The 56,950-nt window shown below is 69.7% G+C and carries 50 protein-coding genes and 3 tRNA genes (1 of these 53 only partly in view); 27 read left to right on the top strand and 26 right to left on the bottom strand.

The genetic code is table 11. The annotated features are described in order from the left end of the window. The first annotated feature begins 100 nt into the window (after positions 1–100). Positions 101–361, top strand: a complete 261-nt coding sequence (locus ACQEU1_RS18415; RefSeq protein ID WP_433202813.1) for a DUF397 domain-containing protein — start codon at positions 101–103, stop codon at positions 359–361. An 18-nt stretch (positions 362–379) separates the two neighbouring features. Continuing rightward, positions 380–2,479, top strand: a complete 2,100-nt coding sequence (locus ACQEU1_RS18410) for a tetratricopeptide repeat protein (protein ID WP_433202810.1) — start codon at positions 380–382, stop codon at positions 2,477–2,479. On the opposite strand, the gene ACQEU1_RS18405 is transcribed toward ACQEU1_RS18410, so the two are convergent. The 3 genes from ACQEU1_RS18405 to ACQEU1_RS18395 form a co-directional block, all read right to left on the bottom strand. Then, the gene (locus tag ACQEU1_RS18405; RefSeq protein WP_433202807.1) at positions 2,476–4,137 is read right to left on the bottom strand and encodes a hypothetical protein; all 1,662 of its coding nucleotides are present in this window, start codon (positions 4,135–4,137) and stop codon (positions 2,476–2,478) included. The two genes, ACQEU1_RS18410 and ACQEU1_RS18405, sit on opposite strands and share 4 nt — an antisense overlap. A 197-nt stretch (positions 4,138–4,334) precedes the next feature. Further along, a tRNA-Arg gene (locus tag ACQEU1_RS18400) sits at positions 4,335–4,407 on the bottom strand. A 130-nt stretch (positions 4,408–4,537) separates the two neighbouring features. Then, positions 4,538–5,617, bottom strand: coding sequence for a LacI family DNA-binding transcriptional regulator (locus ACQEU1_RS18395; protein ID WP_433202805.1), 1,080 nt, complete (start codon positions 5,615–5,617; stop codon positions 4,538–4,540). A gap of 71 nt (positions 5,618–5,688) precedes the next feature. Here ACQEU1_RS18395 and ACQEU1_RS18390 point away from each other — a divergent pair, with 71 nt between their 5' ends. Beyond that, entirely contained in the window at positions 5,689–6,852 is a 1,164-nt protein-coding gene (locus ACQEU1_RS18390) for an MFS transporter (RefSeq protein WP_433202803.1), read from the top strand. Here ACQEU1_RS18390 and ACQEU1_RS18385 read toward each other — a convergent pair. Next, positions 6,830–7,360: a hypothetical protein gene (locus tag ACQEU1_RS18385; RefSeq protein ID WP_433202800.1), complete on the bottom strand. Its 531-nt coding sequence runs from the start codon at positions 7,358–7,360 to the stop codon at positions 6,830–6,832. The genes ACQEU1_RS18390 and ACQEU1_RS18385 overlap by 23 nt on opposite strands. 35 nt (positions 7,361–7,395) lie before the next feature. Here ACQEU1_RS18385 and ACQEU1_RS18380 point away from each other — a divergent pair, with 35 nt between their 5' ends. After that, positions 7,396–9,327: a cytochrome c oxidase assembly protein gene (locus tag ACQEU1_RS18380; RefSeq protein ID WP_433202797.1), complete on the top strand. Its 1,932-nt coding sequence runs from the start codon at positions 7,396–7,398 to the stop codon at positions 9,325–9,327. Here ACQEU1_RS18380 and ACQEU1_RS18375 read toward each other — a convergent pair. Genes ACQEU1_RS18375 through ACQEU1_RS18365 form a run of 3 tightly spaced genes read right to left on the bottom strand, consistent with a single transcriptional unit; the run spans position 9,324 to position 11,657 of the window. Then, complete coding sequence (locus ACQEU1_RS18375) at positions 9,324–10,121, bottom strand: ABC transporter permease (protein WP_433202794.1); 798 nt, start codon at positions 10,119–10,121, stop codon at positions 9,324–9,326. The genes ACQEU1_RS18380 and ACQEU1_RS18375 overlap by 4 nt on opposite strands. A 10-nt stretch (positions 10,122–10,131) precedes the next feature. Beyond that, positions 10,132–11,055 carry an ATP-binding cassette domain-containing protein gene (locus ACQEU1_RS18370; protein ID WP_433202791.1) on the bottom strand — a complete coding sequence of 308 codons (924 nt, stop codon included), beginning with the start codon at positions 11,053–11,055 and terminating at the stop codon, positions 10,132–10,134. Then, positions 11,052–11,657: a TetR/AcrR family transcriptional regulator gene (locus ACQEU1_RS18365; protein WP_433202788.1), complete on the bottom strand. Its 606-nt coding sequence runs from the start codon at positions 11,655–11,657 to the stop codon at positions 11,052–11,054. Before ACQEU1_RS18365 ends, ACQEU1_RS18370 begins: the two co-directional genes overlap by 4 nt. A 255-nt stretch (positions 11,658–11,912) precedes the next feature. Between ACQEU1_RS18365 and ACQEU1_RS18360 the strand changes: the two genes are divergently transcribed. The 4 genes from ACQEU1_RS18360 to ACQEU1_RS18345 all read left to right on the top strand — a co-directional run bounded on the left by ACQEU1_RS18360 (position 11,913) and on the right by ACQEU1_RS18345 (position 23,326). Continuing rightward, positions 11,913–12,308, top strand: coding sequence for a single-stranded DNA-binding protein (locus tag ACQEU1_RS18360; RefSeq protein ID WP_433202785.1), 396 nt, complete (start codon positions 11,913–11,915; stop codon positions 12,306–12,308). 262 nt (positions 12,309–12,570) lie between these two features. Continuing rightward, positions 12,571–14,247, top strand: coding sequence for an energy-dependent translational throttle protein EttA (ettA, locus tag ACQEU1_RS18355; RefSeq protein WP_382445412.1), 1,677 nt, complete (start codon positions 12,571–12,573; stop codon positions 14,245–14,247). A gap of 18 nt (positions 14,248–14,265) precedes the next feature. Continuing rightward, positions 14,266–17,994 carry a hypothetical protein gene (locus ACQEU1_RS18350; protein WP_433202782.1) on the top strand — a complete coding sequence of 1,243 codons (3,729 nt, stop codon included), beginning with the start codon at positions 14,266–14,268 and terminating at the stop codon, positions 17,992–17,994. 388 nt (positions 17,995–18,382) lie between these two features. Continuing rightward, positions 18,383–23,326 carry an NAD-glutamate dehydrogenase gene (locus ACQEU1_RS18345; protein WP_433202779.1) on the top strand — a complete coding sequence of 1,648 codons (4,944 nt, stop codon included), beginning with the start codon at positions 18,383–18,385 and terminating at the stop codon, positions 23,324–23,326. Positions 23,327–23,378: 52 nt separating this feature from the next. On the opposite strand, the gene ACQEU1_RS18340 is transcribed toward ACQEU1_RS18345, so the two are convergent. Next, positions 23,379–23,876, bottom strand: coding sequence for a DUF2975 domain-containing protein (locus ACQEU1_RS18340; RefSeq protein ID WP_433202776.1), 498 nt, complete (start codon positions 23,874–23,876; stop codon positions 23,379–23,381). An 85-nt stretch (positions 23,877–23,961) separates the two neighbouring features. Between ACQEU1_RS18340 and ACQEU1_RS18335 the strand changes: the two genes are divergently transcribed. Both ACQEU1_RS18335 and ACQEU1_RS18330 read left to right on the top strand, forming a co-directional pair. Continuing rightward, positions 23,962–24,393, top strand: coding sequence for an acyl-CoA thioesterase (locus tag ACQEU1_RS18335; RefSeq protein WP_433202773.1), 432 nt, complete (start codon positions 23,962–23,964; stop codon positions 24,391–24,393). Further along, a complete protein-coding gene (locus ACQEU1_RS18330) occupies positions 24,386–25,012 on the top strand; it encodes a hypothetical protein (RefSeq protein WP_433211567.1) in 627 nt (208 codons plus the stop codon). Before ACQEU1_RS18335 ends, ACQEU1_RS18330 begins: the two co-directional genes overlap by 8 nt. Here the strand turns inward: ACQEU1_RS18330 and ACQEU1_RS18325 are convergent. Together ACQEU1_RS18325 and ACQEU1_RS18320 are read right to left on the bottom strand one after the other, a co-directional pair. Further along, on the bottom strand, positions 24,961–26,088 hold the full coding sequence (locus ACQEU1_RS18325) for an MAB_1171c family putative transporter (RefSeq protein ID WP_433202770.1): 1,128 nt from the start codon (positions 26,086–26,088) through the stop codon (positions 24,961–24,963). The two genes, ACQEU1_RS18330 and ACQEU1_RS18325, sit on opposite strands and share 52 nt — an antisense overlap. A gap of 2 nt (positions 26,089–26,090) precedes the next feature. Further along, positions 26,091–26,516, bottom strand: a complete 426-nt coding sequence (locus tag ACQEU1_RS18320; RefSeq protein WP_433202767.1) for an ImmA/IrrE family metallo-endopeptidase — start codon at positions 26,514–26,516, stop codon at positions 26,091–26,093. 68 nt (positions 26,517–26,584) lie between these two features. Between ACQEU1_RS18320 and ACQEU1_RS18315 the strand changes: the two genes are divergently transcribed. Then, the gene (locus tag ACQEU1_RS18315) at positions 26,585–26,722 is read left to right on the top strand and encodes a hypothetical protein (protein WP_433202764.1); all 138 of its coding nucleotides are present in this window, start codon (positions 26,585–26,587) and stop codon (positions 26,720–26,722) included. Positions 26,723–26,741: 19 nt separating this feature from the next. Here the strand turns inward: ACQEU1_RS18315 and ACQEU1_RS18310 are convergent, their stop codons facing one another. The 4 genes from ACQEU1_RS18310 to ACQEU1_RS18295 form a co-directional block, all read right to left on the bottom strand. Next, complete coding sequence (locus ACQEU1_RS18310; protein WP_433202761.1) at positions 26,742–28,334, bottom strand: glycoside hydrolase family 13 protein; 1,593 nt, start codon at positions 28,332–28,334, stop codon at positions 26,742–26,744. A gap of 57 nt (positions 28,335–28,391) precedes the next feature. Then, on the bottom strand, positions 28,392–28,775 hold the full coding sequence (locus ACQEU1_RS18305; RefSeq protein WP_382445420.1) for a globin: 384 nt from the start codon (positions 28,773–28,775) through the stop codon (positions 28,392–28,394). Between the two features lie 140 nt (positions 28,776–28,915). Beyond that, complete coding sequence (locus tag ACQEU1_RS18300) at positions 28,916–29,797, bottom strand: mechanosensitive ion channel family protein (protein ID WP_433211564.1); 882 nt, start codon at positions 29,795–29,797, stop codon at positions 28,916–28,918. A gap of 35 nt (positions 29,798–29,832) precedes the next feature. Continuing rightward, positions 29,833–31,929, bottom strand: a complete 2,097-nt coding sequence (locus ACQEU1_RS18295) for a prolyl oligopeptidase family serine peptidase (protein ID WP_433202757.1) — start codon at positions 31,927–31,929, stop codon at positions 29,833–29,835. Positions 31,930–32,177: 248 nt separating this feature from the next. On the opposite strand from ACQEU1_RS18295, the gene ACQEU1_RS18290 reads away from it, so the two are divergent. Then, a complete protein-coding gene (locus tag ACQEU1_RS18290) occupies positions 32,178–32,750 on the top strand; it encodes an HNH endonuclease (RefSeq protein WP_382445422.1) in 573 nt (190 codons plus the stop codon). A 24-nt stretch (positions 32,751–32,774) separates the two neighbouring features. On the opposite strand, the gene ACQEU1_RS18285 is transcribed toward ACQEU1_RS18290, so the two are convergent. Beyond that, positions 32,775–33,404: a DUF2345 domain-containing protein gene (locus ACQEU1_RS18285; RefSeq protein ID WP_433202753.1), complete on the bottom strand. Its 630-nt coding sequence runs from the start codon at positions 33,402–33,404 to the stop codon at positions 32,775–32,777. A 270-nt stretch (positions 33,405–33,674) separates the two neighbouring features. Here ACQEU1_RS18285 and ACQEU1_RS18280 point away from each other — a divergent pair, with 270 nt between their 5' ends. From ACQEU1_RS18280 to ACQEU1_RS18270, 3 genes are read left to right on the top strand one after another with little or no spacing between them, the layout of a single operon-like run. Beyond that, positions 33,675–34,877 carry an MFS transporter gene (locus ACQEU1_RS18280; protein ID WP_433202750.1) on the top strand — a complete coding sequence of 401 codons (1,203 nt, stop codon included), beginning with the start codon at positions 33,675–33,677 and terminating at the stop codon, positions 34,875–34,877. 20 nt (positions 34,878–34,897) lie between these two features. Next, positions 34,898–35,143 (top strand): aa3-type cytochrome oxidase subunit CtaJ, encoded by a 246-nt coding sequence (gene ctaJ, locus ACQEU1_RS18275; protein WP_433202747.1) that lies wholly within the window; start codon positions 34,898–34,900, stop codon positions 35,141–35,143. Continuing rightward, positions 35,130–35,609: a DUF5130 family protein gene (locus ACQEU1_RS18270; protein ID WP_382445426.1), complete on the top strand. Its 480-nt coding sequence runs from the start codon at positions 35,130–35,132 to the stop codon at positions 35,607–35,609. The genes ctaJ and ACQEU1_RS18270 overlap by 14 nt, the downstream gene beginning before the upstream one ends. A gap of 52 nt (positions 35,610–35,661) precedes the next feature. Here ACQEU1_RS18270 and ACQEU1_RS18265 read toward each other — a convergent pair whose 3' ends face one another. From ACQEU1_RS18265 to pepN, 3 genes are all read right to left on the bottom strand, one after another. Then, positions 35,662–36,288, bottom strand: a complete 627-nt coding sequence (locus ACQEU1_RS18265) for a GNAT family N-acetyltransferase (protein ID WP_433202744.1) — start codon at positions 36,286–36,288, stop codon at positions 35,662–35,664. Then, on the bottom strand, positions 36,285–38,000 hold the full coding sequence (locus ACQEU1_RS18260; RefSeq protein WP_433202741.1) for a GNAT family N-acetyltransferase: 1,716 nt from the start codon (positions 37,998–38,000) through the stop codon (positions 36,285–36,287). The genes ACQEU1_RS18265 and ACQEU1_RS18260 overlap by 4 nt, the downstream gene beginning before the upstream one ends. An 82-nt stretch (positions 38,001–38,082) precedes the next feature. Then, positions 38,083–40,644: an aminopeptidase N gene (pepN, locus tag ACQEU1_RS18255; protein ID WP_433202738.1), complete on the bottom strand. Its 2,562-nt coding sequence runs from the start codon at positions 40,642–40,644 to the stop codon at positions 38,083–38,085. Between the two features lie 161 nt (positions 40,645–40,805). Here pepN and ACQEU1_RS18250 point away from each other — a divergent pair, with 161 nt between their 5' ends. From ACQEU1_RS18250 to ACQEU1_RS18230, 5 genes are all read left to right on the top strand, one after another. After that, positions 40,806–41,414: a mycothiol-dependent nitroreductase Rv2466c family protein gene (locus ACQEU1_RS18250; protein WP_433202735.1), complete on the top strand. Its 609-nt coding sequence runs from the start codon at positions 40,806–40,808 to the stop codon at positions 41,412–41,414. Between the two features lie 49 nt (positions 41,415–41,463). Continuing rightward, positions 41,464–42,303, top strand: coding sequence for a DNA-3-methyladenine glycosylase family protein (locus ACQEU1_RS18245; RefSeq protein ID WP_433202732.1), 840 nt, complete (start codon positions 41,464–41,466; stop codon positions 42,301–42,303). Between the two features lie 1,103 nt (positions 42,304–43,406). Beyond that, the gene (locus ACQEU1_RS18240) at positions 43,407–44,759 is read left to right on the top strand and encodes an aldehyde dehydrogenase family protein (RefSeq protein WP_433202729.1); all 1,353 of its coding nucleotides are present in this window, start codon (positions 43,407–43,409) and stop codon (positions 44,757–44,759) included. A 41-nt stretch (positions 44,760–44,800) separates the two neighbouring features. Next, positions 44,801–46,009, top strand: coding sequence for a GNAT family N-acetyltransferase (locus tag ACQEU1_RS18235; RefSeq protein WP_433202726.1), 1,209 nt, complete (start codon positions 44,801–44,803; stop codon positions 46,007–46,009). Between the two features lie 57 nt (positions 46,010–46,066). Then, a complete protein-coding gene (locus ACQEU1_RS18230; protein WP_433202723.1) occupies positions 46,067–46,810 on the top strand; it encodes a hypothetical protein in 744 nt (247 codons plus the stop codon). An 80-nt stretch (positions 46,811–46,890) separates the two neighbouring features. Here ACQEU1_RS18230 and ACQEU1_RS18225 read toward each other — a convergent pair whose 3' ends face one another. Both ACQEU1_RS18225 and ACQEU1_RS18220 read right to left on the bottom strand, forming a co-directional pair. Further along, positions 46,891–47,691: an Fpg/Nei family DNA glycosylase gene (locus ACQEU1_RS18225; RefSeq protein WP_433202720.1), complete on the bottom strand. Its 801-nt coding sequence runs from the start codon at positions 47,689–47,691 to the stop codon at positions 46,891–46,893. Further along, positions 47,684–48,136, bottom strand: coding sequence for a ribose-5-phosphate isomerase (locus tag ACQEU1_RS18220; RefSeq protein ID WP_433202717.1), 453 nt, complete (start codon positions 48,134–48,136; stop codon positions 47,684–47,686). The genes ACQEU1_RS18225 and ACQEU1_RS18220 overlap by 8 nt, the downstream gene beginning before the upstream one ends. Positions 48,137–48,163: 27 nt before the next feature. Here ACQEU1_RS18220 and ACQEU1_RS18215 point away from each other — a divergent pair, with 27 nt between their 5' ends. After that, positions 48,164–48,829 (top strand): 2-phosphosulfolactate phosphatase, encoded by a 666-nt coding sequence (locus ACQEU1_RS18215; RefSeq protein ID WP_433202714.1) that lies wholly within the window; start codon positions 48,164–48,166, stop codon positions 48,827–48,829. After that, positions 48,826–49,434, top strand: a complete 609-nt coding sequence (locus ACQEU1_RS18210; protein WP_433202711.1) for an MBL fold metallo-hydrolase — start codon at positions 48,826–48,828, stop codon at positions 49,432–49,434. The genes ACQEU1_RS18215 and ACQEU1_RS18210 overlap by 4 nt, the downstream gene beginning before the upstream one ends. Here the strand turns inward: ACQEU1_RS18210 and ACQEU1_RS18205 are convergent. The 3 genes from ACQEU1_RS18205 to ACQEU1_RS18195 form a co-directional block, all read right to left on the bottom strand. After that, on the bottom strand, positions 49,415–49,750 hold the full coding sequence (locus tag ACQEU1_RS18205; protein ID WP_433202708.1) for a histidine triad nucleotide-binding protein: 336 nt from the start codon (positions 49,748–49,750) through the stop codon (positions 49,415–49,417). The genes ACQEU1_RS18210 and ACQEU1_RS18205 overlap by 20 nt on opposite strands. A 188-nt stretch (positions 49,751–49,938) precedes the next feature. Then, positions 49,939–50,274, bottom strand: coding sequence for a VOC family protein (locus ACQEU1_RS18200; protein ID WP_433202705.1), 336 nt, complete (start codon positions 50,272–50,274; stop codon positions 49,939–49,941). Beyond that, on the bottom strand, positions 50,271–50,570 hold the full coding sequence (locus ACQEU1_RS18195; RefSeq protein WP_433202702.1) for a winged helix-turn-helix transcriptional regulator: 300 nt from the start codon (positions 50,568–50,570) through the stop codon (positions 50,271–50,273). Before ACQEU1_RS18195 ends, ACQEU1_RS18200 begins: the two co-directional genes overlap by 4 nt. A gap of 57 nt (positions 50,571–50,627) precedes the next feature. Here ACQEU1_RS18195 and ACQEU1_RS18190 point away from each other — a divergent pair, with 57 nt between their 5' ends. Next, a complete protein-coding gene (locus ACQEU1_RS18190) occupies positions 50,628–51,176 on the top strand; it encodes an NAD(P)-dependent oxidoreductase (protein ID WP_433202699.1) in 549 nt (182 codons plus the stop codon). Positions 51,177–51,226: 50 nt separating this feature from the next. Here ACQEU1_RS18190 and ACQEU1_RS18185 read toward each other — a convergent pair. Beyond that, positions 51,227–51,297, bottom strand: a tRNA-Gly gene (locus tag ACQEU1_RS18185). 63 nt (positions 51,298–51,360) lie between these two features. On the opposite strand from ACQEU1_RS18185, the gene ACQEU1_RS18180 reads away from it, so the two are divergent. After that, a tRNA-Pro gene (locus ACQEU1_RS18180) sits at positions 51,361–51,434 on the top strand. Positions 51,435–51,517: 83 nt separating this feature from the next. Here the strand turns inward: ACQEU1_RS18180 and ACQEU1_RS18175 are convergent. After that, a complete protein-coding gene (locus ACQEU1_RS18175) occupies positions 51,518–52,279 on the bottom strand; it encodes an alpha/beta hydrolase family protein (protein ID WP_433202696.1) in 762 nt (253 codons plus the stop codon). A 19-nt stretch (positions 52,280–52,298) separates the two neighbouring features. Here ACQEU1_RS18175 and ACQEU1_RS18170 point away from each other — a divergent pair, with 19 nt between their 5' ends. Then, positions 52,299–54,068 carry a hypothetical protein gene (locus tag ACQEU1_RS18170; protein WP_433202693.1) on the top strand — a complete coding sequence of 590 codons (1,770 nt, stop codon included), beginning with the start codon at positions 52,299–52,301 and terminating at the stop codon, positions 54,066–54,068. Positions 54,069–54,077: 9 nt separating this feature from the next. Here ACQEU1_RS18170 and ACQEU1_RS18165 read toward each other — a convergent pair whose 3' ends face one another. Continuing rightward, the gene (locus ACQEU1_RS18165; RefSeq protein ID WP_433202690.1) at positions 54,078–55,016 is read right to left on the bottom strand and encodes an ABC transporter substrate-binding protein; all 939 of its coding nucleotides are present in this window, start codon (positions 55,014–55,016) and stop codon (positions 54,078–54,080) included. 343 nt (positions 55,017–55,359) lie between these two features. Between ACQEU1_RS18165 and ACQEU1_RS18160 the strand changes: the two genes are divergently transcribed. Further along, entirely contained in the window at positions 55,360–56,277 is a 918-nt protein-coding gene (locus tag ACQEU1_RS18160; protein ID WP_433202687.1) for a quaternary amine ABC transporter ATP-binding protein, read from the top strand. Between the two features lies 1 nt (position 56,278). Then, on the top strand, positions 56,279–56,950 hold the start of the coding sequence (locus ACQEU1_RS18155; protein ID WP_433202684.1) for an ABC transporter permease. Its footprint extends 1,269 nt past the window's final position; 672 of the gene's 1,941 nt are visible here — the first part of the coding sequence; it begins with the start codon at positions 56,279–56,281; its stop codon lies off the right edge, out of view.

Raw genomic sequence — 56,950 nt, 5'->3', positions numbered from 1 at the left:
TAGCGGGGCGAACGGGCTCCGTGTCCAGTTCTGGTGTTTCCGTCCATCGATCGGCGGTGCTGGCCGATGGGGTCGCCGGGCTACCTTCGGAAGGGACGCGATGCTGTTCGGCGTCCGTTGTGAGGGGGCTGGGGTGAAGAGAGCAAGCCGAGCCTGTGTTGTTCAGGTGGACGGCGATGGCGGTACGTGGATCAAGAGTTCGGCGAGTGGTCCCAAAACCGGAAGCCAATCCTGCGTGGAATTCTCGACGAGGGCGAACGGCGCCGTACTGGTCAGAACGTCGCGGGATCGTGAGGGCGGGCGTTTGCGCTTCGGCGGACCGTCTTGGGCGTTGTTCCTCGCCGACGTCAAGAGTCTCTGAGCGGGTGAGCGACGGCTGATGCGGGTGCCAGAGCCGTCCGGCGAGGTCCACAACCAGGTCGATTCCTCATCGGTCGGATCGGTCGTGCAGGTAGGTGCCGTCCACGGCTCGATCACGATGATGCCGAGCGTGGAGCCGGTGCGGAGACAGGCTCGGCAGTTGCCGGCGCCGCCGCGGGTGCTCGTCGGCCGTGATCGGGAGCTGGGCCTGCTCACCGAGTCGTTCGAGCGGATGTCGGCGCGCGGAGACGTGCCGGTGATCGTGATCGAGGGCGCCGCGGGCATGGGCAAGTCCTCACTCGCCCTGAGATGGGCTCACGACCAGGCGCGGGACTTCGAAGGCCAGCTGTTCGCCGATCTGAGCGGAAGCGGTGGCACTCAGGCGCTGACCGCGTTGCACGGCTTCCTCAGTGCGCTGGGTGTGGAGCCGGCCGCGTTGCCGCAGGACCTGGGGACCGCCGCGGCGCTGTACCGCAGCGTTCTCGCACAGCGCGCGGTGCTCGTCGTGCTCGACGACGTGGCGAGCGTCGACGCGCTCCTCCCCTTCGTGCCCGGCACGGCCACCAGCGCCGTGCTGGCGACCAGCCGCACCCGCTTCACCGGGCCGGACGCGCGCGACTTCTCGGCTGTCCACCTCGGCGAGCTGGCTCGCGAGGAAGCCACCCGGCTCCTGCGGACCTACCTCGGCGACGACGCCGCGGACGAGGAGAGCATCGACGCGCTGGCGGGCAGGTGCGCCGGACTACCGCTCGCCCTGGCGATCGTGGCCGCGCGCGTCGCGGAGGAGCTCGACCTGCCGGGCCTGGTCGCCGAGTTCGAGGACGCGGACGACGAGCTCGAGGTGTTCGACTCAGCCGATGGCGCCAACAGGCTGCGCGCGGTGCTCACGTGGGCGTACGCCTCGCTGTCCGAGGAGGACGCGCGAGTGCTCCGGATGCTGGGGACGTCCGTCGTGGACGAGCTGACGGCGGCGTCGGTGGCGAGCGTCCTGGCAGTGCGCGGCGCGGCGGCCATCAGGTACCTGCGCCGGCTGACGTCGAAGAACCTCCTCGACCAGCGCGGCAGGTCGAGGTTCCACCTGCATCCGCTGGTCCGTGCCTACGCACGGCAGATGAGTGCCGAAACCGACGAACCGGGAGACGTTGTGAACGCCGCACGCAGACTCGTCGACTTCTACACCCACAGCGCCTGCGCGGCCGACCGCCTGCTCTACCCGAACCGCGCGGTCGTCACGCTCGCCGCGCCGGCGGCGGGCAGCGAGCCTGTGGCGTTCGAAGGCGAGGAGGACGCCGTCCACTGGTTCGGCGCGGAGTACCGCGAGCTGCGTTCGGTGCTGGACGAGGCGGTGCTCAGGAAGTGGCACGAACAGGCCTGGCACCTCGCGCGTGCGCTCGACACGTACCACTACCGCAGCGGCAGGCTCGCCGAGAACGTCGAGACGTCCCGCGTCGGCGTCATCGCGGCGAACGAGCTCGGGCAGGACTCCCTGACCGCCATCGCCCTGCGGCAGCTCGGCCGCGCTTACACAAGAGCTGACGCGTTCGACGAGGCGTCCCAGTGCCTGCTGCGCGCGCTGGCGTTGATCGAGCAGGACGGCGACGACAAGGAACTCGGGCACGTGCACCACGACCTGGGCAGGCTGGCCGCCCGCTCCGGCGATCACGAGGGTGCCCTGCACCACTCGGCCGCCGCGTTGGTCCACTACCGCGCCGCGCACAACGCGGTGGGCGAGTCGCACGCGCTGAACGCCGTCGGGCGAGCCCAGAGCGAGCTGGGCGACCACGAGGCCGCGATCCGTTCGTGCACCGAAGCACTTGCCCTGTGCGAGGAACTCGGCAACCGCAGCGGCCAGGTGGTCGCCACCGACAACCTGGCCGTCGTCCTCCAGCGCACCGGCGCTCTCGACGAGGCCATCACCCACTTCACCACCGCGCTGCGGCTCGCGGCGGAGCAGGAGAACCACTTCTTCGCCGCCGACGTCACCGAACGCCTGGGCCTGGCGCTCGCCGCCCGCGGCGACGCGGAGGCCGAGGACGTTCTCCGGCAGGCCCGCGACCTGTTCAACGCCCAGCACCGCCAGGCGGAGGCCCAGCGGTGCGAGGAGGCACTGCGCCGCTAACGCCTGCCACGGGTCTCGTTGATCGCGCGCTTCCAGTAGCGGTCGCCGATCCGGCCCCACAGGCCCGTGAACACGGACCAGGTCCGGCCGCGCCGCGCGACCCGCAACCGGAGCTCCGGGTCGGGGCACTGTCGTTCCAGCGCTTGGATGTCGTAGGCGGAGAACCGGTGCTGCTTGCGCTCGTGGACGAACGAGAGCCAGTCGCACTCGGCCACCATGCGCGGGAGGTCCAGCTTCTCGAACACCTCGCGTGCTACGGCGATCTCGTCCTGCGCGTCCGTCGCGGCCTCCATCACGGCGCGTCGGGCGAGCAGCAGGTGCCCCCTTCCGACGAGTTCGGTGAAGGCCGTCGCGTGCCTGGCCCTGGACTTGAGGTCCCGCAGAGTGTCGTCGAGCAGTACGAAGGCGAGATCGCCCCGACCCGAGTAGATCGCGACCTCGGCTTCCAGGAGCTTCGCCTCGTAGTACGTGTGACGCCGGCTGCCGCGGAACCCCTTGGCCGCCTCGGTGCTGAGCCATGCCGCGCCGTCCAGTGCGCGCTGGTCGCCCTCGAACCTGAACTGCGCCAGGCGAACCTCTGCCAGGGCGATCATGGCCAGATACGTGTCGTCGGACTCGGAATCGCGAAAGCGGTCCATCGCCCAGTCCGCGTACCTGGCGGCCTGACTGAGGTTCTTGAGCCGCGCGTCACGCGTCGCGAACTCGGCGTCCCGGCGGACGATGATCCTGGCGAGACACCGCTTCGCCTGCGCGACCAGGTTGTGGTCCTTCGCGTCCGAGGCGAGCGCGAGCGCCTGTTCCACAGTGGACTGTGCTTCTGCCAGCTCGTGATCGCAGCACTGCAGGAACGCCCGACCGAAGATGAGGTAGGTCGCCTTCTCGGCCGCGACGTTGTCGAGGTCGGCGTGCTCCACCGTGGGCAAGCAGAGCGCCGTGACCTGGCGGAGCAGCTCGAGATCCGCTGAGTGGTGAGCGATCAACACGATCTTCCTGAACGTGTGCACGAGGCCGGCGGAGTAGGACACGCCATCGGCGGTGGCCTGCTTGACCCACGAGGTGGCGTCCAGGTGCCCGAGCGCGGGGTTGGCGTGCTTAAGCGACTCGGCGAGGCTTTCCTTCGAGCGCAAGGGCTTCTCCGCCTTGTCCTCAGGTGGCTGTCGACGTTGCGCCACCCGTTCGGAGTGGTCGTACACGTTGTTCACTCGCTCGACGATGGTGTTGATGCCCACGCCGGTGACGTGGTCGAGGTGCGTGATCTCGAGGAGGCGCAGGAGTGCGGGGCTGTCCTTGACCGAAACGCCGGGAGGGAGCACGGGGATCACCGGGCATCCCGCGGCGAGGCCGTGGTCGTACATCCGCTGGATCAGCAGGCGGACCTCGAACTGCCCTCCCAGGTGCGTCTCCGACGGCTCCTCGGGATCGAGACCGAACAGCTCGACGAGGTCGGGCGTCACGACGACGATGACGGCCTCCGAGTTCTCGATCTTGTCCGCCATCCACAGCGCCAGACTCGCCTGGTTGGACGTCTTGAGGACGCGGTCGGTCGAGACCTTGAGGCCCTGTCTCCTGAGTTCGAGGTCGAGAAAGGGCACGACCACACGACTGAGGTCGTCCCGCACCCAGACGATGAAGACTTCGCGTTTGCGTTTGCGCGACACCGGGGTCCTCCGTGGGTGCCAGGTTCCAGACTGCCATCTTGCAATCGGACTCTGGCAATCTTAAGTCCGCTGATCGTAGCAAGCAGTTGGTCAACGGACGTGAGAGGTCAGCTACGGCATGGGTCTGTCTCAAGTCGTTTCTAGGCAAAGAAAAACCACCCCTGACGGCCATGTGGCCGTCGGAGGTGGTCGTGAGGCGCCCCTGGCAGGATTCGAACCTGCGACCTCGGGATTAGAAGTCCCTCGCTCTCTCCACTGAGCTACAGAGGCTGGAGGGGTGCGAGAGCGGCCACGAAGTGTGGTCGCCCGGTGCCCCCACCGGACACATCGTCCGGAGTCGATCGACCGTTTCCGCCCTACGTCCAAACGGGTGATGAAAACGGTCTAAACGTGACGCGGATCACTTGCGTGGGGCCGTTGAGGCTCTCTCCACGAGGGAAACGTCGAGTCTCGTCGGCCTTGGCGGTCTCGCGCCGGCCAGTAATTTCAGGGCCAGTTCGCCTGCTCTGCGGCCCTTGTCGGCCAGGGGTTGACGCACGGTAGTCAACGGCGGGTCGCTGTAGGCCGCTTCGGGGACGTCGTCGAAGCCGACGACCGAAAGGTCTCCTGGGACGGTCAACGTCAGGTCGCGCGCTGCTTGGAGGGCGCCGAAGGCCAGTTGGTCCGACGCGCACAGCAAGGCGCTCGGCCGTGGCGTGCGGGTGAGAAGCCACCGCGCGCCTAGACGTCCGAGCTCGCGATCACTGCCGCGCGCTTCCCACACCGGAACATTGTCCGGTTCCACCCCGGCTTTTTCCAAAGTGTCGAGGTAGCCGCCCAGTCGGTCGCGGCTGACGCGGAACGGCACGTCCGAACGGCGCTCGTGCGAGACCGGTCCGGATACTCCGTCCGGGCGCAGCGCGAACGTCAGGACGCCGAACCTGCGGTGGCCCAGGTCCAGGAGGTGCTTGGCGGCCGCCGAGCAGCCGGCGTGGTCCTGGACTTCTACTCGGGCGGCGTCGGGCAGTTCTGGTTGGTCGATCACGACCAGGGGGAGGCCGCGGGCTGTTACGACGTCCAGGGCCGGGGCCGAGTCCGGTAGTGAGTAGGCGACCATCACGTCTGCCTGTGCGCGCGACACGATCGATGGGCGCGGACCGCCCGTGGCGTCTCCTGGCATCAGCACGAGGCTGTGGTCGTGGCCGTCGACGGTCTGGGCCAGGCCGTCGAGCACGATCGACAGGGCCGGATCGGAGAACGCGCCGGACAGGCCCTGCGGCAGCATGAAGCCCACGGCCGCGGACGAGCGGGTGGCCAGGGAGCGGGCCACCGGGTCCGGGCCCGCGTAGCCGAGCGTGCGGGCCGTTTCGAGGATGCGTTCGCGCAACGACGACGACAGCTGGTCTGGCCGGTTGTACGCGTTCGACACCGTCGCCCTGGAGACCCCGACGGCGGCGGCGACGGTGTCCAGCGTCGGCCTGCGTCGGCGGTCGGAGTCCACAGGCGCATCGTAGGCGAGAGATAGGACCCAAATCTCTGGTGTTGCTGAAGCGCTTCAGTCATGCTGGGTGCATGTCCCCACGGCTGGCCGCGTTCGTCGCGTTCCTGTTGAACGGCGCTGTCTTCGGCACCTGGGCCGCGCGCGTACCCGCGCTCGCCGAGCAGATCGGCGCGGAGGTGGGCAGCCTCGGGCTGGCGTTGCTCGGGGCGAGCGCCGGGCTGGCGTTCACGGCACCGCTGGCGGCGCGGTACTGCGCTGTGCACGGCAGCCGTGGCGCGCTGATAGCGAGCAGCCTCCTCAGTCCGTTGCTTCTGCCCGTGCTTGCCTTGTCGCAGTCACCGCTGCAACTCGGGCTCACGCTCGTTGCGCTGGGAGCGAGCATCGCGGTGATGGACGTGTCGATGAACATCGCCGCGGTCGTCGTCGTGCGCGCGTTGGAACGTCCGTTGATGCCGCAGTTCCACGCCGGGTTCAGCGTTGGCGGGCTCATCGGGTCGTTGGGCAGCGCCGCCGCCGCGCAGGCGCACTGGACGCCCATGCGCCACTTCCTCGTGGCCGCGGTCGTAGGCGTGTTGGTGACCGCTCTCATCGCGAAGTACATCCCCGGAGGGGTGGGGGAGCGTCATCGGGAAGAAGTCACCGAACGCGCGAACGTGCTCAAGAGCCCGGTCCTCTGGTTGTTGGCGAGCGTCGCTCTGTGCAGCGCCATCGCGGAAGGGGCGGCGGCGGACTGGTCGGCGTTGTTCATGGTGCGTGAGCGCGGCATGGGGGACGCGGCGGGTGCCTACGCCTATGCGGTCTTCTCGGTCACGATGGCGCTCGCGCGGTGGTTCGGCGAACCGATCCAACGCCGCCTCGGCCCGCACGGCCTGCTCGCCGCAGGCGGTGGCCTTGCGGCGACGGGGCTGGCTCTCGCCGTCGCGGTGCCTTCGCCGGTGGCGGGCTACGCCGGGTTCGGGCTGGCCGGGCTGGGGCTCGCGTTCTCGTTCCCGGTGGTCATGGACCTCGCGAGCGAGACCGGCAAACGCGCGGACGGCAGCGGCGGCGAACGCGAGCTGGGCCTGGTGACGACCATCGCCTACACCGGGTTCCTGGCCGGGCCGCCGATCGTGGGCGGGCTGGCGCACGTGAGCTCGCTCGTGCTGTCGCTCGGGTTCGTGGCGGTCGTCACGGCGCTGATCATCCCGGCGACGTGGCTGGCCAGGAGGGCCGCTAGGCAGGCGGCATCCGTTTGAGGGCTTCGGCGCGGATCGGCTCCAGCGCCTTGGTCGCCTTGCTCTCGGTCGCGTCACCGCCCATGCCGATGGCGACCATCAACGACTCCTCACGCGTGACGGCGATGGTGGCCGTGCACACCATGTCCTTCGTCTTGTCGTTGTCCTGCCGGCCGCAGCTCAGCCACGTGGCGTGCTTGGACGTGTCGACCTCGCTGCCCTTGGGCTGGGCCTGCTTCGACTGGTCGAACGACCGGTACGGCACTGCCACCAGCACGTACGGGCCCTCTTTGAGGGTGTAGAGGCACGAGTTCGCGAGCTCGGTGCGCGGCACGGGGTTGAACTTGAGCGTGCCGAGCGGCTTGAGGTCCTTCTCCGTCACCAGGGCGCACGGGTCGACGCCGGCGGTCTTGCGCGGCGTCGCGATGGCGAGCGGCGGCAGCGGTGCCGCGACGGGTTCGCCCTGGACGGAGTACGCGCAGCCGGTCAGCGAGAGCAGCACGAGCAGGAGAGGGAGAGAACGTCTCACACGGCGCAACACTAGAGGGTCGTAGGCTCCAGGTCGTGCCAATCGAACGCTCCACCCGAACGGGACTGGTGCCCCTCGTCGCCATCGGCTTCGCGGTGGCCGCGCTCGCGGCCGTCGCGCTGAGTTCGTTCGAGAGCAACCCGCCAGTCGGTGTGCAGATCGTGCGAGTGCTGACCGAGACGGGCGCGGTTGTGACCATCGGCTCGTTGTTGTTGGCGGCTTTCCTCGTGCCACCGCAGAAGTCGGGCACTCTCGCAGCGGACGGCTACGCCGCGATGCGCACAGCCGGGTGGTTCGCGCTCGTGTGGCTCGTGGGCGCTCTTCTGTCCGTGCCGTTCACAACAGCGGCCGCGATCGACCGTCCGGTGAGCTCGTTCACGTTCAGCCAGATGGTGGCGACGGCGATGTTGCTGGAGCAGTCGAAGGCGTGGCTGCTGACGGCGATCATCGTGGCGTTGCTCGCACTGGGCTGCCGTTTGGTGCTCACGTGGGGATGGACGACCGTCCTGCTGTTCGGCGCCATCTTCGCGTTGATCCCGGTCGCCGTCACGGGACACTCGTCGTCGGGCGGCTCGCACGACATGGCGACGAACAGCCTGCTGTTCCACCTCGTCGCCGCGGTGCTGTGGGTGGGTGGCCTCATCGCGTTGCTCGCGCACGGCAGGCGCGGCGGCGCGCACCTTCCGCTGGCCGCCACGAGGTTCTCGAAGATCGCGCTGGTCTGCTGGATCGTGATGGCCGTCTCCGGCGTCGTGAACGCGTTGGTGCGCATCACGCCCACCGACCTCGTCACCTCGACCTACGGCTGGCTGACGCTCGGCAAGCTGGCGTGCCTGCTGCTGCTCGGTGTGTTCGGCTACTTCCAGCGCGAACGCGGCGTGAAGGGCGTGGTCGACGGCAGGCCGCACGCGTTGCTCAAGCTGGCCGGCCTCGAAGTGCTGCTGATGATGTTCACCATCGGCCTGGCCGTGGCGCTGGCCCGCACGCCTCCGCCCGGCGGCAGCACGGAACTGCCGAGCCGCACGGAGATCGCGATCGGCTACGACCTCGACGGACCGCCCACGCTCGCGGCGATCCTGTTCGACTGGCGCTTCGACCTGATCTTCGGCACCGCCGCCCTGGCGCTCGCGGTCCTGTACGTGCTGGGCGTGCGCAGGCTCGCGCGGCGCGGCGACAAGTGGCCGGTCGGCCGCACGGTCGCGTGGCTGTGCGGGTGCTTCTCGCTGCTGTTCGCGACGTCGTCGGGCATGGGCCGGTACTCGCCGGCGATGTTCAGCGTCCACATGGAAGCGCACATGGTGCTGTCCATGCTGACGCCGATCCTGTTCGTCCTGGGTGGACCGGTCACGCTGGCGTTGCGCGCGCTGCCGGTCGGCAAGGAGGTGCCGGGCCCGCGCGAGTGGATCCTCGCGTTCGTGCACTCCCCGGTCGCGCGCCTGCTGACGAACCCGTTCGTGGCGCTGGCGTTGTTCGTCGGGTCGTTCTACGCGCTGTACTTCTCGGGACTCTTCGAGGCCGCGCTGCCGTTCCACTGGGCGCACCTCGCGATGAACGCGCACTTCATCCTCGCGGGCTACGTCTTCTACTGGCCGGTGATCGGCGTGGACCCGTCCCCGAACAAGCTGCCGCCGCTCGGCCGGCTGGGGCTGCTGTTCGCGTCGATCCCGTTCCACGCGTTCTTCGGCGTGGTGCTGATGAGCTCGGCGAACGTCATCGGCGAGCAGTTCTACCGCGGCCTGTCGCTGCCGTGGGTGCAGAGCCTGCTGGAGGACCAGCGGCTCGGCGGCGGCATCGCGTGGGCGGCGGGGGAGATCCCGTTGCTGGTGGTGATGGTCGCGCTGCTCACGCAGTGGGCGCGGCAGGACGGCCGGGACGCGAAGCGGCTGGACCGCAAGGCCGACGCCGATGGCGACGCCGACCTCGAGGCCTACAACGCGATGCTCCGCAAGATGGCGGGCAAGGACTAGACGGACAGCGGCCTGCGGAAGCCGCGGACCGCGAAGAACGCGCCTACCGCCGCGATCACGCCGCTCGTGACCAGTGCGCCGGCCACGCCCGTCACCGGGTGGGCGAGCGCCAGGCTGCGGGCGGCGTCGACCGCGTAGGTCAGCGGGTTGACCTTGGCGATCGCCTGCAGCCAGCCCGGCAGGCCGCCCACCGGCACGAACGCGCTGGACGCGAACATCAGCGGGAACATCGCCAGGAAGCCCACGGTCTGCATGAGCTCCGCCTTGCGGACCCATGCGGCGATCGCGATGAACACCCAGCTCAGCGCCCAGCCGACGACCAGGGCGAGGCCCAGTGCCGCGAGGGTGCCGAGCACGCCGCCGTCCGGCCGGAAGCCGAAGACCAGCACGCCGAACGCGATCATCAGCACGAGCTGGAACGCGGTGCGCACGGCGTCGGACAGGTTGCGCGCCAACAGGACCGTGCTCGGGCGGATGGGCAGCGAACGGAACCGTGCGAGCACACCGTTGGACATGTCCTGCACGAGCCCGATGCCGGACGCGAGAGAGGACTGCATCGCGGTGTTCACGAGGATCGCGGGCAGCAGGAAGTCGATGTAGCTCATGCCTGGCGGGAAGTTCGCCGTGGACGTGATGCTGCCGAAGATCTGGCTGAACAGCGTCAGCATGATCAACGGCTGCAGGATGCTGAAGAACACCAGTGCGGGCGTGCGCAGCAGTGCGCGCAGCGAACGGCCCGTCAGCACGAGGACTTGCGTCGGGTAACTGCTGCCGTGCCAGGTCAATGTCGCCATGATTTCCCCCTTAGTTCGCGGCGAGCGTGAGGTAGACGTCGTCCAAAGTGGGCTCTTTGAGGCCGATCTCGTGTGCCTCCAAGCCGTTGTCGTCCAACGCGCGCACGACCGTCGCAAGGTCGCGTGAAGCGCTCACGGGCGTGGTGAGCGTTAGGCCCTCCGCGACCGGGTGCAGCCCAACGGAGTTGATGGCCTTCAGCGCCGTGTCCACTTCGGACGCCGAGTCGAGCGTCACGGTCACCGTGCGCTGGCCGACCTGGGCCTTGAGCTCGGCCGAGGTGCCGGACGCGACGACCTTTCCGTGGGACAGCACGGTGATCGTGTCGGCGAGCCGGTCGGCCTCGTCGAGGTACTGGGTCGTGAGCAGCACGGTCGTGCCGTCCGCGACGAGCTTCTCGACGATCTCCCACATCGCGAGGCGGCTGGCCGGGTCGAGGCCGGTGGTCGGCTCGTCCAGGAACAGCACCTCGGGGTTGCCGACGAGCGACGCGGCCAGGTCGAGGCGCCGCCGCATGCCGCCGGAGTAGGTCTTGGCGTTGCGCCTGGCGGCGTCGGTGAGGTCGAACTGCTCCAGCAGGTCGTCCGCGCGCGAGTGGGCCTGGTTGCGGCTCGCGCCGAGCAGGCGGGCGATCAGCACGAGGTTGTCGTGGCCGCTCAGCTGTTCGTCGACGGCGGCGAACTGGCCGGTCAGGCCGATGCGGCTGCGGACCTCGTGGCTCTGCTTCACGACGTCGAACCCGGCGACCCTCGCGTCGCCGCCCGACGGCGGGAGCATCGTCGTGAGGACGTTGACCAGCGTGGTCTTGCCTGCGCCGTTGTGGCCGAGCAGGCCGAGGACGGAGCCCTTCTTCGCGGTGACGCTCACCCCGTCCAGCGCGGTGACGTCACCGAACCTCTTGCTCACCTCGTGGGCCTCGATCATGAGCTCACTCATCTGTCTCCCCCTTTGAGCGCTCCGTGCAGGAAAAGCTCGACGATGGCGGCGGGTTCGGCGGCGGTCTGGCCGAAGCCCGAGCCCATACGGTTCGTGAACACGGCGCCGAGCAGCATCCGGGCCGCGAGATGTGCGTCGACGCGCAGGTCCGCGTCGCCGAACAGGTCCGCGACGGCGTCGGACAGCTGCTGCATGCCGATCGGCGGGCCCTTGTGCTTCTGGTGTTCCTCGTCGTGCGGGTGGTAGCCGGACTCGCGCAGCGTGCCGATGAGGCCCCACATGCGGTCGAGATAACCGCTGAACGCCTCGACGCCCGCGGTCAGCCGTTCCTCCAGCGGGACGTCCGAGGGGATCGCCTGGAGGAGCGCGATCTCCTCGTCGGAGTGCAGCGCGCGCTGCACGCACGCGTCGAGCAGTTCCGCCTTGTCCTTGAAGACGCGGAACACGGTGCCTTCCGCGATGCCGGCCGCGGCGGCGATCTGGCTGGTGGTGACGTTCGCGCCGGCCTTCACGACGAGCGGCAGCGTGGCCTGGACGATCGCCTCGCGGCGGTCTTCCGGGCTCATCGCGGGGGCGCGGCGGCGGCGTGGTTCCTCTGACACGTCCGCCACTGTATGAGTGAGCACTCACTCATGTCAATGAGTGGGCGCTCACTCACTCGCCTCGGGGTTCGTCGCCGCACTAGCACAGACCCCCGACGATTCCGGGGTTCGAGGCCGTTCAAGATCTCGACCTGTCCACAGATCGCGAGTTGTCCACAGATCCGCGCCGGCCCCGCCCGGCCCGCCTTCCCCCGGAGCAACCTGGATCCACGACCCCGCGACCTGGAGGCGAACCCGATGTCCTGGAATTCCACGATGATCACCTGCGTTGGCACTGTCGTCAGCGACATCACGTACAAGCACGGCGAGGACGGCAAGTCGAACGCGTACTTCCGCATCAGTTCGGTCGAGCGCCGGTACAACACGGCCATCGGCGACTGGGAGGACGGCGAGGTGCTGTGGCTCGGCGTCTCCTGCTGGCGCAAGCTCGCCGACAGCGTGAAGACCACGTTGTCCAAGGGCGATCCGGTGATCGTCCAGGGCAAGCTGCGGATCCGCGTCTACGAGAAGGACGACGCGAAGCGGCAGGCGCTGAACCTCGACGCCATGCACATCGGGTTGGACTTGAGCCGCGTGCAGTCACTGGGCGCCGCCCCGCTCGTTGAGCCTCGGGCCGCCGAAGATCTTGCCGAGGAACCCGTTCCGTTCTGAGCCGTTCGGGGCAACCGTGTTCCGGACTTCGGGAAGCCACCCGATCGGGTAGCCCGCGCCGGACAAGATGTACGTACCGAGATCCACGAAGAAGGAGGGAAGCTCGTAGATCGGGGCCGCCGAGGACCGATCGCCGACATTCGTTCACGTTCGAACGGAACAAGCAGGTCACCGACTCGCGTGACGCTGGTTCCGGGGGTGGACGGCTGCTTGTCGGCGACCGAGGTCAGGAGCCTCTGGGCACCGCTCTACGATCGCCGCCATGGCCGAGTTCATCTACACCATGAAAAAGGTGCGCAAGGCGCACGGTGACAAGGTCATCCTCGATGACGTCACGATCATGTTCTACCCCGGCGCGAAGATCGGTGTGGTCGGTCCCAACGGCGCCGGCAAGTCGAGCGTGCTCAAGATCATGGCGGGGTTGGACACGCCGAACAACGGCGAGGCGTACCTGTCGCCCGGCTACACCGTGGGCATCCTGCAGCAGGAACCGCCGCTCAACGAGGAGAAGACCGTCCTCGGCAACGTCCAGGAGGGCCTGGGCGAGATCAAGGTGAAGCTGGACCGCTTCAACGAGATCGCCGAGCTGATGGCGACCGACTACTCCGACGAGCTGATGGAGGAGATGGGCAAGCTCCAGGAGGAGCTCGACCACGCCGACGCGTGGGACCTCGACTCCCAGCTGGAGCAGGCGATGGACGCCCTGCGCTGCCCGCCGCCGGACGCCGACGTCACCAAGCTCTCCGGTGGTGAGCGCCGCCGTGTCGCGCTGTGCAAGCTGCTGCTGAGCAAGCCCGACCTGCTGCTGCTCGACGAGCCCACCAACCACCTGGACGCGGAGAGCGTCCTGTGGCTGGAGCAGCACCTCGCGCAGTACACCGGCGCCGTGCTCGCCGTGACCCACGACCGGTACTTCCTGGACAACCTGGCCGAGTGGATCCTCGAGATCGACCGCGGCCGGACCCACCCGTACGAGGGCAACTACTCCACCTACCTGGAGAAGAAGGCCGAGCGTCTCGCGGTCCAGGGCAAGAAGGACCAGAAGCTGCAGAAGCGCCTCAAGGACGAGCTGGAGTGGGTGCGCTCCGGCGCCAAGGCCCGCCAGGCCAAGTCCAAGGCGCGACTCGACCGCTACGAGGAGATGGCGGCCGAGGCGGAGAAGACCCGCAAGCTCGACTTCGAGGAGATCCAGATCCCGCCGGGCCCGCGTCTGGGCAGCGTCGTGGTCGAGGCCGACAAGCTGAAGAAGGGCTTCGGCGACCGGGTCCTGATCGACGGCCTGTCGTTCACGTTGCCGCGCAACGGCATCGTCGGCGTCATCGGCCCGAACGGCGTCGGCAAGACGACGCTGTTCAAGACCATCGTCGGTCTCGAGCAGCCCGACGCCGGCAACGTCAAGGTCGGCGAGACGGTCCTGCTGTCCTACGTCGACCAGAACCGCGGCGGCATCGACCCGAAGAAGAACGTGTGGGAGGTCGTGTCCGGAGGGCTCGACTACATCCACGTCGGCAACGTCGAGATGCCGTCGCGCGCGTACGTCAGCGCGTTCGGCTTCAAGGGCCCGGACCAGCAGAAGCCCGCGGGCGTGCTGTCCGGTGGTGAGCGCAACCGCCTGAACCTCGCGCTCACGCTCAAGCTCGGCGGCAACCTGATCCTGCTGGACGAGCCGACGAACGACCTGGACGTCGAGACCCTCGGCTCGCTGGAGAACGCTCTCGAGCAGTTCCCCGGCTGCGCCGTGGTCATCTCCCACGACCGGTGGTTCCTCGACCGCGTCGCCACGCACATCCTCGCGTGGGAGGGCACCGACGAGGACCCGTCGAAGTGGTACTGGTTCGAGGGCAACTTCGAGGGCTACGAGAAGAACAAGCTCGAGCGCCTGGGTGCCGACGCCGCGAGGCCGCACCGCGTCACTTACCGCAAGTTGACACGGGACTGAGAGGGCAACGGCGACGTCGTGGCGGCGAGGGGCGAGACGCAGGCGAACGTCGAGGTGAGCACGCTGGTCGTGCCCGCCTGGATGCTGCGTTGGCGCGCACCGGAGCTCGCTCTGGTGCTGGGCGAGCGGGCGGTCGCGCTCGCCTCGACCCGCCGCGACGAGGCCGACCGCCTGCGGGCGGAGTCGCTGGTGGTCTTCGCGGGCAACCGCGTCGGCCGCGGCGTCCGCGTCGCCGACCGGGCGATCGACGCCCTGAAGGCGGCCGAGAAGGCCGGTGAGCACGAGACCGGGTGGCTGCTGCGGGTCGAGCTCGCGGAGTGCGCCCGGTCCGTGGGAGCCCCGCTGACGGGGTTCGCCGCGGTCGCGCCGGTGCTGGAAGCGCCGGACGTGCCCGCGGAACTGCGGGCGTCGGCGCTGGTGCAGGCCAGCGAGTGCCTGGTGACGGTCGGCCGCGGCGACGAGGCCGCGCTGGCCCTCGCCGAGGCGGACCAGCTCTACGTCGCCGACACGACACTCGACGAGGACGCGCGGCTGCTGCTGCGCGGCCTGATCCGCGCGGTGCAGGCGGCGCAGCACCGCAGGTGGGGCGACCTCGCCGCCGCGATCGGCGCCGCGCGAGAAGGCCTCGACCTGCTGAGCAGGTTCTCCGATCTGGCCGCGGACAGCGGTCAGGGCGTCGCCCGGCTCACGCTGGAGCTGGCGCTCTCGCTGATGGACGCGAACCGCCTGCTCGACGCGGCCGACGTCGGTGGCCCGGTGCTGGACCGTCCGGTGCGCGCGCCGTCGGCGTCCGACACGGGCTGGCTGCGCCTCGCGCTCGCCACCCGCGTGCACCTGCCGGCGGGCCGGGTCGCACTGGCCCGCGAAATGCTGCGGGAGGCCGCGGCGAGCGCCGAACGCCACCAGCTCGACACCCTGCTCGCGGAGAGCCTGCTCGCGCTGGCCCACGTGCACGAGGTGTCCGGTGAACTGGCCGACGCGCTCACGAACCTGCGTTCCGCCCACGCCGCCGAACGCCGCCGCGCCCGCGCCGTCTACGCGGTGCGCGCCCGCCTCGCCGCGGAGTTCTCCGGCGTCCACCGCCAGCCGGCGGATCTGCACCAGCAGCTGGCGAGCCTGCTCCGCCCGGTCGAGGGCATGCAGGTGGTCACCGACGGCGTGCTGTCCGCCGCACTGAAGCAACAACTCCGGCAGTGGCGCCCGGTCCAGGTCCGCAAGGGCGATGGGCTGAAGGTTCAGCGCGTCCGGCGCGCTGCCGAAGACATGACCGTGGAAGGTTTGTCCGCGGCCCGCCAGCACGCCGCCGACCGGTGGCGCATGGTCCAGCCGTTCGGCGACCCCGATGACAAGATGCCGGAATCAGTGGAACAGCCACCCGCCCCCCTGCCGTCTACTCCTTCCCCGACTCCCTCCGACCGCACCGTCCCTGCCTCGGGCCTGATCGCTTCGGCAGGCGCCATGGTGAGCGGCCGCCGCCGGGCCGCCCGAGTGGCGGCGGGCGAGATCGATGACCGCCCGACCACCATCGCCGAGATCCCGGCGGTGCCGGCCGATCCCGAGCAGCCCGCCCCGGAGCAGCCCCAGCCTCAGCTGACCGTGGAGCAGGAGCGCAAGCGCAAGGTCGAGCAGCAGCTGATGGAGCTGCAACGCGAGGCCCGCCGCCAGATCGAGGAAGAGCGCCAGGCCCGCGCCGAACAGCGCGCCCAGGCGGAACGCGAAGCCCAGGCCGCCGAGGAAGCCGCCCGGCAGGAGGCCGCCCTGCAGGAAGCGGTCCGCGCGGAGGAAGCCCGTCGGCAGGCTGCCCGCGAGGAAGCCGCCCGCCAGGAGGCCGCCAGGCAGGAGGCCGCCCGCGAGGAAGCGGCCAGGCAGGAAGCCGCCCGCGAAGAGGCGGCCCGTCAGGAAGCGGCGCGACAGGAAGCCGCGCGCAAGGAGGCGGCCCGTCAGGAGGCCGCGCGGCAGGAAGCCGCCCGCGAGGACGCGTTGCGGCAGGAACTGGCGCGGCAGGAAGCGATCCGCCAGGAGAACACCCGCCAGGAGGAGTCCCGCCGCGAGGCCGCGCGCCAGGAGGCGGTCCGGCGCGACGTGGCCCGCCAGGAGGCGGCACACCAGGAGGTGGCCCGCCTGGCCGGCGAACGCGAGGCGGCCAAGGATTCCGCGGCCCGCGAGGACGCCGCGGGACAGCAGCAGGAAAGCGTCCTGGACATGCTCAAGGCCCAGGGCCTGCGCGCGGGCGGCCGCCGGCGCCGGGCGCAGGAGGCCGACCAGCGGTCAGAGACCCCGTCGTGGCGGGTGGAACCCCCGTCGGGCGCCGGCCAGGACGAGCCGAAGGACTACTTCGCCGACGCGGGCGCCCCGCCTCGCCCGAGCTTCTTCACCGACCACAACACGGCGGACACCTCGGCCCGCTCGAACCTGTCGGCGGCGTTCGGCCGTCCTCCGGCTGCCCCGGACTTCGGCCCGCACCTCGACGACGACCCGGCCTACCCGCTGCACACGCCGGCAGGGGGCTTCCCCAGCGCCGCCCAGGACCCGGACGAGCGCAAGCTCCCTGACCTGGACTTCAGCAGCCTCGACTTCAGCACCCCCAAGGCCGCGGCCGCCTCGGTGCCCACCCCGCCGGACCCGCCCGCGGAAACCCCGGACCCGGCCGAGAAGCCGCTGCCGCCGCTGCCGGACGAGGTGCCGGCGGTCCCGGCGCCGTCCGAGATCCCGGCGCCGCAGGAACCGGACCTGCTGTCGACGACGTTCCTGAGCTCGGCGGACGTGGAGGACGACGACGTCCCGCAGGCCCCGACCACCCCGGTGGAGATCCAGCAGCCGACCTTCGGCACCCAGACCAGCTTCGGCACGCAGTCGTTCGGCACCCAGTCTGCCTTCGGCACGCAAACGGCCTTCGGCACCCAGCCCGGTTACGCCGAGTCGGTCTTCGGCGGCGGCGAAAGCCGGCCGGGGGACTCGGCCTTCGGCACGGAGCCGGGTCCTGGCGTGAGCCAGGGTGCGGAGTCCGGTTCCGCCACCAGCTACGGCTACGGCGCGGAGGCGGGGTTCGACACCGGCTCCGGCAAGGGCACCGGTTCCGGTGAGAAGTCCGGCTTCGGCGAGGACTTCGGCTACAGCGGCCTGCCCGGGGCCTCCGAGCCGTCGGGGGAGCCTGCCGCCTTCGGTGCCGACGCTCCCACCGAGACCGGCTTCGGGCCTGTCGGCGAGGCCGGCGCGGACCCGTCGTACGACTTCTTCGCCACCAGGGACCCGGCGCCCACCGCGGGCGGCGAGGCGACCGCGTCCGAGACCGAGGACGGGGCGGGGCGGCCCAGCAGCCGGCGCAGGCCCAGCGAGATGAGTCTGGCCGACCTCCTCGCCGAGGCGCTGGTCGCGTACGAGACGGGGCGGCGTTCCGACGAGGAGCAGTTCGACGTCCCTGACCTGGCCTCCCCGGACTGGGCCGGTGTCGACCCCGCGGCGGTCACCGAGCCCGTCGCGGCCGCGGACGTCGCGCCGGGCGGGGCGGAGCCGCTGCCGGACCTGGGCGCGGTGCCCGGTTCGGAGGGGTTGTTCCGGCCGGGGGCGGCGTTCGTGGCGCAGCAGGAGGTTCCTGGCATCGCGATGCCGGCGGCCGCGGTGGTGTCGGAGTCGGAGAAGACGGGGCCGATCGTGCCCGTCGGGGTGCCGGTGGACAGTGAGACGACCGGTCCGATTCGCCGGGTCCGACCGGATGGGCCGCCCGGATGGACGTTGCCCAACGGGTGAGGTGGTCAGCGCCACACCTCAAGCCTTGCCCAACCCGGCCGGTGGCCAGGAGCAGGGGCCTTGCCGGCCAAGAAACGGCGGCCGGGTGGTGGCGGGCAGTGGGCGGGCCGGTGATCGTTGCCGGTTCGGCGGTGGTCACGACGCCGCTGGGCCCATGATCGGATGAATGCTGTGGACGGGCTCGCGCGCGGGCCGGCGGGAGACGCCGGGGCGCGGGTGCGTCCACGAATGCGGAAGGCCTTGTCCCCACTGATGAAGTGACTCGATTCAGCCCACGATTCAGTGGTCCGTCAGTGCCCCTCCCGTTGCCGGTGACGGCCGCCACTCCATCTATGGTGGGGCCGGACCCGGCACACAGAGGTGCCGGATAGCGTGGAGTCGCCTGAAGATGACCTCGACTGGAGCCCCGACCCGAACCGACGACGTCTCCGCGGCCCCCGCCGCGGGTGGTGGAAGTCCAACGGCCAGTCCTGAGCAGGTCCGTGACGAATTGATCGAACGGGCCGCCGCCAATGCCCCCGAACTCGCAGACCTGATCCGCCTGTTCTACCGCCACGTGCCCGCCGAGGAAGTCAACGACGACGACCCGGTGGACCTGGTCGGTGCGGTGCGGTCGAACTACCAGCTCGCCGAGAGCCGCGTTCCCGGACGCGCCGCGGTGCGCATTCTCAACCCGACGCGCGGGACCGACGGCTGGCAGTGCCCTGTCACCGTGGTCCAGGTGGTCACCGACGACATGCCCTACCTCGTCGACTCGGTCGCTTCCGAGCTGACGCGCGGTGGCGTGCAGGTGCAGCGCGTCGTGCACCCGATCGTCGTGGTGCGGCGGGACCCGGTCACCGGCGAGCGCACCGAGGTGCTGCCGACCGCCGACCCGGCCGACCCGCCCGCGGACGCGCTGGCCGAGTCGTGGATGAACATCGAGGTCGACCTCATCACCGACCCCGATCGTGCCCGCGAGCTCGAGACCCGGCTGCTGACGGTGCTGACCGACGTCCGCGAGGTCGTCGAGGACACCGACCGCATGGTCACGACGGCGCTGCAGCTCGCAGAGGAGCTGGGCAAGGACTCGTCCGCGGACACCACGGACGGCTCGAACCTGCTCAAGTGGCTCGCGGACGGGCACTTCACGTTCATGGGCTACCGGCAGTACGAGCTGGTGCAGGAGGACGGCGAACCGGCGCTGCGGGCCGTGCTCGCGAGTGGCCTCGGCGTGCTCCGGCAGGACAGCCTCGCCGCGCGCAGCCTCACCGCGGGGCCGGACAACGGCGCGCAGGCGCTCAGCCCCGACCTGCTGGTGCTCACGCAGGCGAGCGCGCAGAGCAGCGTGCACCGCAGCGTCTACCCCTACTACGTCGGCGTGAAGACGTTCGACGGCGAGGGCAACGTCACCGGCGAGCACCGCTTCCTGGGCATCTTCAGCACCACGGCGCTGCACGAGAACGTCCTCGACATCCCCGTCGTCGAACGCCGCGTGCGCGAGGTCATCCACCGCGCCGGCTTCCCGCTGCAGTCCTACTCGGGCCAGCGGATGCTGGAAGTGATCCAGAACTACCCGCGCACCGAGCTGTTCTCGGTCGACGCGGAGACGCTCTACCAGACGACCACGGGCGTCATCGCGCTCGCGGAACGCCGCCGGCTGCGGCTGTTCCTGCGCCGCGACCCGTTCGGCCGGTTCTTCTCGTGCCTGGTGTACCTGCCGCGCGACCGCTACACGACGACGAGCCGCCTCGCGATGCAGGAGGTGCTGCTCGCCGAGCTCGGCGGTCTCAACCTCGAGTACAGCGCGCGCATCGGCGAGTCCGCGCTGGCCCGCGTGCACTTCATGGTGCACACGGACCCGGCGCGCACGCTGGAGCCGGACGTCGCGGCGATCCAGGCCAAGCTGGCCGAGGCCGTCCGCAGCTGGGACGACCGCATGATCGAGGCCGTCGTCGGCGACGAGGGCGACCTCGGTGCCGAGTCGGCCACCGAGCAGGGCCAGCGGTTCTCCACGGTCTTCCCCGAGGCCTACAAGGAGGACTTCCCGGCCGCCACGGGCCTGGAGGACTACCGCCGCATCGAGGCGCTCGTCGAGGGCGGCCTCGACATGGTCTTCTACGTGCCGGAGGACGCCGAACCGGGCGAGCGGCGCTTCAAGCTCTTCGTGACCGGCGAGGGCATCACGCTGTCCGACGTGCTGCCGATGTTGCAGCGCATGGGCGTCATCGTCGTCGACGAGCGGCCGTACGAGATCGCCCGCGAAGACGGCGTGCAGTGCTGGATCTACGACTTCGGCCTGCGCATCGACAAGGCCGCGCTCGCCCAGCTGTCCGAGGCCGACCTGGAGAACGTCCGGGTGCGCTTCCAGGACGCGTTCGCCGCGGTCTGGCGGGGCGAGGCCGAGGTCGACAGGTTCAACTCGCTGGTGCTGCAGGCCGGGCTGACCTGGCAGCAGGCCGCGATGCTGCGCGCGTACGCGAAGTACCTGCGCCAGGCGGGCACGCCGTACTCGCAGGACTACATCGAGGACGCGGTGCTCGGCCACACGTCCGTGGCCATCGCGCTGGTCGCGTTGTTCGAGGCGCGGTTCAACCCGGCTCTCGACGACACGACGCGTGCGGCGCACACGGAGGTGATGGTCACCGAGATCGGCAAGCTGATCGACGACGTGACGAGCCTCGACGCGGACCGCATCCTGCGCAGCCTGCTCACCCTGATCAACGCGACGCTGCGGACGAACTACTTCTTCCGCGACGCGGACGGCAACGCCCGGCCGTACCTGTCGGTCAAGCTCGACCCGCAGGCCATCCCGGACCTGCCGCAGCCGCGCCCGAAGTTCGAGATCTTCGTGTACTCGCCGCGGGTCGAGGGCGTGCACCTGCGCTTCGGCAGCGTCGCGCGCGGTGGTCTGCGCTGGTCCGACCGCCGCGAGGACTTCCGCACGGAGGTGCTCGGCCTGGTCAAGGCGCAGGCCGTGAAGAACGCCGTGATCGTGCCGGTCGGCGCGAAGGGCGGCTTCGTCGTCAAGCGCCCGATCGCCCCCACCGGCGACCCCGGCATCGACCGCGAGAACTTCATGGGCGAGGGCATCGCCTGCTACAAGATGTTCATCTCCGGCCTGCTCGACCTCACCGACAACCTGATCAACAACGAGGTCGTGCCCGCGTCGCAGGTCGTGCGCTACGACGCCGACGACACGTACCTGGTCGTCGCGGCGGACAAGGGCACCGCGACGTTCTCCGACATCGCGAACGGCGTGAGCCAGAGCTACGGCTTCTGGCTGGGTGACGCGTTCGCGTCCGGTGGCTCGATCGGCTACGACCACAAGGCCATGGGCATCACGGCCAAGGGCGCGTGGGAGAGCGTGAAGCGCTCGTTCCGCGAGCTCGGCGTGGACACGCAGACCGAGGAGTTCACCGTCGTCGGCATCGGCGACATGTCCGGTGACGTGTTCGGCAACGGCATGATGCTGTCCGAGCACATCCGGCTCGTGGCCGCGTTCGACCACCGGCACATCTTCATCGACCCGGACCCGGTCGCGGCGAGCTCCTTCGCCGAGCGCGTGCGCCTGTTCAACGTCCCGCGCTCGTCGTGGGACGACTACGACCGCTCGCTGATCAGCGAGGGCGGCGGCATCTTCCCGCTCACGGCCAAGTCGATCCCGATCTCCGAGCAGGCCCGCGTCGCGCTGGGCCTCGACGAGGGCGTCACGAAGCTGTCCCCGCCGGAGCTCAAGAAGGCGATCCTGCTGTCGCCGGTCGACCTGCTCTGGAACGGCGGCATCGGCACGTACGTCAAGTCGTCGGCCGAGTCGCACGCGGACGTCGGCGACAAGGCGAACGACTCGATCCGCGTCGACGGCAGCGAGCTGCGCGTCAAGGTCATCGGCGAGGGCGGCAACCTGGGTCTCACCCAGCGCGGCCGCATCGAGTTCGCGCGCAAGGGCGGCAAGGTCAACACCGACGCCCTCGACAACTCCGCCGGCGTCGACTGCTCCGACCACGAGGTCAACATCAAGATCCTGCTGGACCACCTGGTCCGGGAGGGCTCGCTGGAGCAGTCGCAGCGCAACGAGGTGCTCGCGGAGATGACCGACGAGGTCAACGACCTCGTGCTGGCGGACAACTACGCGCAGAACAACGTCCTCGGCGTCAGCCGGGCGCACGCGGCGCCGATGCTGTCGGTGCACGCGCGGCTCACGGCCGACCTCGAAGCTCGCGGCGCGCTCAACCGCAAGCTCGAGGCGATGCCGAGCGCGGCGGAGTTCAAGGCTCTGGAGAAGGCGGGCGAGGGCCTCACCTCACCGGAGCTGTGCACGCTGCTCGCGTTCACCAAGCTCACGCTGAAGGAAGAGCTGCTCGCGAGCGACATCCCGACGATCGACACGTTCACCCGCAAGCTCCCGGACTACTTCCCGAGCCTGCTGCGCGAACGCTTCGGCGGCGCGATCCCGAACCACCCGCTGGCGCGCCAGATCATCACCACGGTCGTCGTCAACGAGGTCGTGGACGGCGGCGGCATCTCGTTCGCCTTCCGCCTGGCCGAGGAGATGAGCGCGTCGGCGACGGACGCGGTGCGCGCGTATGCCGTCGTCACCCAGGTCTTCGACCTGCCGCAGATCTGGCGCGAGATCGAGGCGCTGGACACCGCGGTGCCGACGGACGTCCAGGACAGCATGGTCCTGGAGACCCGCCGCCTGCTCGACCGCGCTTCTCGCTGGCTGCTGTCGAACCGGCCGCAGCCGCTCGCCGTGGGCTCGACGATCAACCGCTTCCGCAGCGTGGTCGAGGAGCTCAGCCCCTTCGCCTTCGACCTGTTGAAGGGCAAGGAGCTCGACGTGGTGGCGAACAAGGCCGACCGCTACGTCGAACAGGGCGTCCCGGCCGAGCTCGCCCGCAAGGTCGCGGCGCTGCTCTACATGTACGGCCTGCTGGACGTCACCGAGATCGCCGAGCTCGCCGAACGCGAGATCGGCCCTGCCGGTGGCATGGGCCCTGAGCGGTCGCACCGCGAGTCGGCGGAGCTGTACTTCGCGCTCTCCGACCACCTCGACATCGACCACATGCTGGACTCGGTGACGAGCCTGGAGCGCGGCAACCGCTGGCACGCGCTGGCCCGCCTGGCGCTGCGCGACGACTTCTACTCGTCGCTGCGGGCCATCTCCCTCGACGTCCTGCGCGCGAGCGACGAGGACGACACGGCGACCGAGAAGATCACCAAGTGGGAGCAGGCCAACGCCTCCCGCCTGGCCCGGTCGCGCGGTGCGCTGGAGGAGATCAACCGGGTGCACCAGCTCGACCTGGCGACCCTGTCCGTGGCCGCGCGCCAGGTGCGGAGCATGGTCAGGTAGCGAAGAACGGCAGAACGGAACCGGGGTGTCTTGCGGCACCCCGGTTTTCGTTTCAGACGACCTGTTCCAGTTCGGCGCGCTGGGCGATCGCCTGGCCCAGCCACTTCCGCCCGACCACGACGAGCAGCGCGACCCCGATCGCGGCGACCGTGCCGGCCCCGGATCCCATCCAGAGCCCCAGCACCTCCATGCCGTCGGCGGGAGAGGGGATGTCGGTGAACGTCACGTAGCCGAACAGCCCGGCGAGCACCACGGCGCCCGCGGCGATGGCGCCGATCGCGACGTTGGTCCACGTGAGCGCACCCGACTCGAACACGGTGCCCTGGCCTGCCCGGTGCAGCATCACGCCCAGCGCCACCGCGAGGAGCTGGAGGCACGCCACGAAGATGATCGCCAGCACCACGAGCGGCACTCTCACCGACTCGTACGGCGGGAAGTTCTCGACCTCGTTCGCCGCGGTCGCCGGGATGACCGCGACCTGCGCGAACAGCCCCGCGAGGAATGCGAAGGCGAGCAGGGCCTGCAGGAAGTACACGACTGCGCGAGACATAGATCGAGTATCGAGAGCTGCCTATCGACTTTCAATCGCCTGGTGTGGAGGTCCTGTGAAGGTTCGCGAACGGTAGGGTCCCTGCATGGGTGTCTTCGTCACTGGTGTGCGGCCGCGATGGTCGGACATGGATGCGTTCGGCCACGTCAACCACGCGAACACGGTGACGTTGCTCGAAGAGGCCCGCATCGAGCTGCTGTTCACCGAGGCCGCCCGGCACGGCGTCAAGGAGCTGGCCGAGGGCATGGTCGTGGCGAAGCTCGTGGTCGAGTACCTCGCGCCGATCGTGTTCACCGGCGAGCAGGTGCTGGTCGAGATGTCCGTGCGGGAGCTGAAGGCCGCGTCGCTGACCCTCGACTACGTGGTGCGCACCGGCCGGGACGCGACCAGTCCGGTGGCGGTCAAGGCGGAGACGCTCCTGGCGCCCTACAACGTGACGACAGCACGACCGCGCCGGCTGACCGAGGCCGAGCGCGACTTTCTCGCCGGGTGGCGGGCAGGGGGAAATGGTGCCTGAGCTGGTGTTGGCCGACGCGGCCGAGAGAGACGACCTCGGCGCGTTCGCCGCGCGGGCGGTGCGGCTCGACGGTCAGTCCGTCGTCCGGCTGCGCAACCGCAACGAGGAGCAGGTCGACGCGTGGGTCGCCACGCCGTTCGACGCCCTCGCGACGCGAACCGTTGCGGGACAGGCGAATCCGGCGGACGTCACGGTGTCCGGCTCGGAGCTGCTGACCGGCCTCGCGGTCATGCGCGACGAACGCATCGACCCCGGCCCCGCCAAGGACCTGATGTGGCGCTCGGCCCTGCCGCCCGTCGAGGGCTGGCTCGTGGTCGACCGGCTGCCCGTCGAGGTCGTCGCGAAGATCGCCGACGACGGCGTCGAGGTGGCGCGGGAGAACACCGGGCCGCAGGGCACGCCGCCCGCGTCGTTGCTGGACCAGACGGTGCTGACCGTCAGCGGCTCCGGCCTCGACGTGAAGATCCCGCTGCGGGTGCTGTTCGCGTTGTCCGGCATGGGTTTCCTCGGCGAGGAGGGCGAGGTCCGGGTGACCGCGACCGACTCGTGGGTGCGCATCGACGCCCGTTACGGCGCGGTCGTGCGCCGCCGCCACTCCATGCTGCCGCTGCTCGTCTGAAGGTCGGCGTAGGCGGCGCTCACCCTGGCGAGCCAGTCCGCCTCGTCCTCGGGAGACGGTGCGAAGAACGAGGGCGGTTCGCCTCCGCGACCACCGCGCAGGGCCGCGTCGACGGACGCGGCCTCGGCGTACGCGCGGGCGTCGGGTTCCGCCAGCCCCACGCCGAGGAAGTGCGCCAGCGCCGCGTCGTGCACGGCGGCGTCGAGCCTGGGGCGCACCGGGCCGAGCATCGCGTCGCGAATGCCGATCACCCGGTTCAGCAACCGGGTGCGGGAGCCGAAGCCGCCCCGGTCCGGCACGTCGAGCGCGGTGGCGAGAGGCGCCAGCTGCCGGTGCAGCCGGCGCCTGCGTGCTCCCGCGGCCGCCGAGGGCAGCAGCAGCCCGGCGAGCGTGCACACCCCTGCCGGGACGACCAGGAAGATCTGGATGCCGGCGAGCCCGTGCTCCGGCCACGGGGGAGGCGTGCCGAGCCAGACGGCGGCCGCGTACCCGATCTTGTGCACCGAGTGCGCGAGCGTCAGCGCGGATCCGATGCCCAGCAACGTCAGGCTCGCCCGCATGACGCCGCGCTCGCGGGACTTGTGCGTCCAGACGTGCCGCACCGTGTCCACGGTCGCGACCACGCAGTACAGCTGCCACGCCAGCACGTAGGCGAAGACGCCGGAGTCCGGGCTGCCGCGTTCGGGCAATGACACCAGTCCCAGCCGGAACGGTCCCAGCAGGTAGCAGACGAGCGTCAGCACCACGGCGCCGCCGAGCAACCGGATGCGGGACGTCAGCGCCACCTCGGGGCTGACGACGGCGAGCACGAACGCCAGCGAGAAGTACGCCGCGCCCATGCCGGTCAGGTGCTGGATCACCTGGGGGAAGCCGGGAACCTCCCCGAACGCGCGGTAGATCGGCCAGTAGACCGCGGCGAGCCCGAGCAACGTCGAGACCTCGAAGCACGCCAACGCGAAGAACACCGCGCGGGCCGCCCGGTCGGACGGGTTGCGCCGCCACGCGAACAGGCGGTTGACCGCACCGACGGCGATCACCGCGCACAGCACGAGATGGGCCACGACGGCGGGTGCCACGGTCAGCCCTCCAGGCTTCCGCGCAGTCCCTGCGCCCTGCTGGCCCGCGCGAGCACCGCGAACGCGAAGTCCTCGGCCTCCCGCTCCGCGCGCTCGCCGAACGTCTCGTGCTGGCGCGCCAACATGGTCCGCACGGTCTCCCCGCTCAGGTCGGGGAACAGCGCGGACATCGTCTCGGAGCCCTCGTGGCCGTGCAGGATGTGGCCGAGTTCGTGCAGGATGATGTGCTCCTGGTGCAGCGCGGACGTGTGCTGCTCGTAGCAGACGACGTCTTCGCGGTCGCCGGCGAGCCACAGCCCGCACGGCCCGAGCGACGCCATCGGCAACGGGATCAGCGTGATCGGCCTGCCGCGATCGGCGGCGACCCGTGCGCACAGGGCGTGCACGTCGAACGGCTGGGGCAGGCGCAGCTTCCTGGCGAGCCTCACCTCAGACCTACCAGCACACACCCCATGGGCGAAGCCTACCGCCGGCCGTTGGACCACTTCGCTGATCGATGCGCGGGCGCTGTCGGCGTTCGGCTGGCGCACGCGCCGATCTTCCTGGGGTGCTGGCGCTCGCGATCGCCCAGGTGGCCGCGCTCGTGCTGGTGTTCGGCGCGCTGCCGGCCGTGGAGGAGGAGCTGGGGGCGTGAGGGCCCCCAGCGCTCAGCCTCAGACGAGCCAGACGGCCGTGTCGGGCGGCAGCTGGTCGCCGTCCATCGGACCGGACGACAGCAGCACCTGACCGGGCGGCAGCGGCACGGACGCGCCGGACGTGTTCAGCGCGCAGATCAGCCCGCCACCCTTGCGGCGGAACGCGAAGCAGCCCGCGGGGGCGCCGTACCACTCGAGCTCGGTGCCGGCGAACGACGCGTGGGACTTCCGGTGCTCCAGCGCCTCGCGGTACAGCGAGAGCATCGAGCCCGGGTCCTCCAGCTGCGCCTCCGCGGTGAGGTGGTCCCACTCGTTCGGCTGCGGCAGCCAGGTGTTCACGGCCGTCGAGAAGCCGAACGGCGGGCTGGTGCCCTCCCACGGGATCGGCACGCGGCAGCCGTCGCGGCCGCGTTCGGTGTGGCCGGAACGCTCCCAGGTCGGGTCCTGCAACGCCCAGTCGGGCAGCTCCACGTTCGGCAGGCCGAGCTCTTCGCCGTTGTAGAGGTAGATGACGCCCGGCAGTGCCAGCTCGACCAGCGTCATCGCGCGGGCCCGCTGCTCGCCCGCCGTGCCGCCGCCGTAGCGGGTCACGTGCCGCACCACGTCGTGGTTGGAGAGCGTCCACGTCGGGGGCGTGCCGCTGGGGGCGACCGCGGCCAGCGAGTGCTCGATCGCCGTGCGGACCGCGTCGGCGTCGAAGCCGGCCTCGACCAGCCGGAAGTTGAAGCCGAGGTGCAGCTCGTCGGGGCGGACGTAGGCGGCGAACCGCTCGTCGTCCTTCACCCAGATCTCGCCGACGGCCATGGTGCCGGGGTAGCCGTCCATGACCTTGCGGATCATGCGGTGGATCTCGTGCACGCCGTCGTTGTCGAACCGCGGGTCGTGCGCGTCGTCGGACAGCACGCCCGGCGCCTGGGTCTGGATGTGCATGTCCGGCAGGCCCTCCGGCTTGGCCATGCCGTGCGCCACGTCGATGCGGAAGCCGTCGACGCCGCGGTCGAGCCAGAACCGGAGCGTCTGCTCCAGGTCGGCGCGGACCTCGGGGTGCTCCCAGTTGAGGTCGGGCTGCTCCGGCGCGAACAGGTGCAGGTACCACTGGCCGTCCTGGACGCGCGTCCAGGCGGGGCCGCCGAAGACCGACACCCAGTTGTTCGGCGGCTGCGAGCCGTCGAAGCCGCGGCCGTCGCGGAAGATGTAGCGCGCGCGTTCCATGCTTCCCGGGCCCGCGTGCAGGGCCTCCTGGAACCACTCGTGCAGGTCGCTGGTGTGGTTCGGGACCAGGTCGACCGTCACGCGGATGTTGTGCTCGTGCGCGTCCGCCACCAGCCGGTCGAACGCCGCCAGGTCGCCGAACATCGGGTCGACGTCGCGCGGGTCGGCGACGTCGTAGCCGTGGTCGGCCATCGGTGAGCGGTAGAACGGGGTGAGCCAGAGGGCGTCGACCCCGAGCAGCTCCAGGTAGCCCAGGCGGGACCGGATGCCGTCGAGGTCGCCGACACCGTCGCCGTTGGAGTCGGCGAAGGAACGCACGTAGACCTGGTAGAAGACGGCGTCACGCCACCAGGCGGCCTCTTCGGCGATCTCAGGGCTGAGGTCGGAGGATCGTCGCACGGGGGGTCATCCTGCCATTCGTCTCGCTGCTAAAGGACCCGATCGGGTGATGGGGAGTCACGAAAAGCTGTTCATCAAGCTGTTCGCGGCCATCTCCATGTAGTCCCAGAGCTGCTTGCGGTGAGCCTCGTCCAGTCCGGCCTCGTCGACGGCGATCCTCATGCAGCGCAGCCAGGCGTCCCGTTCGATCGGGCCGATCTTGAACGGCACGTGGCGCATCCGCAGCCTCGGGTGGCCCCGGTTGTCCGAGTAGGTGTGGGGGCCGCCCCAGTACTGCATGAGGAACAGCCGCAGCCGCTCCTCCGCAGGTCCGAGGTCCTCTTCGGGGTACAGGGGGAGGAGGATCTCGTCGGACTTCACCTCTTTGTAGAAGCGCGCGACGATGCGGTGGAACGTCTCCTCGCCACCGACCTGTTCGAAGAAGCTCACGGGGTTTCCCACCCGTCCATCCTGACTCACCGGGGCCGCCGCGCGCAGGCCGCCCCGGGTGTTGGCTCTGCCATAGGCGTGTGAACTGGCAGTACGCCGGATGATCACCGTCTCGAATGGGTGTTCTAACTCACTCGCTGTGCGGGTTTGACCTATTTGGCGGTGAAGCCCGCTTCCTCCAGCGCCGGCATGAGCTGCGCGCGCAGGTTGCGCTGGACCGCCCACTGACGGCCGGGGCGCGTCTTCGCGGTCACCCGCAGGGTGATGTTCTCCGGCGTGAACTTCTCCACGCCGAGGACCTCGGGCTTGGCCGTGATGTCGGCCTTGAGCGGGTCCTTGTCGGCGACCTCGTCGACCTTGCGCTCCAGCACCCTGGTGGCCTCGGCGAGGTTCGCGCCGTAGCTCAGCGGCAGGTCGACGACGGCGACCGCGAAGCCCTGCGACGAGTTGCCGACGCGCAGGATCTCGCCGTTGCGGACGTACCAGACCGTGCCGCCGGTGTCGCGGATCGTGGTGGTGCGCAGCGCGACCGCCTCGACGGTGCCGGTCGCCGGGCCGAGGTCCACGACGTCACCGACGCCGTACTGGTCCTCCAGCAGCATGAACATGCCGGCGAGGAAGTCCTTCACGAGGTTCTGGGCGCCGAAACCGATGGCGACGCCCAGGATGCCCGCGGAGGTCAGCACCGGGGTGATGTCGAGCTTCACCACGATCAGGATCTCGAGGAACGCGATCCCGAAGATCATGATCGTGACGATCGACTTCAGCACCGAGCCGATCGTGCGGGCGCGCTGCTCGCGGCGCTCGGAGATGAGGTTCCCGAGCGCCTGCGGAGCGCGTTCCCGCAACGGCTTGAGCAGGCCCGGCTTCCTGCCTTCCCTGCCGGGCGTCGTGATCCGGTCGATGACCTTGCGCAGCATGGCCCGCAGGATGAAGGCGGCGATCAGGATCAGGACGATCTTGATGCTGCCCGCGATGATGTCGGGTCCGTACTTCTCGAAGAACCCGACCGCCTGCGCGGTCTTGTCCGAGATGTCATCCACGGGACTGGTCACGTGGTCGTGCCCTCCTACAACTCCATGCCGGTGGCATTCGCGAGAAACGTCAGCTGGTCCACGGCGAGAGACACCGTCCGGCTGACTGACCGGCCCGCGTGACCGACCTCGGTCTCGCGGCGGATCAGCACCGGGTGCTTGGTCGGATCACTTGACGAAGCGTGCTGCAGCGCCGCGCACATCTTCCTGGCGTGGTTGGGGTCCACACGAGAATCCGACTCGAACACCGTGAACAACACCGAAGGATACTCAACGTCCGTTACCACTTGGTGATATGGCGAGTAGGAGAGCAGCCAGCCCAGTTCCTCGGAAACGCTTGCGCTGCCGTACTCGTCGGCCCACAACCGTCCGAGCAGGAACTTCTCGTAGCGCACCATGTCGAGCAGTGGCGCTGAGCACACCACGGCGGCGTAGAGCTCCGGCCGTTGCGTGAGCGCGGCGCCGACGAGCAGGCCTCCGTTGGAGCCTCCCATGATCGACAGCTGCTGCGGCGTGGTCCAGCCGTCGCGCACCAGGCGTTCCGCGGCGGCGTGGAAGTCGTCGAACACGTTCTGCTTGTTGGCGCGCATGCCGGCGAGGTGCCACTCCTCGCCCTCCTCGTCGCCGCCGCGCAACGACACGTGCACCCACACGCCGCCCGCCTCGACCCACGCGAGCGTCGTCGCGCTGTAGCCGGGGCCGCGGCCGATCGCGAAGCCGCCGTAGCCGGTGAGCAGCGCGGGACGGGGCAGGTCGGGCTTCTGCTCTCCGCTCACCACGAACATCCGGACCGTCGTGCCGTCCTTGGACGTGAACGCGACCTGCTGCGTCGTCACGGCGGGCAGCTCGACGCGGCCGGGTGCGGCCTCGTGCAGCACGGTCTCGCCGGTGGTCTTCGAGAACCGGAAGATCGACTGCGGCGTGACGAAGTCCGTCCACCCGAACCACAACGCGTCCTGGTCGCTCTCCGTGCGCGCGTCCACAACGGACATGCCGTGCAGCGAACCGGGGCCGGGCAGCGGGATCTCCCGCTGGTGCGCGCCGGTCGCCGCGTCGTGCAGGTGCAGTTCGGACACCGCGTGCCGGGTGCGCAGGACGACCAGGTCGCCGTCGAACCAGCGCACGCCGTCGAGCACCGAGTCGGGCTCCTCGGCGATGAGCTCCGTCCACTCGGTGGGGTGCTCCGGGTCGGCCACGCACAGGCGCTGCCGGGGCGCGCCGTGGTTCGTGTGCAGGTAGAGCCTGCCGTCACGGGCGACCGACGCCGAGCACTGCACGCCGTCCTCGGTCAGCACGATCGGCTTGAGCGCCTGGTCGCCGTTCAGGTCCGCGATCCACACCGAGTCGTGCTTCAACGTGCTCGGTGCGCCGCTCACGACCAGCCAGCGGCCGTCCTGCGAGACGGTGAGCGAGTAGTAGAAGGTGTGCGCCTGGTCGTCGCCGTGGACGTTGAGGTCGGTCTCCGGGTCCGCGCCGACGCGGTGACGCCACACGCGGCGGTGGAAGAGCTTCTCGTCCTCGGGCAGCAGCGCCGGGTCGACCTGGCGCACGTAGAAGAACTCCTCGCCGCCGGGCAGCCAGCCGATGGAGGAGTAGCGGCAGCGGTCGATCGGGCCCTCGATGTGCTCGCCGGTCTCGACGTCGATGACGTGCAGCAACGAGTGCTCGTCGCCGCCGACGGACACCTGGTACGCCAAGCGCGTGCCCTCGAGGCTGGGGGACCAGCTGTCGAGCGTGGTCCGGCCGGACGGGTCGAGCGCGCTCACGTCGAACAGCACGCGTTCGGTGCCGTCGGTCTCGCGGACCATCACGACGGGGTGGTCCTGCTCGGGGCCGCGGCGGGTGAAGAACGCCCTGCCCGCGCGGAACGCCGGAGTGGACACCGACCCGGTGCGCATCAGCTCCTTGAGGCGCGCGCCCAGGCGTTCACGGCCGGGCATCGCGTCCAGCCAGGACCGGGTGAGCACGTCCTGCTGCCGTGACCACTCCGCGGTGCGGGGGTCCTGCGTGTCTTCGAGCCACCGGTACGGGTCGGCGACGGTGCGCCCGTGGATCTGCTCGGCGATGTTCAGCCGCTCGGCGATCGGGTAGGTGATCGTCGCAGGCAGTGGAGTGGAAGGAGCCTCTGTCACCTTGTCAAGGGTAGCGGGCTCTTGAAAACCATCTCCGATAGGGAGCTGGTTAACCCCAGGTTCGATCACACATCCGTGACGCGTCACTTATCACACGTGATTTTTTCCTGGTAAGTGTGGTCTCCTATGGCTGAACCGGTGGAGGTGGTCGCGTGCCAGACCGACAACCGACCCCTATCGGCGGCTCGCTACCAGGCGAGACGGCGCCGACGGTCCTCCCATGCCGAAATCAGCCCGAGCTGCGGGCGGTGCCGGATGGGGATCGAGACGGGGGAGGTTCCGGTCCGACGCCGGCGGTCTACCCCTGGGGAAGACGCAAAGTCCTGCTGCTGAACGCCACGTTCGAGCCGCTCACGGCGTTGTCACTGCGCCGCGCGGTCGTGCTGGTGGTGTGCGGCAAAGCCGAAGTCGTGCACGGAGACGCCTCCGGGCTGGTGCTGCACTCGTCGAAGTCCGAGGTGCTCGTGCCGTCCGTGATCCGGCTGAGCTCCTACGTGCGCGTTCCTTATCGCGGCCGCGTGCCGATGACCCGTGCCGGGCTCATGCACCGCGACCGTTATCGCTGCGCGTACTGCGGCGGGCGGGCCGAGACGATCGACCACGTCGTGCCGCGCTCGCGTGGCGGGCCTCACACCTGGACCAACTGCGTCGCCTGCTGTGCGAAGTGCAACCACCGCAAGGCGGACAAGCTCCTGTCCGAACTGGGCTGGCGGCTGCGCGTCGTTCCGGCGGCGCCGCGTGGCCCGCACTGGCGGTTGCTCGCCGGCGTGGCCGAGGCTGATCCGCAGTGGTTGCCGTACCTGGGTGAGCCGGCGGCCTGAGCTGCAGCTTCCCGATGGGACGGGTCAGGCCGCGAGGGAGAAGTCGTCGCGGCGTGCGGTGATGCGCACGCTGTCGTCGTGAGCCGTGATGCGCACGGAGTCGTCGTGTGCCGTGATGCGCACGCTGTCGTCGTGCGCGGTGATGCGGACGGAGTCGTCGTGTGCGGTGATCCGCACGCTGTCGTCCATCGTGATGCGCACGGAGTCTTCGGCCGTGATGCGCACGGAGTCCTGCTGCGCCGTGATGCGCACGCTGTCGTCGTGAGCCGTGATCCGGACGGAGTCGTCGTGCGCCGTGATGCGCACCGAGTCGTCGTGCGCGGTGATGCGGACGCTGTCGTCCATCGTGATGCGGACCGAGTCCTGGGCCGTGATGCGCACCGAGTCGTCCATGGTGATCCGCACGGAGTCCTCACGCGCGGTGATCCTGACCGAGTCCTGCCGGGCGGTGATGCGGACGGAGTCGTCGAGGGCCGTGATCCGGACGCTGTCGTCCATCGTGATCCTGACCGAATCGCTCGCCGTGATGCGCACCGAGTCTGCCATCGTGATGCGGACGGAGTCGCACGCCGTGATGCGCACCGAATCGGACGCGGTGATCCGAACGGAGTCGTCCATCGTGATCCGGACGGAGTCACTGGCGGTGATACGCACTGAATCGTCCTTGTAGCTCGGAAGAGTGAAGGTCACGGCCTGGGGGCGGGTCATCGTGAACATTTTGTGTCCTCCAACTCGTCAGGGGCGGGTGCGCAAGACCCGTATAGGTGAAAAGCTAAGAGGTGGGTGATCCGGGAACAAGACCCCAAACCGGCACCCGTTCGCCTCCGACCGGGTGAGGCCTGACCGGGTGTAACCGCTGCGCCGCACGAGAGCACTCATTGCCCTTACTGGCCGGTATGGACACGCTCTGTAGCGTTCAATCTGATGGAACGTGACGTGCGTCATACGGCAAAAGGCGTGCATGGACGGGGTTTCCGAGCGCTCACCGCTGCTTGGGCGGTGTCGCTCGTGGGCGACGGCGTGCGCATCGTCGCGCTGCCGTTGTACGCGGCGGCGACGACCCGCAGCCCGCTCGCGGTGTCCGCGGTCGCCGTCGCGCTCGCGTTGCCGTGGTTGCTCGTGGCGCTGCCCGCCGGCGTGCTCGTCGACCGCTGGAGACCCAGATCCGTTGTCGTCGTGGCGCATTGGCTGCGCGCCGGGGTGACCGGAGTGCTCGCCCTGGCCGTCCACACCGGACACGCCACGGTCGTCGTCTTGTGCGCCACGGCTTTCGTCCTGACGTCCGCCGAGACGTTCGCGGACTCGGCGTCCCAGGTGCTGCTGGTCGACCTCGCGGGCGAGGGTGACCTGGAGGCGGCCAACGGCCGGTTCGTGACGGTCGAGACCATTGGTATGGACCTCGCCGGTCCGCTCGCCGCCGCCGCGCTCTTCTGGTGGGCACCCGCGGCCTGTTTCGCGCTCGACGCGCTCTCGTTCGCCGTCGCGGCGATCTTCGTCTCCCGCGTGCCGGACGTCGCTCCGGAACGATCTCGCGGTGATCTTCGAGGTCAGCTCGTCGCGGGGGCCAGGTTCCTGGTCCAGACCTCTGGCCTGCGGTCACTGGTAGTTGCCGTTGCAATCACAGCTGTCTGCGCGGCCGCGATCAACGCCATGCTGGCGCTCTACTCCATCCAGGTACTCGGCCTCGCCGAACCGGTGGTTCCGTTCCTGGTCGTGTGCATGGCGGCCGGTGCTCTGCTAGGCGCCCGGCTGTCCCCGCGGCTCGCGGCGCGGTGGGGCGCCGGCCGGGTCATGGTCGGGTTCCTGTTCCTGCTCGGCGGCGCGTTCGCGTTGTTCGGCGCGACGCCGTGGCTGACGGTGGCCGTGCTCGCGTGCGTCCTGTTCGGCCTGGCGTCCGCAGGGTGGAACGTGCTGTCCGCGACCCGCCGCCAGCGACTGACGCCCGGCCCGATGATGGGCCGCGTGACCAGCGCTTATCGGGTGCTGGCCTGGGGGCTCTCGCCGCTAGGGGCGGGCCTCGCCGGACCGCTAGCGCAGGCCACCTCGCTCGGCACCGTCTACGTCGTGGCGGGCTCGATCGTGGGATTCACCGCGATCTTGCTGGCCCGGCCGCTCACGCGCGGCTGAGTTCGGCTACCGTACCCGCCGTGACCATCGTGGAGACCGTTCTCGTCTTCGCGCTGATCCCGCTGGCGATCTACGGCGTGATCACGCTGCTGACGGTGAGGCCAAAGGCCACCCGGATTCCCCGGTACCGGCCCGGCCAGGAGTGGGGCTACGCCCCGGTGTGGTGGAGCGCTAACCCTGCCGGGTTGAGCGCGGACCACCACAGCGCCGCCGAGCCCGCTACCGCAGGCTCGACCGCCAAGGGAGGCGCACGTGGCAACTGGTAAGGCGATCGAGGCCGTCGACCCGTCGACGCTGCCGCTCGGTGCCGTCGTGACGAACAGCGGCCGGGTGTCCGTGGCGAAGATGTACGAGCCGCACGCGCCGGAGCTGCCGTTCACGCCGTCCCAGCTCGCGCAGCTGGACGAGGCGCTGACGCTCTCCAGTCGTTCCACGGGCCTCGACTTCAGCGTGTACCTGGGCGAGCTGGGCGCGAACGCCCACGAGCGCGCGCAGGAGCTGCACGGCTCCACCGAGCGTCCCTCGCACCACGTCCTCGTGGCCGTGTCGCCGGGCGAGCGCGTCGTGGAGATCGTGACGGGCGAGGAGTCCCACCGCAGGCTCGCCGACCGCGGCGCCAAGCTCGCGGTGATGAGCATGGTGGCGTCCTTCAAGGAGGGCGACCTCGCGGGCGGCCTCGTGTCGGGCCTGCGCATGCTGACCGACCAGGCGGGCGCCGCGCCCCGTTCCTGATCAACGCTTCCTTGAACGCCCCCGGTGACCTGCCGGGGGCGTTTCCGCTTCTCTAGGCCTGGTTCTGCGCCACGACGAGGTCGGAGATCCGCTCCCAGCCCAGGCTGCGGTAGAGGTGCACGCCCGTGGTCGACGAGAACAGCAACCCGGTCGTCGCCCCGTTCCTGCTCGCCTCCCGCACCAGCGCGCCCATCACGACGCTGCCGAGCCCACGCCGCCGGTGCTCCTCCGCGGTCTCGATCCGGTGGGCCACCGCGTCTTCCCCGACCACGGCCATCAGCCCGCTGGCCGCTACCTCGTCGCCGGCCAGCACCCGCACCTTGATCACCGGGTCCGTCGTGATCTCCACCGCGTACCCGGACGGCGGCTCCGGGGCGGGGTGACCGGCGAGCGACCGTCGCATGAAGGTCTCGTCCGGGCGCGCCACGACCAGGCCGGCGGCCTCGATCTCCGCGATGACCTTCTCCGGCTCGTGGGTGGGCACGCTCAGCCAGCTCGGTTCCGGCGCGGCGGCCACGACCGCGGCGAGCTCGCCGACCGCGTCGTTCGTCGCGATCCACTCGTGCACCCGGTGCGGCCTGTTGACGTGCACCACCAGGTAGCCGTCGCGGTAGGACGACGTCAGCCCGTCCGCCGCGATCCAGCCCCGGTGCCAGCGCTCCACCAGCTCGCCGATCATGCGTCCCCCTTGCCGTTCGACGCGGTGACCACGTCGCAGATCGTGTACCAGCCCAGTTTCCGGTACAGGTGCCGGCCGTCCGCGCTGGCGACCAGCAGCCCTTCGGACGCGCCCGCCTTGACCGCCTCCCGGGTCAGCGCGCCCATCACGACGCTGCCGAGCCCGCGCCGCCGGTGCTCCTGTGCGGTCTCGATGCGGTGCGGCACGGCGTCCTCGCCCACGACGGCGATCCGCCCGCTCGCCGCCTCCACGCCGTCGCACGTCACCACGACCTCGATCACGTCGCCGGGCGTCACCCGCACCTCGTAGCCGTCCGGCGGTTTCGGTGCGGGGTGGTCGAAGAGGCCGCGCCGCATGAACGTCTCCTGCTCGCGCAGCACCAGCCCGGCGTCCTCGACCTCCCGGCCGACCTCGTCCGGGAAGTCCGTCGGCACGGTCAGCCAGGCAGCCGCGGGGTTGAGCTCGACGTCCTCGGCGTGCTCGGACACCAGCGCGTCGCCGGTCAGCAGGCGTTCCTCGGCCCGGCCGGGCAGATCCGTCCAGAGGTGCCAGTTGTCGAGCAACGCGTCCGGCGGGTCGATCTCCGCGGCCCTGGCCCAGCCCGTGACCCAGCGGTCGACCAGCGCGCCGACCTCGACGGCCCGGTCCAGGCGGTCGGTGAAGTCCGGTTCGGACGGTTCGAAGTGGACCTCGACACCGTTGCGCCGCAGGTACTTCAGCAGTCCGAAGAAGTGTTCGGGCACCGATTCCAGCGCCACCTCCGGGTGGTGCCAGACCAGCGTGATCCCGGGAACGAACCACCACTCCTCGTACGCGCCGGTGATGCTGTGCACGCTCCCGAGGTAGTCGCCGGGCCCGACCAGCGCCTCGCTCAACGCGAGATGCACACCGCACTCGTCGGTGGCATAGGTGCCGTCCACGTCGTGCACGCCCGCCACGGGCCGGTTGCGCCGGGCCTTGGCGGCGATCTCGTTCCACCACATCCGGCCCTCGCCCGACAGCGGCGCCCACAGGTTCCGTTGCGGGGGAACGCCTTCCATCCAGATCCGCCAGGCGGCCCGTGCCGCCGGAACCGGCCGTTCGGCGATGTGCCAGGCGTCCCCTGACTGGTCCAGCACGACGTCGAAGAGCCCTTCACCGACCGCCGACGGACTCACCGACACGACGTCCAACGACACCCCGGCGTGCTCCATCACCCGCCCGTCGCGATCCAACGCGCGCAACCCGACGTACGGCCCCCGTGCGCCATCAGGCTTGCCGGGCCGGATGAGCTCTGGCGTGTCACACCCGATCAACGTCACCGGCGGCGCCACCCCGCGATGCTCACGTGGAAGTCCTTCCACCGCAACGCAGGTGCCGACCTCCCGGGAGTTCTGGAAGAACGTGAACCGCGGCTCCGGCCCGAGACGTTCGCTGTCGAGCAGGCAGGTCGCGGTGGCCGTGGCGACGAGATCACCGCCGTCCAGTTCGGCGTGCACGACCAGATCGGCCAGCCGCCACAGCTCGTTGTCCGGCGCCCCCTGGACCTCCAGCTGCACGTCACCGTTGATCGTGCCGCCGGTGAACCCGCGCAGCACGAGCCGGCCCCGCGGCGCCGGCGTCACGTCCTCGAACAGCCCGTCGACGTCCACGACCCGCGCCAGGACCTCCTCGACGACGTCCTCGTCGTCGACCCACCTGCGCACGACCTCGTAGCGGATCGGCAGCGCCACCGGGACCTCCTCCAGACCGCCCGAAACTATGGGAAAGCCCCGCAACGCGCGAACGCATTACGGGGCCTCCCGGGCAAGAACGTCAGGACCGGTCGAACTCCTGCGCGGCCAGCGCGCGCACGATGCCCGCACGCCCCTCCGACACCAGCCGGCGCAGGGCCGGCGGGTGCTCGTCGGCCAGCCACGCGTCCGCCGCCTCCACAGTGGACTTCGTGATCGACCACGCCGGGAACATGCCCACGACCATCGACTGCGCGCGCTCGGAGGTGCGGCGGTCCCACACGCCCTTCACGTCGGCGAAGTAGCGGGTGACGTACGGCGCGAGCAGTTCCTTCTGGCCGGGGTGCGAGATGCCCGCGATGATCGCCTCGCTGACCGCGTTCGGCAGCTCGTCGTCGTTCACGGCGCGGTCCCACGCCTCGTCCTTGGCCGCGGTGGTCGGGCGCAGCGCCCGTGCCGACTGGGCCCGGCGGTGACCGGTGGAGGTCGGGTCGCGCTCCTCCTCGGCGGTGATCTCCGGCAGGTCCGCCTTGCCGTGCGCGACCAGCGCCTGCAGCAGGCGCCAGCGCAGGTCCGTGTCGACCTCGAGGCCTTCGAGCCCCGCGGAGCCGTCGTACCAGCCGCGCAGCACCTCCGCGGTGGACTCGTCGAGCACCGACGACGCCAGCGCGTTCACGAACGCCAGCTGGTGGTCCGAACCCGGCTCGGCCGCCTGCGCCAGTTCCAGGGCCTTCGCCACGAACCGGCGCCAGCCCTCCGCGCGCCACGAGTCGTCCGCGTAGGACGACAGCGAGGTCTGCGCCTGGAGCAGAAGTCGTTGCACCACACCGACCTCGGACTCCGAACCGAGCCCGCCGAGCACCAGGTTCACGAAGTCGCGGGCCTTCAGCTCGGCCTCGCGGGTCATCTCCCACGCGGCCGACCAGCACAGCGTGCGCGGCAGCGGCTCGGCGATGTCGGAGATGTGGTCGATCAACCCGGCCAGCGAGTCGGGGTCGAGGCGCATCGTGCAGTACGTGAGGTCGTCGTCGTTGACCAGCACGATCTTGCCGCGGTGCACGCCGACGAGCTCGGGCACCTCGGTGCGCTCACCCGTCACGTCCAACTCGTGGCGGTGCGTGCGGACGAGCTTGCCGCTGCCGTCGTCGTCGTAGACGCCGATCGCGATGCGGTGCGTGCGCAGCTCGCCGGCACCCGGACGTGCGCCGCCCTGCAGCACCGCGAACTCGGTGAACTTGCCGTCCGCGTCAACGGTGAACTTGGGGCGCAACAGGTTGAGGCCCGTCGTCTCCAGCCACTGCGCGCTCCACCACGACAGGTCGCGGCCGGACGCCTCCTCCAGCGCGCCCAGCAGGTCCGCGAGCGTCGCGTTGCCCCAGGCGTGCTTGGCGAAGTAGACCCGCAGGCCCGCCAGGAAGTTCTCCAGCCCGACGTACGCGACGAGCTGCTTGAGCACCGACGCGCCCTTGGCGTAGGTGATGCCGTCGAAGTTGACCTCGACCGCCTGCAGGTCGGAGATGTCCGCGGCGACCGGGTGCGTGGACGGCAGCTGGTCTTGCCGGTACGCCCACGACTTCTCGATCTTCGCGAACGTCGTCCAGGCCTGGCGGTACTCGGTGGCCTCCGCCTGCGCGAGCACGGACGCCCAGGTGGCGAACGACTCGTTCAGCCACAGGTCGTCCCACCAGCGCATGGTGACGAGGTCGCCGAACCACATGTGCGCCATCTCGTGCAGCACGGTCTCGGCGCGGCGCTCGTAGAGGTAGCGGGTGACGCGGCTGCGGAAGACGTAGTCCTCGAGGAACGTGACGCAGCCCGCGTTCTCCATCGCGCCCGCGTTGAACTCCGGCACGAAGCACTGGTCGTACTTGCCGAACGGGTACTGCACCCCGAACGCCTTGTGGAAGAACCCGAAGCCCTGCTTGGTCTCGGTGAACAGCCGCTCGTGGTCCATGTGCGGGGCCAGCGAGGCGCGGCAGTAGAGGCCGAGCGGGATCTTGAAGTCGCCCTCCACGAACTCGTCACGCCATTCGGCGTAGGGACCGGCGACCAGGGCCACGATGTAGGTCGACATCGGCTTGGTGGTGGAGAACGTGTGCACGTCCGCCCCGCCCTCGCCGTCCTCGGTGGCGATGATCTCGCCGTTCGAGATGACCTTCCAGTCGTGCGGCGCCGTCACCTTCATCGAGTAGACGGACTTGAGGTCGGGCTGGTCGAAGCACGCGAACATGCGCTTGGCGTCCGCGGTCTCGAACTGCGAGTACAGGTACACGCCGCCGTCGACCGGGTCGACGAACCGGTGCAGGCCCTCGCCGGTGTTCATGTACCGGCAGTCGGCCTCGATGGTGAGCTCGTTGGTCTCCGCGAGGTCCGGCAGCGGGACGCCGTCCTCCTCGCGGTAGCCGGAGACGTCGAGCTCGGCTCCGTTGAGCACAGCGCGGTGCACGGTCGCCGCCACGATGTCGATCCACGAGGAAGCACCCGGAGTCCGGCTGCGGAACACCACGGTGGTGGTGGAGCGGAACGTGTCCGAACCCGGCTTTCCGCCGCCGTCGGTCAGGTCCAGCTCGATCCGGTAGGACTCCACTTCCAGCAGCTCAGCACGGTCCTGAGCCTGGTCGCGGGTGAGGTTGGGCGCGGCCACTGGTCACCTCGTCTGCCACGCGTTTGGTTACGCGCTGACGTCGTCGGGAATGGTTATGACTCCCGCATCCAATCACGGAACCGGCGTACGGGAAGAGATGACAGGGTGATCTCGTTGGGCTGATGGGGCGATAACCGTCCACAGAGACTTAAGGGGCACGCATGACCGACAAGGCGAAGGTCGACTTCTACTTCGACCCTCTCTGCCCGTTCGCCTGGATCTCCTCGCGCTGGATCCTCGAAGTGGAGAAGGTCCGCGACATCGACCTGAGCTTCCACGTGATGAGCCTCGCGGTGCTGAACGAGGGCCGTGACCTGCCCGAGCAGTACAAGGAGCTCATGACCAAGGGCTGGGGCCCGGTCCGCGTGGCGATCGCCGCGGAGCAGAAGTTCGGCAACGAGGTGCTGCCGAAGCTGTACACGGCGCTGGGCACGCGCATCCACAACGAGAAGAACCAGGACTTCACCGAGGTCATCGAGCTGGCCCTCGCCGACGCCGGCCTGCCGGCCGAGCTCGCGGAGGCCGCCACCTCGACGGAGTACGACGAAGAGCTCAGGGCGTCGCACCACCGCGGCATGGACCCGGTCGGCATGGACGTCGGCACGCCCACGATCCACATCGACGGCGTCGCGTTCTTCGGCCCGGTGCTGACCAAGATCCCGCGCGGCGAAGAGGCGGGCAAGATCTACGACGGCGCCCAGCTGCTCGCCTCCTACCCGTACTTCTTCGAGCTCAAGCGCACTCGGACGGGTGACCTGGACTTCAGCTGAGCCGTCAAAGCCGATTTTCTGTCAGGGGTCCTCGCTAGCGTCCTCAGACATGACACACCACGTCGAAGTCGCAGTTCAGGGCCCCTGGTCGCTGGCGACGTCCAGGATGTTCTGGGAGGGCTTCACCCCCTCCGCACTGCCCGCGCGCGAGGGAGAGGCGCTGCGGGCGACGTTCCTGGTCGAGGGCGAGTGGCGCCGTGCCGAGGTCTCCGTGACCCAGCGCGGCCCCACCGCCCGGCTGTCGCTCTCCGGCCAGGGCGACCTGGACGCGGCAGCGGCCCAGGTGTGCCGCTTCCTGGCGCTGGACGTGGACGGCAGAGCCTGGCCGGACGTCGGGTCACGTGACCCGGTGATCGCCGCCGCCCAGTCCGCTCTGCCCGGCTTACGCCCGTGCGGCTTCTACTCGCCGTACGAGGCAGCAGCCTGGTCGGTGCTGTCCCAGCGCATCCGCATGACCCAGGCGGCCGTGTTGAAGGCCTCGCTGCTGCGCGACGGCGTGTTCCCCACACCCGCCGAACTCCTGACGCTCGACCTCGACCTACCGGGCCGCAAACCCGAGTACCTGCGAGCGGTGGCAGAAGCAGCCCTGGACGGCGTGCTGGACGGCGCAACCCTGCGCGCGATGAACCCGGCCGCCGCCGTACTGGCCGTGCAACAGGTGAAGGGCCTGGGACCGTTCGCGGCCGAGCTGGTGGTGCTGCGCGGCGCCAACGCCCCGGACGCCGCACCGCACAACGAGGCCCGCCTCACCGACGAGGTGGCTCACCTGTACGGCCGCCCGCTGGCCGAGGTGTCGGAGGCGTGGCGCCCGTACCGGACCTGGGCCGCGGTGCACCTGCGCGCGATGAGGGAACGCCGGCTGGCAGGGGCGGCGCCGACCGGATGCTGACCGGACTCGCCGCCGGTGAGGCTCGCCGCTGATCGGGCTCGCCCGCTGGCAGGGCTTGGGTTTGGCGCTGGTGGGGCCTGCTGCTGGCCGGGCATGTCGCTGGCCAGGCTCGTCGGTGGCGCGGCTTGCTTTTGGCACGGCTTGCTGTTGGCCCGGCTCACCGCTGGCTTGTCGGTGACCGGGCTCGCCGGTGATCGGCCTTGCCGCTTGCGCCTCCTGCCTCCTGCCTCCTGCCTCCTGCCTCCTGCCTCCTGCCTCCTGCCTCCTGCCTCCTGCCTCCTGCCTCCTGCCTCCTGCCTCCTGCCTCCTGCCTCCTGCCTCCTGCCTCCTGCCTCCTGCCTCCTGCCTCCTGCCTCCTGCCTCCTGCCTCCTGCCTCCTGCCTCCTGCCTCCTGCCTCCTGCCTCCTGCCTCCTGCCTCCTGCCTCCTGCCTCCTGCCTCCTGCCTCCTGCCTCCTGCCTCCTGCCTCCTGCCTCCTGCCTCCTGCCTCCTGCCTCCTGCCTCCTGCCTCCTGCCTCCTGCCTCCTGCCTCCTGCCTCCTGCCTCCTGCCTCCTGCCTCCTGCCTCCTGCCTCCTGCCTCCTGCCTCCTGCCTCCTGCCTCCTGCCTCCCGCCTCCCGCCTCCCGCCTCCCGCCTCCCGCCTCCCGCCTCCCGCCTCCCGAGTCCCGCCTCCCGCGTTCCGCGTTCCGCCGGCCTCCCGCCCTTGATCTCTTGCCCCGCCTCGTCTTGCCGCCGCCCCGCCCCACCTCGCCCCGCCCCACCTCGCTCCGCCCCACCTCGCTCCGCCCCACCTCGCTCCGCCCCGCCTCGCCCCGCCGTCGGGTCGCCACCCCCTGCTCCGCCTCGTGCCGCTCTGCTCCGCTTCCGGCCTACCTCGCCTCCAGCCCGCCTCGCCTCCAGGCCGCCCCGCCTCCAGCCCACCCGCCTCTCCGCCCGGCCTGCCCTTCATCCCCCCGACTCTGAACTCCCGGCCTCTCGTCCCGCCCCTCACCCCACCGAGCCCCGACCTCCCCTTCCACCTCTCCAACGTGACCACCTCCACCGGATGTGACAGGCTGGGCCGAAGTCAGCGAACTGGTGTCACAACCCGCCTGGAGGCCTGCCGTGATCGAGGTCGTCAACCCCGCCACCGAGGAAGTCATCCGCACTCTCCCCGAGGGCACCCCTGCCGACGTCGACCGAGCAGTCGCCACCGCGCGTGAAGCCTTCGAGGCCTGGTCCCAGACCTCGGTGACCGAACGGGCCAAGGCGGTCCGCGGGATCATCGACGGCCTGAAGGACCGCGCCCCCGAGCTGGCCGCCGCCATGACGGAGGAGATGGGCACCCCGCTCACCTTCAGCCAGAAGGTGCAGGCGGCGAACCCCGTCGCCATCGCCGAAGGTGTCGCGGAGGTGCTGGAGGGCGGCTACTTCGAGCCGGAGGAGATCGGCAACTCGCTGGTGTTCCGCGAGCCGGTCGGCGTGGTCGCCGCCATCACGCCGTGGAACTTCCCGCTGCAGCAGATGGTCGCCAAGGTCGTTCCGGCGCTGGCCGCCGGCAACACCGTGGTGCTCAAGCCCAGCGAGCTCGCACCGCGCACCGCGGACCTGCTCGCCGAGATCGTCACCGCCGCCGTGCCGACTGGTGTCTTCGGGCTGGTTCACGGCACGGGGCCGGTCGTCGGCGAGGCCCTCGCGAAGCATCCCGGCGTGGACATGGTGTCGTTCACCGGCTCCACGAAGGCTGGGCGCCGGGTGTCGGCGGTGGCGGCGGAGACGGTCAAGCGGGTCGCGCTCGAGCTCGGTGGCAAGTCGGCGTGCATCGTGCTGGACGACGCGGATCTCGGCCGGGCGGTCAAGATCGCCGTGGCCAACTCGTTCATGAACAACGGGCAGGCGTGCAGCGCTTGGACTCGCCTGCTCGTGCCGGCCGACAGGCATGACGAGGCGCTGGAACTCGCCGCCCAGGCCGCGCAGAAGTACACCTCGGCCGATCCGAGTGACCCGTCCACGCGGATCGGGCCTGCTGTCTCGAAGGCGCAGCGGGATCGGGTGGTCGGGTACATCCGCAAGGGTGTCGAGGAAGGCGCGGTGTTGGCCGCGGGTGGGCCGGAAGCGCCGTTGCCGCAAGGGTTCTACGTGACGCCCACGGTGTTCGGCGGGGTCACGCCGGAGATGACGATCGCGCAGGAGGAGATCTTCGGGCCGGTGTTGTCGGTCATGCCGTACGCCGACGAAGACGACGCGGTGCGCATCGCCAACTCCACGGTCTACGGGTTGGCGGGCGCCGTGTTCTCGAAGGACACCGAGCGTGCTCTCAAAATCGCCAAGCGGCTGCGCACCGGGCAGGTCGACATCAACGGTGGTGCGTTCAACACGCGCGCGCCGTTCGGCGGGTACCGGCAGTCGGGCAACGGCCGTGAGTTCGGGCGGTTCGGGCTGGACGAGTTCTGCGAGGTCAAGTCGGTCCAGCGGTAATTGAGCTGCGATCGGCGTCACACCGGGGTATCACTGCCGGTATGACCGAGTTGAGCATCAGGACCATCACCCAGTCCGACGTCGACGACTTCCAGAAGGTCATGGCGGCGGCGTTCCTCTCCGACGCGATGGGTGAGGACAGCAAGTGGCTCAAGGTCCTGGAGCACGACCGGGCGCACGCCGTGTTCGACGGCGACGAGATGATCGGCACCGCCGGAATCCTGACTCGTGAACTCACCGTTCCCGGTGATCGGCAGGCACCGGCCGGTGCCGTGACGGTCGTCTCGGTGAAACCCGGCCATAGGCGCCGTGGCGTGGCGTCGTTGTTGATGAAGACGCAGCTGCACAGCATGCACGACGGCGGTGAGTCGATCGCGATGTTGTGGGCGTCCGAAGGCAGCATCTACCGCAGGTACGGGTACGGCGAGTACACGACGAGCCTCGCCATGCTGACGATGCCGACGCGTATGCCGTTCCACGCTGGTGTGCACGTGAGCGACACACGGATCCGTCAGGTGTCACGAGAAGAAGCGCTGCCCGTCATGCGCGAGATCTACGACCGGGTGCGCAAGACGCGACCGGGCTTCCTCAGCCGGGTCGAGGCCACCTGGGACGTGCAGCTCGCGGACCGCGAGGGCGACCGCGGCGGGCTCAGCTCCTACCGCTACTGCCTGCACCCCGAGGGCTACGTGGTCTTCCGGGTGAACTACAAGAGCGAACCGGGCGGCCCCGCGCACGAACTGCACGTGCGCGAGCTGGTCTGCGAGACCGACCAGGCCTACGCCGACCTCTACCGGTACCTGCTCGACATGGACCTCGCCGGCGAGATCTCCTTCTACACCGCCTGGGACGACCCGATCCTGCACATGGTCGACAACGCGCGGAAGGTGCGCCGCGAGGCCACCGACGCGCTGTGGATCAGGATCGTCGACCTCGACCGCGCCCTCCCGCTGCGCCGCTACTCGTCCGATGTGGACAGCGTGCTGGCGGTCGAGGACCCGCTCTGCCCGTGGAACACCGGCCACTGGCGGCTCACCGTCAAGGGCGGCGAGGCCGTGGTCACCAGGACCGAGGACCCGGCGGACGTCACGCTCGACATCGCCGCGCTCGGCAGTGCCTTCCTCGGCGGCGCACGGCTTTCCGTGCTCAGTCGCGCACACCGCGTGGTCGAGCACACGCCAGGACATGTCGACGCACTCACGATCGCGTTCCTGGGTGTGCGTGAGCCGCATTGCCCAGAAGTGTTCTGACGGAACTCACGGCCGTGTTTGCTCGTTGACGGTTTACCTGCCGTGGGAGGTAAAGCTGTGGGCACCGTCGTGTGGATTGTCGTACTCGTGCTGCTGATCGCAGGCGTGTTCTACCTGGTCAGCCAGAGCAACGCGCGCAAGGCGCGGGAGCTCGACGACGCCAAGGCGGAGGCCCGCCGGTGGGTCGAGCGGCTGGGCGGGCAGGTGATGAGCCTCACCGGCAGCAACTCCGCGTCGACGCAGGCCCTCGCCGACGCCTCCGAGCGCTTCACCGCCGCCGGCTCCCAGATGGAGCAGGCCCGGACGATTCCGCAGGCCAAGCTGGTCACCGAGACCGCGATGGAAGGCCTGCACTACGTGCGGGCCGCGCGCGAGGCGATGGGCATGGACCCCGGCCCCGCGCTGCCCGAGAGCGCGGGCCAGAAGCAGGCGGGTGCCGTCAGCGAGGACCGTCAGGTCAGCGTCGAAGGCCACCAGTACGCTGCATCGCCGCACTCCGGCCAGGGCACGCCCTACTACTACCCCGGTGGCATGGTCGCCGGACGCCCGGTGCCTCGTGGCTGGTACTCCGAGCCGTGGTGGAAGCCCGCGCTCGTGGCCGGCGCATGGGGCGTGGGCACGTTCCTGCTGATGGACGCCATGTTCTCCGGCATGCACGGGGTCGGCGACTACGGCATGGGCGACATGGGCATGGGCGACGCCGGCATGGGAGACGTCGGCATGGGCGACGTGGGTGGCGCTGACATGGGCGACACCGGCGGATTCGACTTCGGCGACATGGGCGGCGGCTTCGACTTCTGATCAGCGGAAAGTGCTCACGAACTGAGCACTTTCCAGCCGCACCCGAAAAGTCACCACCACCCCCAACCCGAAGTTGATCTTCAGGGTTGGCAGACAGGGCACCAGAAGAGGTTGCGGGCGGCCAGTTCCGCCGTCCTGACCTCGGTGCCGCAGACCAGGCACGGCTCCCCGGCACGGCGGTAGACGTACACCTCACCGCCGTGCCGATCCACGCGGGGCGCACGGCCCATGGCGCGCGGCATGTGCTCGGGCCGGACGGTGTTGATCTGGCCGACCTTCACGCCGTCCTTCATCAGCACGACCAGGTCGGCCCAGAGCACGTCCCACAGCTCGCGGCTGACCTTGTTGCCGACCAGCAACGGGTTCACGTTGTGCCGGAACAGGACCTCCGCGCGGTAGACGTTGCCGACGCCCGCGAGGACCTTCTGGTCCATCAGCAGCACGGCGAGCGACTGCTTCGACCGGATGATCTTCTCGTAGGCGCGGTCCGGGTCGGCGTCGCGGCGCAACGGGTCGGGCCCGAGCCGTTCGCGGATCGCCTTGACCTCGTCCTTGTTGAGCACCTCGCACGCCGTGGGGCCGCGCAGGTCGGTCCAGTGCGTCTCGCCGGCCATCCGCATCCGGACCTGGCCGACCGGCAGCAGGACCGGCAGTGGCGACTCGGTGAACGTCCCGTACAGGCCGAGGTGGACGTGCACGATCGCGTCCGGGCCGTAGACGTGGAAGAGGTGCTTGCCGTGCGCCTCGGCGCGGACCAGCGTGCGACCGTCCACGAGGGACGCCGAGAAACGTCCCTGCGGACTGGTCACGGTCACGGGCCTGCCCGCGTACCGGCGTTGGTGCAGCCGCGCGAGGCGGTGCAGCGTGTGGCCCTCAGGCACGCTTGTCTTCGTAGGCGGAGACCTGGTCGATGCGGCGCTGGTGCCGCGGCTCGCCGGAGAACTCGGTCCGCAGGAACGCCGACACGATCTCGGTCGCCTCCTCGGTCGTGTGCTGGCGGGCGCCGATGCCGACGAGCAGCGCGTCGTTGTGCTGACGGGCGAGCTGCGCGGTGTCGATGTTCCACGCCAGCGCGGCGCGGGCGCCCTTCACCTTGTTCGCGGCGATCTGCTCGCCGTTGCCGGAACCGCCGATGACGACGCCGAGGCTGCCGGGGTCCGCGACGACCTTCTCGGCCGCGTCGACGCAGAACGACACGTAGTCGTCCTGGGCGTCGTACTCGTGGGCGCCGACGTCGACGACCTCGTAGCCCTGCTCGGTGAGAGCCGTGGACAGGTGGGACTTCAGTTCGAAGCCAGCGTGGTCTGCTGCCAGATAAACGCGCACGTCACGGAGTCTGACACGCTGGTGCCCATGTTCAGCCAGGAGGGGTACCAGCTGAAGCTGGAGTGGGGGCCCGCGGGCGTCGAAGCGCTGCGGGACTGCGACGTGCTGGTGGTCGTGGACGTGCTGGTGTTCACGACGTCCGTCGACGTGGTGGTCGGCAACGGCGGGCAGGTGCGGCCGTTCCTGTTCACGCCCGGCTCGCGTCAGCCGTTGCGACCGGCATCACTCTTGGGAACGACAGGACTGGTCGACGTGCACTCGCCGAACGGATCGCACCTGTGCGCGCTCGCGGCCGAGACAGGCGCGCACGTGCTGGCAGCGTGCCTGCGCAACGCCGCCGCCGTCGCGAAACGGGCGCAGGAGCTGGGGGAGACGATCGGCCTGGTCGCCGGCGGCGAGCAGTGGGGCCTGAACATGGCGAGGACCGGAGGCGGGGTGGCCGGCGGGCTGCGGCCGTGCGTCGAGGACCACCTGGGTGCGGGTGCCGTGCTCTCCTCGCTCGATGGCAAGGCTTCACCCGAGGCGGAGCTGGCGATCGCGGCGTTCCGGGGTGTCGACGTCGTGCAGGCCGTGCGGAACTGCGGGTCGGGACGGGAGCTGGTCGAGCACGGGCACGCCGCCGACCTGGAACTGGCTGTGCAACTAGGGGTGAGCGACGCGGCGCCCATGATGGTCGGCGGAATCCTCCAGTGATCGAGATCGCGGACGGCGTGTTCGTCCGGCGGCACACCGAACTCGACCTGACGCTCGGTCTCGTCGTCGGCTCGGGGGACTCGTTGCTGGTCGACTCCGGCATGGATCCGGCGCTCGCGAACGAGGTCCGGCCGTCGCGGATCGTGTTGACGCACAACCACTTCGACCACGTGCTGGCGACCGGGGCGTTCCTGCCGTGCGAGGTGTGGGCGCACGAGGACTGCGTGGTCGACGAACGCGTGCTCGCCGAGCGCGCGAAGTACTACGACGAGCCGTTCACGGGGACGCTCGTCGCGCCCTCGCACACGTTCCGCGACACCGTGACGCTCGACGTCGGCGGCCGCCGGGTCGACCTGCACCACTTCGGGCCCGCGCACACCGCGCACGACGTGGTCGTGCACGTGCCGGACGCCGGGGTGGTGTTCGCGGGCGACCTGGTGGAGCAGGGCGCGCCCGCGCAGGCAGGGCCGGACGCGACGCCGTCGAACTGGCGGCACGTCCTCGACCTGCTGCTGGAGCTCGAACCACGGGTAGTGGTGCCGGGCCACGGTGACCCGGTCGACGCGCGGTTCGTGCGGGAGATGGCTATCCCGGGGGCCAGCTGAGGCCGCGGCCGCCGAGGACGTGGCAGTGCACGTGGAAGACGGTCTGGCCGCCGTCCCTGCCGGTGTTGAAGACGAGGCGGTAGCCGGACTCGTCCACGTTCTCGGACTTCGCGACCTGGTGCGCGGTGGCGAGGATCTGCCCCGCGAGCACCGGGTCGACGTCACCGATCGCGGTGTGGTGCTCCTTGGGGATCACCAGCACGTGCGTGGGCGCCTTGGGGTCGATGTCGCGGAACGCGAGCGTCGTGTCGGTCTCCGTCACCACGGTCGCCGGGATCTCGCCCGCGACGATGCGGCAGAACAGGCAGTCGGTCACAACGGCATCGTATTGGTCCCGTTGGGCTCTGTTGTTCTTGCCCGGCAGCGATAAATCATGACGGCATGAAGGGCACCAAACTGCAGGTCATCGTCCGGTGCCTCATCAGCTTCGCGATCGGCGTGCTGCTCGTGGTCCTCGCGATCCGCTTCGGTGAGGCGCTCTGGCGCGCCGTCCACTGAGCAGGCTCAGCGCACGAAGCAGAACTCGTTGCCCTCGGGGTCGCGCATGACCTGGAAGCTGCCCTTCTCGTCGGTGTGCACGACACCGTCCCGCGTGGCGCCGAGACTCACCGCCTTCACCACGGCGGCCTCGATGTCGTCGACCTCGAAGTCGAGGTGGAAGCGGTTCTTCACGTCCTTGCGCTCCGGCACCGGCTGGAACGACATCCGCACCCCGCCCGGCGGTTCGACGTGCGCCCACCCGTGCTCGCGCTCGACCGGCTCACCGCCGAGCAGTTCGGCCCAGAACCGCACCAGCCGCGCGGGTTCGTTGCTGTCGAGGACGATCTGTTCGAGCCTCACGTCACCACCAGGTTCTCTCGTGCCCAGCCACAACACAGGTCGAGCAGCCCGAGCACCTTGCGCCCCTGCTCCGTCAGCTCGTACTCGACCCGGGGCGGGTTCTCCTCGAACACCTCACGCGAAACCGTGCCTTCGCGCTCCATCGTCCGCAACGTCTCGGCGAGCACCTTGGCCGTCACGCCGGGCATCCCGCTCCGCAACTCCCCGAACCGCAGTCGCCCGCCTTCGAGCCCCCGCAACACGTGCGCGGTCCACCGACCACCGATCTGGTACGGCAGGTCATGCGTGCATCGCACCTGCTCACCCCCGATATCGTTGCGGAAACCGGCCACCCGAACCCTACCTTCGCGGCCATGACGAAGATCGTTGTTTTCGGAGCGTCCGGCAATGCCGGCCACCAGATCGCCACCCTCGCCCAGACCAGAGGCCACGAGGTGACCCGCGTCGGCCGCGTTCCGGGCCTGACGGCGGAATCAGCTCACGGCCACGACGTGGCGGTGAGCTCTGTCGTGGACCTCGCCCGCGACCCGGCCGAGTTCTACCGCGAGGCCGCCCACGCCCTGACCACGTCCGGGGTCGGCCGCATCATCGTGGTCGGCATCTACACCCTCCTGGAAACGGCGCCGGGCGTGCGCGTGATCGACGACCCGGACTTCCCGGCCGAGCACCGCCCGTTCTGCCTGGGCCACGCGGCGGGCGTCGAGGTCCTGGCCGCCTCCGGCACCGACTGGCTGGTGATGAGCCCGGCGGGCAACTTCGGCGGCACGCCCACCGGCCGTTACCGGGTGAGCGGGGTCGACCCGTCCGACGCGTTGACCTATGAGGACTTCGCCCTGGCCGTGGTGGACGAGATCGAGGCGCCGGCCCACCGCCACACGCAGATCGGCATCGCGTCCGCGTGACCCACCTCACGAGAAAGGGCCGAGCGCTGATGCACTCGGCCCTTCGTCAGAGCGGGCGACGGGAATCGAACCCGCGTAGCTAGTTTGGAAGACTAGGGCTCTACCATTGAGCTACGCCCGCATTGCGGCCCCTGTCCGGGGCTGCGATCAATACCTTAGCGGGTGGCGGTAAGCTAGGTACAACCGGGGCGTGGCGCAGTTTGGTAGCGCACCCGCTTTGGGAGCGGGGGGTCGCAGGTTCAAATCCTGTCGCCCCGATTCGAGGCCCTGACCAGCGTGAATCGTTGGTCAGGGCCTTTCTCGTTCAGCGCGTAGACCTTGGTGACCCCCCGCTTTTGGGGTCACGTGACCAGGTAGCGGCTGGCCCAGGCCGTCAGCACCTTCGCCACGTAGTCGGCGTCCGCGCGGTTCGTCAGCAGGTGGTCCGCCCCGTCCAGCGACACGAACGACTTCGGGTGGCGCGCCAGGTCGAAGATGATGCGCGCGTTGTCGATGCCGACGGTGTCGTCCTGCGGCGAGTGCATGACGAGCAGGGCGCGGTCGAGGCCGGAGATGCAGGCCGTCTGGTTCTGCCTGCCGATGTCGAGCAGGAAGTCGTTGCTGATCCGGAACGTGCGGCCGGCCAGCACCACCTCGGCCACGCCCTGGGTCTCGATCTGGTCCTTGGACGAGCCGAGGAGGTGTCCGAGGTGCGCGGTGTCGGCAGGGGCGCCGATGGTGACGACGGCCTTCACCTCCGGGACGCGGTGGGCGGCGGCCAGGACGGCGGCGCCGCCCAATGAGTGTCCGATGAGGACGCTCGGGGCGCCGATGGTGTCGCGGAGGTGGTTGGCGGCGCAGACGAGGTCGTCGACGTTGGACGTGAAGGTGGTGTTGGCGAAGTCGCCGCCGGACTGGCCGAGGCCGGTGAAGTCGAAGCGGAGCACGGCCACGCCTCGTTCGGCCAGGCTGCGGGCAGTGCGGCTGGCGGCCACCGAGTCCTTGCCGCAGGTGAAGCAGTGGGCGAAGACCGCTGTCGCCGTCACGTCGCCCTGCGGCAGCTCGAGCCTGCCCGCGAGGGGCTGGCCGTCGAGGCCCGCGAAGACCGCTTTCCGGTTGTCCATGCCCTCTATGGTGCGTCACGTGCGCTATCAGTACCTGGACGACCGGTTGCGGCAGGCCTTCGACGACGCCGGGCTCGACCGCGGGCAGCGCGCGTTGTTGCAGGGGGTGTTGCGGGCGCTCGATCCCGACGCGCACCTGGGGGAGCACGTCGCGGGGCTCAACAGCGCGTATCTGGCCGTGACGCGGGCCAGGACGGCGTTGGAGAGCCACGCTGCCGAGGACCAGCCGCGGTGGAACCTGTTGCGGCGCGTCATCGCCACGTCGATCGCCTGCATGGACGCGGCCAAGCCCGCCTACGCGCACGGGGGTGGGCTGGAGCTGGCCAAAGCGCGGCGGGTGCTCGTGCAGGTCGACGCGGAGATCGCCAAGGAGGGGCAGAAGGTCGATCCACTGGTCACGGCGGCGGCCGCGGCGAAGCTCGATCCCAAGGCGTTGCGCAATGCCGTGCGGAAGTGGATCGGTCCACTGTGGAGCGGAGTCGAGCTGCCGCTGCGGGCGCGGATGATCGCCGAGGTGGCGGTGGTCGTGGCGGTGCACGGCAGGGACGGGCGGCAGCTGCGCGCGGATCTGTTGCGGTGGTTGAAGAAGCGCGACCGCGATCTCGACGACGTGCTGTGGCCGGTTAGGCAGAAGCACGTGGTGGCGCTCGTCGTGCGGGGTGCGCGGGTGCTGCGGCACCTCGACGAACTCCTCCCGCAGGCACGGCAGGAGCCGTTGCACCGCAACAGGTTGCCGAAGGACGACTTCCTGAAGGACGCCGTCACCGGGTCGTCGGTGCTGGTGCGGCTGCCGGTCGAGGCGGCGGACGTGCACACGGCGGCGTTGCGAGGGCGCAGGGTGCTCAGCGAGGTGCTCGACCAGTACGCGGCGGGGGAGCGGCTGACCGAGCTCGACATCGCACCGGTGTGGCAGGTCAGCGGGCCCGGCGGGCGGGTCACCCGCGGCACCGAGCACCAGCGGACGGTCGGCAACGCCTACCCGCTCACCGCGTACTGGCCGGAGGAGCTGCGCAGCGCGATGCGGGTGGCGAACCTCGCCCGGCAGGTGGACGCGCCGATGGCCAGCGCCGGGCTCGCGTGGAGCGCGCTGGAGGCGACGGGGCTCGACCCGAGCAAGATCCCGTGGCTGGCCAAGGCGTGTGCGTTGCAGATGCTGCGGCAGCACCTCATCAGCCTGCACGTCGTCGTCACCAACCACGACACCGAGCTGCGCAAGCCGTTGGACGCGCACGTGCCGACGACCGGGGTGAAGCACCACCTGAAGTCGGTGGACGCGTGGCTGGAGGCGCTCATCCCGCACAACCGCCCGAACGACCACCTCGAAGCTGCCCAAAAGGCCATCACCGCGCTCGCGGAGAGCGAGGGCGGGCTGGTGCAGGACCTCACGGAGCTGTGGCAGGCGCGGCTCGCGGACTCGAAGGTGCTCGCCGGCTGGATCAAGGAGCAGGAGGACACGGCGGCCGCGTTGCTGGAGTGGCTCTACGTGACGAGGAACCTGGCGTTCCACGCCGGACGGTTCGCCTCGCCCGCCGACACGCTCACCGCTCACGCCGGGCAGGCCGTCGCGGACCTGACGCTCGAGTTCCTCGGAAACTGGCGAACTGTGGAAAGAAGAGCCCAGACGCGGCAGAGCCGGCAGGAGACCTCCGCCGTGGAGATCTACCGCCGGCTCGCGCAACGGGAAGATCAGCTGGTGGCCCGGCTCAAGCGGGCGGGGTCCGTCCGCAGGCTCAGCGTCGAGGACATCTCCGGCCCCGATGAGAAGTGGTGGTCCCGCGGTAAGAGTTGAGGACGGAAGTTACGGCTTGGCCTTGGTGAGCCAGTCCTCGACGCGGTCGGGGTTGGCCTCGACCCACCGCTTCGCCGCCTCGTCCGCCGACATCTTGTACTTCGCGATGAACGACGCGACCGTGTCCTGCTCGTCGTTGCTCCACTGGAAGTTCTGGACCAGCCGGGCAGCGGGGCCGCGCTTGTCCATGAACTTCTTGGAGGCGATCTTGTCGAGCTCGTAGCGCGGGTAGTCGCACGCCACCTTCGCGGCGTCCGCGTCGCAGCCCGCGGTGTACTCGGGCAGGTCGACCTTGACCAGCTCGATGTCGAGGTGGAGCCACTGCGGCTCGAAGAAGTAGCCGATCAGCGGCGTCTTCTTCTCCTCCGCCTGCCGGAACGCCTTGATCGACGCCTGCTCGCTGCCCGCGTAGACGACCTTGTAGTTGAGGTTCAGGTTCTTGACCAGGGCCTCGTCGTTGGTCACGAACGACGGGTCGCCGTCGAGCACCTGGCCCTTGCCCTCGGACTGGGGCGTCTTGAACTTGTCCGCGTACTTGTTGAGGTTCTGCCAGTTCGTGATGTCCGGGAACTCTTTCTTCATCCACGGCGGCACGTACCAGCCGATCACGCCCTTGTTGCCGGTGGGGCCGACCCGGACGGCGGTGCGCTTCTCGTCGATGAACTTCTGCTTCAGGTCCTCGTGACCCCAGTTCTCCAGGATCACGTCGATCTCGCCTGAGTCGAGGCCCTGCCAGGCGGTCTGTTCGTCGACCTCCTTCTTCGTCACCTTGCAGCCCAGCCGCTTCTCGGCGAGGTACGCGACGACCGCCGCGTTGGCCTCGTAGCCGACCCAGGGGTTGACCGCGATGGTGATGGAGTCGCAGGGCTCGGTGGGTGCTGCCGAGCTGGAGCGCGGTGACGCCGTTGATCCGCTGCCACAACCGGCAATTGTCAACACGAACGTCATTGCCAGAGCGATTCTGGGGGCTTGCACGAACAGCTCCTCATCGGGGGGAGAGGGCGGTGCAGAAGACCGCTCAGTTCAGCTTTTCCCCTTCGATCAGACTGCGTCAAGTCATGGGATGATCCGCTGTCCACAAGGGATCAGATCTGTATCAGACCTTGACCGTACTCGTGCGAAGGTCAATGCTGTCGCGCATCGAGAAACGGTGTGCGCAGTCCGCAACAGGTCGGAGTGGTTTGGCGTGGATCCCGTGATTTCGGTCAGGGACCTGTGGAAGGTGTTTGGCCCCAACGCAGCCCAAGTGGTGGCCTCGGACGAGCTCAAAGCGCTGTCACGGCAGGATCTGATGGACCGCACCGGTTCCGTCGCCGCTGTGCGAGGAGTCGACTTCGAGGTCGCTCCCGGTGAGATGTTCGTGGTCATGGGATTGTCCGGTTCGGGCAAGTCCACACTGGTCAGATGTCTGACGCGGTTGGTGGAGCCCACCGCGGGCACGATCATGTTCGAAGGCGAGAACATTCTCGAGGCGGACGCGAAACGCCTGCGCGACCTGCGCAGGAACAAGTTCTCCATGGTCTTCCAGCACTTCGGTCTGCTTCCGCACCGGACGGTGACGGACAACGTCGGTTACGGCCTGGAAATCCGCGGGGTACCGCGGGCGAAACGCGGAGAACGGTCACAGGAGGTAATCGACCTCGTGGGACTGTCCGGATATGAGAAGTCCTATCCGGATCAACTCTCCGGCGGTATGCAGCAACGCGTCGGTCTCGCGCGCGCACTCGCGGGCGACCCCGACGTCCTGTTCTTCGACGAACCTTTCTCGGCGCTCGACCCGCTGATCCGGCGCGACATGCAGTCCGAGGTGATCAGGCTGCACCGCGAGGTCGGCAAGACGATGGTCTTCATCACCCACGACCTGAGCGAGGCGCTCAAGCTGGGCGACCGCATCCTGATCATGCGCGACGGCAAGGTCGTGCAGGTCGGCACCGGTGACGAGCTCGTCGGCGCGCCCGCGGACGACTACGTGCGCGACTTCGTGAAGGACGTGCCGCGCTCGCACGTGCTGACCCTCAAGTGGATCATGCGGCCGCCGCGTCCCGACGACGACCTGGACGGGCCGGAGCTCGCGCCGGAAACCGTTGTGCGGGAAGCGGTGCGCAGCGTGCTGAGCGCCGACAAGCCGGTGAAGGTCGTGCGGGACGGCGAACTGCTCGGCGTGGTCGCGGACGAGGAGATCCTCGGGGTCGTGGCCGGGGAGGCGTGACATGGTCGCCGTCGCCGCCTCTTCCGGGCACCAGCCGCGCCTGTTCCAGTACAAGAAGTCGCTGATCTTCGGCGGGATCCTCCTCGCCTGGCTCGTGCTGTGGGTCGTGCTCCGCAACGTCGGCACGCTGTCGCTCGGCGCCGCCGACCTCACCCCGCTGCACCGGTGGGTCAACAGCGTCAACGACGCCGTGGGCGCGTCCAGGAACTCCAACCCGCTGTTCCTGTACTTCTTCAACGAGATCCGGCTCGTCATCGACGAGTTCGTGACGTTCATCCAGGCCCTGATCGCGCAGCCGTCGTTCGGCAGGCCCGTGCCGGTGATCGGCTGGCTCGGCGTGGTCGCGATCGCCGGGTTCGTGAGCCTCGTGGTCGCCGGCTGGCGCGTCGCGCTGCTGGCCGTCGCGGGCTTCGTCTTCCTGGGGCTGCAGGGTTTGTGGCAGGAGAGCATGGACACGCTCTCGCTGACGCTCGCCGCCGTCGTGATCTCGTTGCTGATCGGCATTCCGCTGGGCATCTGGGCGGGGCTGTCCGACCGGGCCCACCGGGTGCTGACGCCGGTGCTCGACTTCATGCAGACGATGCCGACGTTCGTGTACCTGGCGCCGCTCACGCTGTTCTTCCTGATCGGGCCAGCCAGCGCGACGATCGCGACGCTGATCTACGCGGCGCCG

This window comes from Lentzea sp. CA-135723, assembly GCF_050936595.1.
GTDB lineage: Bacteria > Actinomycetota > Actinomycetes > Mycobacteriales > Pseudonocardiaceae > Lentzea.
The sequence above is the reverse complement of the archived record's forward strand: the minus strand, read 5'-3'. Positions and strand labels throughout refer to the sequence as shown.

Coding starts and splice junctions, on each gene's coding strand:
- ACQEU1_RS18415 (WP_433202813.1), top strand. CDS start 101: ATGCTGTTCGGCGTCCGTTGTGAGGGGGCTGGGGTGAAGAGAGCAAGC.
- ettA (WP_382445412.1), top strand. CDS start 12,571: ATGGCCGAGTTCATCTACACCATGAAAAAGGTGCGCAAGGCGCACGGT.
- ACQEU1_RS18335 (WP_433202773.1), top strand. CDS start 23,962: ATGGGTGTCTTCGTCACTGGTGTGCGGCCGCGATGGTCGGACATGGAT.
- ACQEU1_RS18250 (WP_433202735.1), top strand. CDS start 40,806: ATGACCGACAAGGCGAAGGTCGACTTCTACTTCGACCCTCTCTGCCCG.
- ACQEU1_RS18370 (WP_433202791.1), bottom strand. CDS start 11,055: ATGAGTGAGCTCATGATCGAGGCCCACGAGGTGAGCAAGAGGTTCGGT.
- ACQEU1_RS18410 (WP_433202810.1), top strand. CDS start 380: ATGCGGGTGCCAGAGCCGTCCGGCGAGGTCCACAACCAGGTCGATTCC.
- ACQEU1_RS18175 (WP_433202696.1), bottom strand. CDS start 52,279: ATGGACAACCGGAAAGCGGTCTTCGCGGGCCTCGACGGCCAGCCCCTC.
- ACQEU1_RS18280 (WP_433202750.1), top strand. CDS start 33,675: ATGGAACGTGACGTGCGTCATACGGCAAAAGGCGTGCATGGACGGGGT.
- ACQEU1_RS18345 (WP_433202779.1), top strand. CDS start 18,383: ATGACCTCGACTGGAGCCCCGACCCGAACCGACGACGTCTCCGCGGCC.
- ACQEU1_RS18160 (WP_433202687.1), top strand. CDS start 55,360: ATGGACCGCACCGGTTCCGTCGCCGCTGTGCGAGGAGTCGACTTCGAG.
- ACQEU1_RS18215 (WP_433202714.1), top strand. CDS start 48,164: ATGTTCAGCCAGGAGGGGTACCAGCTGAAGCTGGAGTGGGGGCCCGCG.
- ACQEU1_RS18245 (WP_433202732.1), top strand. CDS start 41,464: ATGACACACCACGTCGAAGTCGCAGTTCAGGGCCCCTGGTCGCTGGCG.
- ACQEU1_RS18340 (WP_433202776.1), bottom strand. CDS start 23,876: ATGTCTCGCGCAGTCGTGTACTTCCTGCAGGCCCTGCTCGCCTTCGCA.
- ACQEU1_RS18375 (WP_433202794.1), bottom strand. CDS start 10,121: ATGGCGACATTGACCTGGCACGGCAGCAGTTACCCGACGCAAGTCCTC.
- ACQEU1_RS18235 (WP_433202726.1), top strand. CDS start 44,801: ATGACCGAGTTGAGCATCAGGACCATCACCCAGTCCGACGTCGACGAC.
- ACQEU1_RS18190 (WP_433202699.1), top strand. CDS start 50,628: ATGACGAAGATCGTTGTTTTCGGAGCGTCCGGCAATGCCGGCCACCAG.
- ACQEU1_RS18315 (WP_433202764.1), top strand. CDS start 26,585: ATGCGCGGGCGCTGTCGGCGTTCGGCTGGCGCACGCGCCGATCTTCCT.
- ACQEU1_RS18165 (WP_433202690.1), bottom strand. CDS start 55,016: ATGACGTTCGTGTTGACAATTGCCGGTTGTGGCAGCGGATCAACGGCG.
- ACQEU1_RS18390 (WP_433202803.1), top strand. CDS start 5,689: ATGTCCCCACGGCTGGCCGCGTTCGTCGCGTTCCTGTTGAACGGCGCT.
- ACQEU1_RS18265 (WP_433202744.1), bottom strand. CDS start 36,288: ATGATCGGCGAGCTGGTGGAGCGCTGGCACCGGGGCTGGATCGCGGCG.
- ACQEU1_RS18360 (WP_433202785.1), top strand. CDS start 11,913: ATGATCACCTGCGTTGGCACTGTCGTCAGCGACATCACGTACAAGCAC.